This is a genomic window from Kitasatospora sp. NPDC058190 (assembly GCF_042883685.1).
Lineage (GTDB): Bacteria > Actinomycetota > Actinomycetes > Streptomycetales > Streptomycetaceae > Kitasatospora.
In genome coordinates, this window is sequence record NZ_JBHVVI010000058.1 from 1 (window position 1) to 56846 (window position 56846).

Genomic DNA, 56846 nt, shown 5'->3' on the forward strand with positions numbered 1-56846 from the left:
GGCGGGCACAGTCCGCCGCCGGGCCGCCGGGTTCGCCCCTGCCGCTCCGGCCTCCACCGACATCGGCTCAGGTCAACCCGCAGGCGGCTCCGGGCAACTCAGGTCGGGTCAGGTCGGTCCGGGTCGGTCCGGATCAACTCCGGCCGTCCCACGCCGTTTCAGATCGGTCGCGGTTCACCGCGCGGTGAGCTGCTCCGCCAGGGCGCGCAGCGCCAGCTCGTACGAGCCGATCCCGAACCCGGCGATGGTGCCGGAGGCCACCGCGGCGATCACCGAGTTGTGCCGGAAGGTCTCCCGGGCGTAGGGGTTGGAGATGTGCACCTCGATCAGCGGCGCGGTGCGCTGCGCGGCGGCGTCCCGCATCGCGTACGAGTAGTGGGTGAACGCGCCCGGGTTGATCACCACGGGCACCTTCCCGTCGGCCGCCTCGTGCAGCCACTCCACCATCTGCTGCTCGGAGTTGGTCTCGTGCACCTCGACCTCGAAGCCGAACTCCTTGCCCAGCGCGGTGCAGCGCTCGACCAGTCCGGCGTACGAGGTGGCGCCGTAGACGTCCGGCTCGCGACTGCCCAGCCGGCCGAGGTTGGGGCCGTTGAGCACCATCACCCGGGTCACGCCGAGACCTCCGCGTACGCGGCGACCAGCAGGGACGGGTCCGGGCCCTCCAGCACGGAGGTCTTGCCGAGGCCGTCCAGGACGATGAAGCGGATCAGGTCGCCGCGCGACTTCTTGTCGATCTTCATCGCGTCCAGCAGCTTCGGCCAGGCGTCCGCCCGGTAGCTCAGCGGCAGGCCGACCGAGGCCAGCACGGTGCGGTGCCGGTCGGCCGTCTCGTCGTCCAACCGCCCGGCCAGCCGGCCGAGTTCGGCCGCGAAGACCATGCCGATGGAGATCGCCGCGCCGTGCCGCCACTTGTAGCGCTCGTTGCGCTCGATGGCGTGGCCCAGGGTGTGGCCGTAGTTGAGGATCTCCCGCCGGCCGGACTCCTTGAGGTCCCCGGAGACCACGTCGGCCTTGACCTGGATGGCGCGGCGGATGAGCTCGACGGTGTGCGGGCCGGCCGGGGTCTTCGCTCCCTCCGGGTCGGCCTCGATCAGGTCGAGGATGGCCGGGTCGGCGATGAAGCCGCACTTGATGACCTCGGCGAGGCCGGAGACGTAGTCGTGCTTGGGCACGGTCTCCAGGGTGCCGAGGTCGGCCAGCACGCCCACCGGCGGGTGGAAGGCGCCGACCATGTTCTTGCCCTCGGCGATGTTGATGCCGGTCTTGCCGCCGACGGCCGCGTCGACCATGCCGAGCAGCGTGGTGGGCATGGAGATCCAGCGCACCCCGCGCAGCCAGGTCGCGGCGACGAAGCCGGCCAGGTCGGTGGTGGCGCCGCCGCCGAGGCCGACGATGACGTCACTGCGGGTGAACCCGGTCTGCCCGAGCACCGACCAGCAGTACGCGGCGACCTCGGCGCTCTTCGCGTCCTCGGCGTTGGGCACCTGGAGCGCGATCGCCTCGTACCCCTCGCCGACCAGGTCGTCCCGGATGGCGTCGGCGGTGGCGGCCAGCGCCTCCGGGTGGATGATCGCGACCCGCTTGGCACGGCCGCCGATCAGCGGCGCCAGCTCACCGAGCAGCTGGTGCCCGATCAGCACGTCGTACGGGTCGTGGCCGGCGCTGCCGCCGACGTGGATCCTGACGGTGGTGTCAGTCATGGGGGGTCTTCAGCTCCAGTGCTTCCAGTACGGCGTCCGCGACCTGCGCGGGGGTTCGGCCGGCGGTGTCGACCACGGCGGTGGCCACCTCCAGGTAGAGGGGGCGGCGGGCCTCCATCAGCTCGCGCCAGCGGGCCCGTGGGTTGACGGCCAGCAGTGGGCGCGGGGCGTCCAGGCCGACCCGCTTGACCGCGTCGCCCAGCGGGACCTCCAGGAAGACCACCGGCAGCTCGCGCAGCAGCTCCCGGGTGGCCTCGGCCATCACCGCGCCGCCGCCGAGCGCCAGCACCCCGCCGTGCCCGGTGGCGGCGGCCCGCACGGCGGCCACCTCCAGCTCGCGGAAGTGCGGCTCGCCCTCGTCGATGAAGATCTCCGGGATCGGCTTGCCGGCCAGCGCCTCGATGTCGGCGTCGGTGTCCCGGAAGCCGACACCCAGGCGCTCGGCCAGGGCCCGCCCGACGGTGGACTTGCCACTGCCGGGCGGGCCGACCAGCACCACGACGGGGCTGGTCATGCCCCCACCTCGCTGCGCTCGGCAGGCGACGACCACAACGGGCGCCTCCTGATGACGAGCTCGCTTCGCTCACTCATTTGATGATCAGGTGGTCGAGGTAGTTCTCCACGTTGCGACGGGTCTCCGACACGTTGTCACCGCCGAACTTCTCGTTCACCGCGTCGGCCAGCACCAGCGCGACCATCGCCTCGGCGACGATCCCGGCCGCCGGCACCGCGCAGACGTCCGAGCGCTGGTGGTGCGCCTTGGCCGGCTCGCCGGTGCGCACGTCCAGGGTCTGCAGCGCCCGCGGCACGGTGGCGATCGGCTTCATCGCGGCGCGCACCCGCAGCACCTCGCCGGTGGACAGACCGCCCTCGGTGCCGCCGGAGCGGCCGGAGGTGCGCTTGACGCCCTCGGGGGTCGGGACGATCTCGTCGTGCGCCTTCGAACCCGGCACCCGGGCCAGCTCGAAGCCGTCGCCGACCTCGACGCCCTTGATCGCCTGGATGCCCATCAGCGCGGCGGCCAGCTGCGCGTCCAGGCGGCGGTCCCAGTGCACGTGCGAGCCGAGGCCCACCGGCACGCCGTACGCGAGCACCTCGACCACGCCGCCGAGGGTGTCGCCGTCCTTGTGCGCCCGGTCGATCTCGGCGACCATCGCCTTCGAGGCGTCCGCGTCCAGGCAGCGCACCGGGTCGGCGTCCAGCCGGGCCTCGTCCGAGGGCAGCGGCAGCACACCGGCCGGCGCCTTGGCGGCGGCCAGCTCGACCACGTGGCTGACGATCTCGATCCCGCAGGTCTCCTTCAGGTACGAGCGGGCGACCGCGCCCAGCGCGACCCGGGCGGCCGTCTCGCGGGCGCTGGCGCGCTCCAGGATCGGCCGGGCCTCGTCGATCGAGTACTTCTGCATGCCGGCCAGGTCGGCGTGGCCGGGCCGGGGGCGGGTCAGCGCCTCGTTGCGGGCCAGACCGGCCAGCACCTCGGGGTCGACCGGGTCGGCCGACATGACCTGCTCCCACTTCGGCCACTCGGTGTTGCCGACCATGACCGCCACCGGGCTGCCCATGGTCAGACCGTGCCGGACGCCGCCGAGGAAGGTCACCTCGTCCTGCTCGAACTTCATCCGCGCCCCGCGGCCGTAACCGAGCCGGCGGCGCGCCAGCGCGTCGGCCACCATGGCGGTGGTGACCGGTACACCGGCGGGCAGGCCTTCCAGCGTCGCGACGAGTGCGGGGCCGTGCGACTCCCCCGCCGTCAGCCAGCGCAACGTACCCAACGGAGCTCCTTCATCAGCGGACCGGCCCACGGCACCGCCGCGGCCCGCCCCGGGCGTGCCTTGTGCCTGAATCCTTTCATGCCCCAGCGGCACCCGGGGTCAGAGTCCGCGTGACGGACAGCAACCGGTCACCATCCGGCCGTGGGGTGGCCGCAAGCTGCGACTCAGCGCCCCGCCAACGCCTTCTCGCCCGCCTCGCGCATCGCCGCCAGCGGCCCGGGCCTGCGCCCGGTGAAGGCCTCGCTCTGCAGCACCGCCTGGTGCACCAGCAGGTCCAGCCCGCCCAGGACGGTCGCCCCGCGCTCGGCGCAGGCGGCGGCCAGCGCCGTCGGCCACGGGTGGTAGAGCACGTCGAACAGCGCCCCCGGCGCGGCGGGCAGGGCGGCCGCGAAGCCGTCCGTCGCGCCGACCGGCGTGGTGGAGACGGTCAGCGGCCGCTCCAACGCCTCGGCCCCGCACTCCCAGTCGGCGGTCCGGACGACGACGCCGAGCCGCTCGCCCAGCTCGGCCATCTCCCGGGCCCGCTCGGCGCTGCGCACGTAGACCGTCACCTCGCCGGTGCAGACCTGGGCGAGCGCCGCCAGCGCCGAGGAGGCGGTGGCCCCGGCGCCCAGCACGGCGGCGGCGGGCACCTCGGTGATGCCGCGCTCGCGCAGCGCGTTGACCAGCCCGGGCACGTCGGTGTTGTCCCCGGTGCGCCGGCCGTCGGCGGTGAACACCACGGTGTTGACCGCGTCCACCGAGCGGGCGGTCGCGCTGACCTCGTCCAGCAGCGGGATGACCGCCCGCTTGAGCGGCATGGTCAGCGACAGCCCGGCCCACTCGGCCTCGTCCAGTCCGGCGACGAAGCCGGGCAGGCCGGCCTCGTCGATCTCGAAGCGGTCGTAGCGCCAGTCGTCCAGCCCGAGCGCCGCGAAGGCGGCCCGGTGCAGGTCCGGCGAGAGCGAGTGGGCGATCGGCGAGCCGAGGACGGCCGCCCGGTGCTTGCTGGTCAACGCTGCCCCTCCGTGGGCGGGTTACCGGTGCGGACTACTTGGTGGTGCAGTGGCCGCGGGCCTCGTCGAAGCCCTGGCCGGCGTTCGTGCAGTACTCCTTGACGTTGGCGTAGTGCTCCTTGGCCGTCTCGGCGAACCGGGTCTCGGTCGGCGACATCGCGATGAAGTACAGCCACTTGCCGTCCGCCGGGTGCAGCACCGCGTTGATCGCGTCGTCGCCGGGGTTGGAGATCGGCGTCGGCGGCAGGCCCGGGTTGAGGTAGGTGTTGTACTTGTTGGACGCGTTGTCCATGTCGCCCCGGGTGAGATCCTTGCGCCCGAGCGAGTACTGGAGCGTGGTGTCCATACCGAGACGGTGCTGGGTGTCGTTGCTCGCCAACCGGTTCTGGATGGTCTTGGCCATTTTGGCGAAGTCCGCGGTGTTGTTGCCCTCGCGCTGCAGGATGCTCGCCTCGGTGATCACCTCGTAGGCGTTCTTGAGGCCCACCGAGGCGGCCTGGCCGTCCAGGTTCGCGTACTTGTCGGTGGCGTTCTTCACCATCTGCTTGAGCAGGTCCTCGGGCTTCATGCCGTCGGCGATGTTGTAGCGGGTCGGCCAGAGGAAGCCCTCGATGTTGCCGTTCGCGTACGCGGGCAGGCCGAGGTCGTTGACCTGGGCCTTGGCGACGTTCGCCGTGGTGCCCTTCTGCAGCTTCAGCTTGGCGTCGATCCTGTCGTAGATCTCGGAGGAGTTCTTGCCCTCCGGGATCACGATGGCCGCGCCGCCCGCCTGGTCGAGCAGCTCCTTGAGCGCGGCGGCCGCCGACATCTCCTTCTTCATCCCGTAGAAGCCGGGCTGAATGGTGCCGCACTTGGGCTCGTTGTTGCAGGCCTTGGTGAACGCGTCGACGCTCTTGACCACGCCGGCGTTCTTCAGCGCGAGACCGATCTGGCCGCCGACCGCGCCCTGCTTGACCTCGACCTGGACGGAGCCGCTGCCGTCACCGGTGAAGTCCGGCGGCGGGCCGAAGTGGTCCTGGTAGAAGCCGTAGCCCCACCAGCCGGCGCCGCCCATGGCACCGAGCAGCACCAGCGCGACCAGCAGGCAGGCACCGCCGTTGCGGCGGCCCGCCTTCTTGCCCTTCTCCTTGCGCTTCTTCTGCGCCTCGCGCGAGTCGTCCTGCGTGCCGAGGAAGCCCTCCTCCTCGGCCTCGGCGTGCTCCTCGAGGTACCCGTCCTCCTCGTGGTGGCCGTCCTCGTGGCCATCCCACTCCTCGACCTCGGGCTCGTGCGCCGCGCCGACCGGGTCGGCACCGGACTCCAGCGCAGCGGCCTCGGCCTCCCAGTCGATCCCGTCCGGACCGGGGCCGGAGGCGGGCGCGGCCGGCTGGGCCTGCCGCGGCGCCTGCTGCTGGACGGGCGGCTGCTGGACCTGCTGCTGTGGCATACCCTGCTGCTGCATCGGCATCTGCTGCTGGGCCGTCATCTGCTGGGGATGGCCCTGCTGCATCTGCTGCATCTGCTGCTGGGGCATGCCCTGCTGCATCGGCATCTGCTGCTGGGGCATGCCCTGCTGCATCGGCATCTGCTGCTGGGGGTAGCCCTGCTGGGGCATCTGCTGCTGGTAGCCCTCGGCCGCCATCATCTGCTGCTGCTGCGGATACCCCTGCATCGGCATCTGCTGCTCGTACCCCTGAGGGTATGCCTGCTGCTGCATCTGCTGCTGGTACGCCTGCTGCTGCACGTCACCGTAAGGCTGCTGGACCTGCTGGCCCTGCTGCGGGTACTGCTGCCACTGGCCGTCCTGCTGGCCGGGGACCGGCTGCTGGCCGCCGTACCCGGGATCACCGGGGTGCCACGGCTCGCCCTGGGGGCCGTAGCCCCGACCCAGATCGGTCATTGATCCCCTTAACCGACGGTGACGACCGGAGGATCGGACCGGCCGTCCGGGACGACGCCGTCCCGGCTGATTCTCGAACCGGCGTGCTAGCGCAGCGCCTGGGAGGAGACGTTACCGTACCGCAGCCATGCCCCCGCCCGAACGGGACGTACCGTCAGTGAGCGACCTCACCCTCGACATCACCCTCGACACACGGGCCCGTCACGGCGTCGCGGCACCCGCGGCCGAGGGCGTGGCGGCGGCCGGACCGGAGGGCGTCGCGGCGGCCGTGGCCGACGGCGTGGCGCTCGGCTTCGCCGCGGCCCGGGCGGCGTTGAACTCCGCCACGTTGCGCTGCTGCACCTCGAAGCTGTCGGTGAAGCGGGTGTCCCCCGGCTTCACGGTGACGAAGTACACCCAGTCCCCCGGCGTCGGGTCCAGGGCCGCCATGATCGCCTGTCGCCCCGGGTTGGAGATCGGCGAGGGCGGCAGCCCGGGGTGCAGGTAGGTGTTGTACGGGGAGTCCAGCTTGGTGTCGGTGACGGTGGTGTTCAGGGTCGAGCGGCCGAGCGCGTAGTTGATCGTGGAGTCCAGCTGCAGCGGCATGCCCTTGGCCAGCCGGTTGTAGATGACCCGGGCCACCTTGCCCATGTCCTCGGTGTTGTCGGCCTCGCCCTGGACCATGCTGGCCACGGTGACCAGCCCGTACAGGCTCTGGCCGAGGGTCTGCGCCACGACGTTGACGTCGTCCCGGCTGAACTCCTTGCCGGCCCGCTCGACCATCTGCTTCAGCAGGTCCAGCGCGGTGGTCCCGTCGGTGACGCTGTACGTCGCGGGGAACAGGTAGCCCTCGGGGCTGCCCTTGGCGAAGTCCGGCAGGCCCAGTTCGGCGGCCTGCTCCTGGGCGGTCTTCCGGCTGGTGCCCTCGGGCAGCTTCAGCTTCTTGTCGATCGCCGCGAAGATCTGGTAGCCGCGCCAACCCTCGGGAATGGTGAGGCCGTTGGCGTTGGCCGGGTCGATCAGGACGGCCAGTGCCGCGACCGCCGACATCTTCTGCCTCAGGGTGTACGTCCCGGGCTGGATCCGCCCGGCGGCGGCCGCGCTGCCCTTCGCCGCCCTGGTGAAGGCGAGCGAGCTGGCCACCACCCCGTTGCGGACCAGCGCGGAGGCGATCTGGGCCAGGCCCGCGCCCTCCGGCACCGAGACCTGGACGCTGCCGGCGCCCTGCCCCGCGTAGTCGGCGGCGGCCAGGGGTTTGCGCTGCCCCTGGAGCCAGGTGTAGCCGGTCAGCCCGATCCCGCCGAACACCGCGATCAGCGCGAACGCGGTGAGCCCGCAGGCCAGTCCGTTGCGCCGTCGGTGCGGATCCGGCGCATCGAAGCGCGGCCGGGGCGCGCCCGGGGGGCGGCCCTCCGGCTCCAGTACCGGAGCACCCAGGTGTCCGGGCGTGAGCCCCGGGTGGAAGTCCTGGTCGGTCATGGCTCGCGCCCCCTCGGCGGTCCCGAATCGCTTCGAAACGGTCCGAACCGCTCCGAGTCGCTCACATCGATCTGCACTGATCTGCATCGATCTGGACCGACCCGAAACGGATACGGAGTCGAACGAAAAGGGGTCCGTGCGGACGCGTCCGCACGGACCCCTCAACGGGACGTTAGAGCAGGCCGATCAGCCGACCGCCTCGACGCTCTCACCGGGCGGGCGTCCGCTCACCCGTTCGGACTCAAGGGCGGTCTGCAGGATCACCACCGCGGCGGCCTGGTCGACCACCGAGCGGCCCTTCTTCGCCTTGACCCCCGAGGCACGCAGCCCGTGGGTCGCGGTGACGGTCGACATCCGCTCGTCCACCAGCCGTACCGGCACCGGGTAGAGCCGGTTGGCCAGCCGGGCGGCGTACGCGCGGACCTTCTCCGCCGCCGGGCCCTCCTTGCCGCTGAGCGAGCGCGGCAGCCCGACGACCACCTCGATCGCGTCGTACTCCTCGACGATCGCGGCGATCCGGGCCTGCGACTTCACCCCGGCCGGGACGGTCTCCACAGGCGTGGCGAGCACCCCGTCGGGGTCGCAGGACGCGACCCCGATCCGGGCGTCGCCGACGTCGACGGCGATCCGCCGCCCGCGCCGGAAGGGCCTCGGCTCCTGCTCGGTCATCAGGAGGCGCGCTCCGCGACCAGGCCGCGCACCGCGGCGATGGCCTCGCCGACCGCGGCCGGGTTGGAGCCGCCGCCCTGGGCGACGTCGTCCTTGCCGCCACCGCCGCCGCCGAGGGTCTTGGCGGCGGTCCGGACCAGCTCACCGGCCTTGATGCCGCGGCCGCGGGCGTCCTCGTTGGTGGCGATCACGGTCAGCGGACGGTCGTTCGCCACGGTGAACGCGGCGACCACCGCCGGGCGCGAGCCCAGCCGGCCGCGCACGTCCAGGACCAGCTTGCGCAGCTCGTCCGCACCGACGCCGTCGGCGACCTGGGCGGCGACCACGGCGATGCCGTGCACGTCCTCGGCCGAGTCGACCAGGCCGGCCGCGGCGGCCAGCACCTTCTCGGCGCGGAAGCGCTCGATCTCCTTCTCGGCGTCCTTGAGCTTGGCGAGCATGCCCGAGATCTTCTCCGGCAGCTCCTCCGGGCGGCCCTTGACCAGCTCGGTGAGCTGGGAGACCACGGTGTGCTCACGGGCCAGGAACTTGTACGCGTCGACGCCGACCAGCGCCTCCACGCGGCGCACGCCGGAGCCGATCGAGGACTCGCCGAGCAGCTTCACCAGGCCCAGCTGGGCGGTGTTGCCGACGTGCGTGCCACCGCACAGCTCCTTGGAGAAGTCGCCGATCGTGACGACCCGGACCTCGTCGCCGTACTTCTCGCCGAACATCGCGATGGCGCCGGCCTTGCGGGCCTGGTCCATCGTCATGACCTCGGCGGTGACGTCGAGCTCACGGCCCAGCACGTCGTTGATCTTCTGCTCGACGTCCACCAGCACGCTGCCCGGAACGGCGGCGGGCGAGCCGAAGTCGAACCGGAAGCGGCCCGGGGCGTTCTCGGAGCCGGCCTGGGCGGCCGTCGGGCCGAGCGCGTCGCGCAGCGCCTGGTGGGTCAGGTGGGTGGCCGAGTGGGCGCGGGCGATCGCCCGGCGGCGCTCGGTGTCGATGGTGGCGTACGCCGAGGCGCCGAGGACGACCTCGCCGAACAGCACGCCGCCCGAGTGCACGGTGACGCCCGGGACGGGCTGCTGCACGTCCCGGATCTCCACCACCGCGCCGGACTCCAGCCGGATCCGGCCGTGGTCGGCGAGCTGGCCGCCGCCCTCGGCGTAGAAGGGGGTGCGGTCGAGGATGATCTCGACCTCGTCGCCCTCGGAGGCGGCCGGCGAGGGAACGCCGTCGACCAGCAGGCCGACCACGGTGGCCTCGCCCTCGGTCAGGGTGTAGCCGGTGAAGACGCTGGCGCCGGACTTGTCGGCGACGTCGCGGTACGCGGCGACGTCGGCGTGGCCCATCTTCTTGGCCTTGGCGTCGGCCTTGGCGCGGTCCCGCTGCTCCTGCATCAGACGGCGGAAGCCGGCCTCGTCCACCTGGAGGCCCTGCTCCTCGGCCATCTCCAGGGTGAGGTCGATCGGGAAGCCGTAGGTGTCGTGCAGCTTGAACGCCTGCTCGCCGGAGAGCACCGCGCCGCCGGACTGCTTGGTCTCGGTGACCGCGACGTCCAGCAGGTTGGTGCCCGCCTTCAGGGTCTGCAGGAAGGCCGACTCCTCGCCGATGACGACCGTCTCGATGCGCTTGCGGTCGGTCTCCAGCTCGGGGTACTGCGGGGCCATCGCCTTGATCGCGACGTCGATGAGCTCCTTGGCCACCGGCTCGGTGGCGCCCAGCAGGCGCATGTTGCGGATGGCGCGGCGCAGGATGCGGCGCAGCACGTAGCCGCGGCCCTCGTTGCCGGGGGTGACGCCGTCGCCGACCAGCATCAGCGCGGTGCGGATGTGGTCGGTGACGACGCGCAGCGACACGTCCGACTTGTGGTCGGCGCCGTAGGTGTGGCCGGTCAGCTCGGCGGCGCGGTCGAGGATCATCCGGCTGGTGTCGATCTCGAAGAGGTTGTCGACGCCCTGCAGGATGGCGGCGAGGCGCTCCAGGCCGAGACCGGTGTCGATGTTCTTGCTCGGCAGGTCGCCGAGGATCTCGAACCCGTCCTTGCCGTCGCCGTGGCCGCGCTCGTACTGCATGAAGACCAGGTTCCAGATCTCCAGGTAGCGCTCGCCGTTGACGGCCGGGCCGCCCTCCTCGCCGTACGCGGGGCCGCGGTCGTAGTTGATCTCCGAGCACGGGCCGCACGGGCCGGGGACGCCCATCGACCAGAAGTTGTCCTTCATGCCGAGGCGCTGGATCCGCTCGGCGGGCACGCCGATGACGTCACGCCAGATCTGCTCGGCCTCGTCGTCGTCCTTGTAGACGGTGATCCAGAGCTTCTCCTTCTCCAGGCCGTAGCCGCCGTCCGCGACGGGAGTGGTGAGCAGCTCCCACGCGAACTTGATGGCCCCTTCCTTGAAGTAGTCGCCGAAGGAGAAGTTGCCGCACATCTGGAAGAAGGAGCCGTGCCGGGTGGTCTTCCCGACCTCCTCGATGTCCAGGGTGCGCACGCACTTCTGGACGCTGGTGGCGCGCGAGAACTGCGGCTTGACCTCGCCCAGGAAGTAGGGCTTGAACGGCACCATGCCGGCGTTGACGAGCAGCAGGGTGGGGTCGTCGGCGACCAGGGACGCCGACGGAACGACGGTGTGGCCGCGCTCCTCGAAGAAGCGCAGCCAGCGGCGGCGGATCTCAGCCGACTCCATTAGTGGTCCTTCCGGTTCGTTCCGCCCCGCGGCAGGGCTCGGCGGGGCGTCTCTTCAATGGTCTGTGGGGTGGTGCGGCCCGTACCGTCGGGCAGGGCGCGAGCGGGTGGCAGGGCGGCGGCCGGGTGACCGGGCGCCGCCGAGATAGCTCGGTACTGCGGCTCACCGCGCAGTACCCGGCGGGTGCTGCGGGGCTCGACGACGGCGGTGCCGTGCAGTCCGAGGTCGTCCTTCAGCTGCTCCTCGCGCTCGGCCATGCCGGCCCGCACGTCCTGGGCGAACTGCTTGGCGAGGTCGCCCAGGTGCAGCGCACCGCGCGCGGCGGTGCCGGAGAGGCTGTCGGGGGTGAGCCGGTGGACGGCCGCGTTGGCCTTCTTCATGGCCCAGACGGTGGCGCCGGCGCCGACCGCCATCCAGAAGATGCGTGCCATGTCGTCAGCCCCTCACCGCGCGCCGGACCCTGGAGAGCAGGCCGTTCCTGGGCGCGGTCGCGGCGCGCACCTCGGCCCTGATCAGCCGGGCGAGTTCCTCGCGGTCACCGGCCTGGGTCGGCACGGTCGACAGACCGCCCTGTTGCTTGGCGACGGCCTTGCGGACGCCGTAGCTGAAGGCCGCGACCTTCACCAGCGGTCCACCCAGCGTGGCGGCAACGGTGGAGGACAGCGCGTTGGCGTTGGCGGCGGCGTCCTGCACGTTGGCGGTGATCTCGTCCACCCGCTCCAGCTGCTCGTTGGCGCTGCGCACCGCGGCGCCCGCCTCGGTCAGCAGCGGCACGGCCTGTTCGGTGACGGCGGAGACCAGGACAGTGGCCTCCTTGAGCACCCGCGAGAGACGGACCAGCACCACGGCGAGCAGGGTGACCAGGACCGCCCAGAACACGGCGACGAGCAATCCGGCCAGCTCTCCCACGGACACTTCTGCGCGCTCCCTCGCCTTGCTGCTCTCCAAGCCAAACCCTATCGCGCCCACACCCGGTTTCCGGACCGGGCCGTCGCCGGCGGCCTCGCCCGGGTGTGCGAACCGCGCGCGTAACCTACCGGCCGGTCACCTCGTTCTGCCAGGCGGGCCGTCGCCCGTACGGCCCGACGCACGTCCGGACCGTGACGGTCCGGGCTCGGAACAACGGGGAGCAGCGCTTGGCCGGCGACTGGACAGCACAGCCCGCGGCGTGGCCGCGCGAGCCGGAGCCCGGCCGGCTGCCGGCCGAGGTGACCGGCTTCGTCGGGCGGCAACGGGAACTGGCCGAGCTGGCGGCCCTGCTCGCCGGCGCCCGGCTGGTGACCGTGACCGGGCCCGGCGGGGTGGGCAAGAGCCGGCTCGCGCTGCGCGCCGCGGCCCGGGCGGCCGGCGCCTTCCCGGACGGCACCTGGCTGGTGGAGGTGGCCCCGGTGCAGGACCCGCTGCTGCTCGGCCACGCCGTGCTGGAGGCGCTGCGACTGACCGACGGCACCGCCCGCCCGCCGCTGGACGTGTTGGGCGAGCGGCTGGCCGGGCGCCGCCTGCTGCTGGTGCTGGACGGCTGCGAGCACCTGGTGGAGGCCTGCGCCGAGCTGACCGACGCCCTGCTGCGCGTGCTGCCCGGGCTGCGGGTGCTGGCCACCAGCCGCTCCGCTCTGCGGGCCTCGGGCGAGCACGTGCTGACCTTGGCCCCGCTGCCGGTCGACCCGCTGCCGGACAGACCGACGGGCACACTGCCGGACGCGGTGCGGCTGTTCGCCGACCGGGCCCGGGCGGTGCTGCCCTCCTTCGAGGTGACCGCGGCCAACGCGGAGGCGGTCGGCCTGCTCTGCCGCCGACTGGACGGCATCCCGCTGGCGGTGGAGCTGGCGGCCGGGCGGCTGCGGGCGCTGTCGGTGGAGCAGATCACCGCCCGGTTGAACGACCGGTTCCGGCTGCTCACCGGGGGCAGCCGAACGGCGCTGCCCAGACACCAGACCATGCGCACCACGATCGGCTGGAGCCATGAGCTCTGCACAGCGCAGGAACGTTTACTCTGGGCCCGCCTGTCGATCTTCGCCGGCAGCTTCGACCTGGAGGCCGCCGAGTACGTCTGCGCCGGCGACGGCATCGAGCCCGAGGACGTGCTCGACCTGCTCGACGAACTCATCGCCAAGTCCGTCGTCCTGCGCGAGGACAGCACCTTCGGCGTCCGCTTCCGCCTGCTGGACACCCTGCGCGAGTACGGCGGCCACTGGCTGCGCGCCGCCGGCGAGGAGCCGCGGCTGCTGCGCCGCCATCGGGACTGGTACCTGGGCGTCGCCACCTGGGGCGAGGTCGAGTGGTTCGGCCCCCGGCAGGTCGAGACCGCCGAACGCACCGGACTCGCCCACACCAACCTGCGGGCCGCGCTGGAGTTCTGCCTCGCCGAGCCCGGCGAGGAGCAGATCGCCCTGCTGCTGGCCGGCACCCTGTGGTTCTACTGGGTCGGCTGCGGCCACCTCGGCGAGGGCCGGCACTGGCTGGACCGGGCGCTCACCCTGGACCGCGAACCCACCGAGGCCCGCGCGAAGGCCCTCTGGGTGACCGGTTACATGGCCACCCTGCAGGGCGACCTCGGCGCCGCCCGTCCGGCGCTGGAGGAGTGCCGCCGCCAGGCCCTGGACACCGGCGACGACCGGGCCCTCGCCTACGCCGTCCACCGCCAGGGCTGCGCCGCCCTGATCGGCGACGACCCGGAGCGCGCCGCCGAGCTGTTCGAGGAGGCGCTCTGGCACTACCGGACCATCGGCGAGCTCAACAGCAACGTCGTGATGGGCATGATCGAGCTGGGCCTCGCCTACCTGTTCCAGGGCGACCAGGACAGCGGCGAGCTCTGGTTCGGCCAGGCCCGCGAGGTGTGCGAGGAGCACGGCGAGCAGTGGGCGTACGCCTACGTGCTGTACGCGTCGGCGTACTCGCACTACCTGGACGGCGCGGTCCAGTCGGCCCGCGCCCTGGCCCGGGAGTGCGTGCGGCTGAACCACCTCTTCCACGACCTGCTCGGCATCGTGCTGGGGATCGACCTGCTGGCGCTGCTGGAGACCGAGCCGGCCGGCCCGGGCGAGCCCACCGACCTGTGCGAGGCCCGGGTGCTGCAGGGCGCCGCGCACCGGATCTGGCGGACGGTCGGCAACCCCTTCCTGGGCTCGCGCTCCTTCTTCGGCACCCACCAGGAGTGCGCCGAGCGGGCCCGGGCCGGGCTGACCGAGCGGGAGTACGAGGAGTGCTACCAGGCCGGCACCCGGCTGGACCTGGACGCCGCCGTCTCCCGGGCGCTCGGCGGCGGGGGCTCGGCGGACGGCCCGGAACCGGGCCCCCGCCCCTGCTCGGCGCCGCCCGCACCGGCGCCCTCGCCGGTGCGGAATAGTTGAAACTTGCCGATTGCTTGAGGAGGCAAGGAACTACCCGGAAGGAGCACCATGGCCCTCCACGACGAGTACCGCCTCGCGAACTTCTACTTCGAGTCCAAGGCGTACGCCGATGCCGCCCGCACGCTCGAAGGCGTGCTGACCGAGGAGCCGGCCAATCTCTCCGTCCGGCTGCTGCTGGCTCGCAGCTACTACCACTCCGCCCAGCTCGGCCGCGCCGAGGCCGAACTGCGCCGGATCCTCGACCTCGACCCGGCCGAGGACTACGCCCGGCTGATGCTCGGCCGCACCCTGGAGCGCCAGGGCCGCGCCGAGGAAGCCCGCCCGCACCTGCGGCTGGCCGCCGCGATGACCGGCGAGAGCATCTGACCGCACCAAGCAGCGAGCCCCCGCCGCCTCGAAAGGCGACGGGGGCTCGCTGTGGTTTCGCGAACTGCGGAACCGAGCGCGGGTCAGCGCGAGTAGTACTCGACGACCAGCTGCTCGTCACAGATCACCGGGACCTCCTTGCGCTGCGGCGCACGGTCCAGGCGGAAGGCCAGGGCCTTCAGGTTGACCTCGAGGTACTTCGGGGTCTGGCCCTCACCCGCGTAGCCACCCTCACGGGCGACCTGGAAGGGGACCTTCTCCTTGCTGCGCTCGCGGACGGTGACCACGTAGCCCGGCTTCATCTGGAACGACGGCTTGTTGACCTTGCCACCGTTGACCTCGATGTGGCCGTGGACGACCATCTGGCGGGCCTGGTAGATGGTGCGGGCGATGCCCGAACGCAGGACCAGGGAGTCCAGACGGGTCTCCAGGTCGGCGACGAGCGCCTCACCGGTCTTGCCCTCGGCCTTCTTGGCGCGGTCGAACGCGCGCGCCATCTGCTTCTCGCTCAGGTCGTACTGGGCGCGCAGACGCTGCTTCTCGAGCAGACGGACCTTGTAGTCCGAGTTCTGCTTGCGGCCACGGCCGTGCTGGCCGGGCGGGTACGGGCGGGCCTCGAAGTACTTGACGGACTTCGGGGTCAGCGGCACGCCGAGCGCACGCGCGATCTTGACCTTGGGACGCTTCTGGTTCGCCATGAACCAAACCTTCCTTGCTTACGAATACGGCTTTCACCAGGTGTTGACGGAGGTCGCATGTCGCGACCCGGAGAAAACCCCGACGCGTGCGCGAAGGGATCAGCCGCTCTCCGGAGCCGGGCACGAAGTGCAAGCACGCGTACGGCCCACCGAACCGGGGCTGGTGGGCTGCACGCGACACCGAAACGGTGCGCGACGCTCCTGGTGCGGGCCCCTCGGAAGGGGCCTACGGCCGGCGTCCCGCTGGTGCGGCCGGTCGGTGGGGTCTCCCCCGCCGCCGTCCCGGGACGTGGCACTTCCATGGAGTATACCGGCGGCCGGACCGGCCGATCACTCGCCCTGCTTCTCCCCGCGAAGCCGCCCCCGCGTCCACTCGACGACGTCCGCGTACCGGACCTCGCCGCCGCGCCGGTTCGGCCGGTAGTACTCCCTGCCGTGCACCGCGTCCGGCGCGTACTGCTGGGCCGCGATGCCCTCCGGCAGGTCGTGCGGGTACTGGTAGCCCTTGCCGTGGCCGAGCTTGCCCGCACCGCCGTAGTGGGCGTCCCGCAGGTGCGGCGGCACCGCGCCCGCCAGGCCCTGCCGGACGTCCGCCAGCGCCGCGTCGATCGCCAGGTAGGCCGAGTTGGACTTCGGCGCCAGCGCCAGCGCGATCGCCGCCTGGGACAGGATGATCCGGGCCTCCGGGAAGCCGATCAGCGCCACCGCCTGGGCCGCCGCCACCGCCGTCTGCAGCGCCGTCGGGTCCGCCAGGCCGACGTCCTCGCTGGCCGAGATCATCAGCCGCCGGGCGATGAACCGCGGGTCCTCCCCCGCCTCGATCATCCGGGCCAGGTAGTGCAGGGTGGCGTCCACGTCGCTGCCGCGGATCGACTTGATCAGCGCGCTGGCCACGTCGTAGTGCTGGTCGCCGTCCTTGTCGTAGCGCACCGCCGCCTGGTTGACGGCGGTCTCGGTGGTGGCCAGCGTGATGCTCGCCTCGCCCTTCTCCAGCGCCGCCCCGGCCGCCGCCTCCAGCGTGGTGAGCGCCCGCCGGGCGTCCCCGCCGGCCAGCCGCACCAGGTGGTCCTCGGCCTCCGCGGTCAGCTCCAGGGCGCCCTCCAGGCCGCGCTCGTCGGCCACCGCGCGGCGCAGCAGCGCCCGGATGTCCTCGTCGGTCAGCGACTCCAGGGTGAGCAGCAGCGAGCGGGACAGCAGCGGGGAGATCACCGAGAAGTACGGGTTCTCGGTGGTCGCCGCGATCAGGGTGACCCAGCGGTTCTCCACGGCCGGCAGCAGCGAGTCCTGCTGGGCCTTCGAGAAGCGGTGGATCTCGTCCAGGAAGAGCACCGTCTCCCGGCCGGACATGCCGACCGCCCGCCGGGCGCCGTCGATCACCGCCCGGACCTCCTTGACCCCGGCGGTGATCGCGGACAGCTCGACGAAGCGGCCCTCCACGGCCTGGCTGATCACATGGGCGAGGGTGGTCTTGCCGGTGCCGGGCGGCCCCCAGAGGATCACCGAGCTGGTGGCCGCCGGCCCGCGCGAGTTCGCGACCAGCCGCCGCAGTGGGGACCCGGGCTTCAGCAGCTGCCGCTGCCCGGCCACCTCGTCCAGGGTGCGCGGGCGCATGCGTACGGCCAGGGGCGCCCGCCCGGGCTCCTTGCTCTGGCGTTCCTCGGCGGCGGCGGTGAAGAGGTCCGGTTCGTCCACACCGGAAGCCTAGTTGAGGCGACCGACAGCCCTCTCCCTGCAGGGTTCGCCGGTCCGGCGGCGCGGCCTCGGACTCCTCCAGCCGCCCGGGCGCCCCGCGGGGCCGTCCTCGACGGCGGCGCCCGGCGAGCCGCGTCTACTCCAGTCCGGCAGCGTGATCCGGAACGTACTTCTGCAGATCGCGCGGGGGGCGCTGGTAGCCGCGCGGGGCCGGGCGGGGCGGCAGCTCGATCCTGGGTGGGGTGATCTCGTGGTACGGCACGGTGGAGAGCAGATGGGCGATCATGTTGATCCGGGCCCGGCGCTTGTCGTCGCTCTCCACCACGTGCCAGGGCGAGTCCGGGGTGTCGGTGTGCAGGAACATCTCGTCCTTGGCGCGCGAGTAGTCCTCCCAGTGCTCGATGGACTCGACGTCCATCGGGGAGAGCTTCCAGCGCTTCATCGGGTCCTCCAGCCGGTCCCGGAACCGCCGCTCCTGCTCTGTGTCACTCACCGAGAACCAGTACTTGCGCAGCAGGACGCCCGCCTCGATCAGCATCTGCTCGAAGGTCGGGCACTGGTGCAGGAACTGCCAGTACTCCTCGTCGGTGCAGAAGCCCATCACCCGCTCGACCCCGGCCCGGTTGTACCAGCTGCGGTCGAACAGCACGATCTCCCCGGCCGCCGGCAGCTGTTCGACGTACCGCTGGAAGTACCACTGGGTCTTCTGCCGCTCGGTCGGGGTGGGAAGCGCCACGACCCTGGCGATGCGCGGGTTCAGGTACTCCGTCACCCGCTTGATCGCACCGCCCTTGCCGGCCGCGTCCCGCCCCTCGAAGACCACCACCACGCGGGCCCCCTCGACCCGCACCCACTCCTGGAGCTTCACCAACTCCTGCTGCAGCCGCAGCAGCTCCCGCTCGTACGGCTTCCTCGCCAGTCGCTCCGGGTTCGCGGCCCGCTGCTCGGTGGTCACCCTCGGGTCCTCCGTCCGACTGCTGCTGATGACCCTTCACCGTAGACGCAGAACGGTGACCACGCAGGTCGGCGGAGCGAAAAGGGCGGTCAGACCCCGACGAAGGGCTCCGGGTAGCGACAGAGCCCGCGCGGACCGCCGTCGTACGCCGCCAGCGGCAGCACCTGGAAGTACGCGTCCGGCACCTCGAACGGGCCGGTGACCTCGTGCCGCCCGGCCGGGGTGAAGCCGAACCTGCCGTAGTAGTCCGGATCACCGAGGACGACCACCAGCTTCTCCCCCACCTCCTCGGCCGCCGACAGCGCGGCCCGGACGACGAGTTCGCCGATGCCCTTGCGCTGCCACTCCGGCGCGACCGCGACCGGCGCGAGCGCCAGCGCGTCACCGCCGCCGGCGCCGCCACCGCCGTCGCCGACCCGCAGCCGGGTCAGCAGGGCGTGTCCGATCACCAGCCCGCCCTCGTCCACGGCGACCACCGACAGCCCGGGCAGCCAGGCCGGATCGCGGCGCAGCGCGTCCACCAGGTCCGCTTCGTCCGGGCCGGGGAACGCGGCCATGTGGACCCGTCTGGTCGCCGGGGCGTCCTGCGGGCTTTCGACCCTCGTGGTGACCTGAGTGACCTGCATGAGTCAACCCTCCCTGTGTCACACGTCGTTGTGGACCGGCCCCGGACGGTGGGTGGACCGTCCGGGGCCGTTGAAGGTTAGCCGATGACGCCGTGTCAGCCCTTGGGCTGCGCCTCCGACTTGGCGTCCTCGCGGACCTTCGGCTGGGCGTCGACGCCGGCCTCGCGGCGCTGCGCCGGGGTGATCGGGGTCGGGGCGCCGGTCAGCGGGTCACCACCGGTGGACGTCTTCGGGAAGGCGATGACGTCGCGGATGGTGTCGTACCCGCCCAGCAGGGTGACGATCCGGTCGAGGCCGAAGGCGACACCACCGTGCGGCGGCGGGCCGTAGTTGAAGGCGTCCAGCAGGAAGCCGAACTGCGAGGCCGCCTCCTCCTCGGAGAGGCCGATCGCGTCGAACGCCCGCTTCTGGACCTCGCGCTGGTGGATACGGATCGAACCGCCGCCCAGCTCCGAGCCGTTGAGGACCAGGTCGTAGGCGTTGGACAGGGCCGAGCCCGGGTCGGTGTCGAAGGTGGCCAGCGACTCCGCGGTCGGGGCGGTGAACGGGTGGTGCACCGCGTGCCAGCCCTGGAACGCGCCCTTGTCGTCCTCGATCGGCTCGAACATCGGGAAGTCGACGACCCAGAGGAAGGCCCACTTGGACTCGTCGATCAGCTCGCAGCGGCGGCCGATCTCCAGACGGGCGGCGCCCAGCAGCTCCTGCGAGGCGCGCTCCTTGCCGGCCGCGAAGAAGACCGCGTCACCGTTCTTGGCGCCGGCCGCGGCGGCGAGGCCGGCCAGGTGCTCCTCGGAGAGGTTCTTGGCGACCGGGCCGCGCAGCTCGCCGGTCTCGGCGTCGATCAGCACGTAGGCGAGGCCCTTGGCGCCGCGCGCCTTGGCCCAGTCCTGCCAGGCGTCCAGCTGCTTGCGCGGCTGCGAGGCGCCGCCCGGCATGACCACGGCGCCGACGTACGGGGCCTGGAAGACGCGGAACTCGGTGCCCTTGAAGTACTCGGTGAGGTCGGTGAGTTCCTGGCCGAAGCGGACGTCCGGCTTGTCGGAGCCGTAGCGGCCCATCGCGTCCGCGTAGGTCATCCGCGGCAGCGGGTTGGGGATCTCGTAGCCGTGCACCTCGCGCCAGACGGCGCCGATGATCTTCTCGCCGAGGGCCAGGATGTCCTCCTGGTCGACGAACGAGGCCTCGATGTCCAGCTGGGTGAACTCCGGCTGGCGGTCGGCGCGGAAGTCCTCGTCGCGGAAGCAGCGGGCGATCTGGTAGTAGCGCTCCATGCCGGCGACCATCAGCAGCTGCTTGAACAGCTGGGGCGACTGCGGCAGCGCGTACCAGTGGCCGGGCTGCAGGCGGACCGGGACGAGGAAGTCGCGGGCGCCCTCGGGGGTGGAGCGGGTGAGGTACGGCGTCTCGATGTCGAGGAAGTCGTTCTCCTCCATCACCCGGCGGATGATGTTGTTGACCTTGGAGCGCAGCCGCAGGCCCTTGGCCGGGCCCTCGCGGCGCAGGTCCAGGTAGCGGTAGCGCAGCCGGACCTCCTCGTTGACCGTGCCCGGCTCGTACTCGGCGACCGGGAACGGCAGCGGGGCGGCCTCGGAGAGCACCTCGATCCCGCTGACGACGACCTCGACGGCGCCGGTCGGGATCTCCGGGTTCTCGTTGCCCTCGGGGCGGACCCGGACGTCACCGACGACCTTGACGCAGTACTCGGCGCGGAGGCCGTGCACCGAGTCCAGGTCGCGGACCACGATCTGCACGGTGCCGGAGGCGTCGCGCAGGTCGATGAAGGCAACGCCGCCGTGGTCGCGGCGGCGGGCGACCCAGCCGGCCAGGGTGACGGTGGTGCCTGCGTGCTCCGGGCGGAGCGTGCCCGCGTCGTGCGTGCGGATCACAGCTGCTTCTCCTTCAGGGTGGTGACGAGTGCGTCGAGAGCGACGGGGGTCTGCTCGCCGGTGCTCATGTCCTTGAGCTGGACGACGCCCTCGGCGAGGTCCCGGTCACCGGCGATCAGGGCGAAGCGGGCGCCGGACCGGTCGGCGGACTTCATGGCGTTCTTGATGGTCTTGACGCCGAAGGCGAGGTCGGTGGCGACGCCGGCCCGGCGCAGCTCGACCACCTTGGCGAACAGGACGTTCTTGGCCTCCTCGCCGAGCGCGACGGCATAGACCGAGGTGGCGGCCGGCAGGTCGAGGACGACGCCCTCGGCCTCCAGCGCCAGGTAGGTGCGGTCCACGCCGAGGGCCCAGCCGACGGACGGCAGCGCCGGGCCGCCGATCATCTCGGACAGGCCGTCGTAACGGCCGCCGCCGCCGATCGCGGACTGGGCGCCGAGGCCGTTGTGCACGAACTCGAAGGTGGTGCGGGTGTAGTAGTCCAGGCCGCGGACCAGCTTCGGGTCGTCGACGAAGGCCACGCCGCTGGCGGTGAGCAGCTCGCGGACCTTCACGTCGTACGCCTTGCAGTCCTCGCACAGGAAGTCGCGCAGCATCGGGGCGCCGACCAGCTGCTCCTGCACCGACTCGCGCTTGTCGTCCAGGACGCGCAGCGGGTTGATCTCGGCGCGGCGGCGGGTGTCCTCGTCGAGGTCCAGGCCGGACAGGAACTCGATCAGGGCGGTGCGGTAGACCGGGCGGCACTGCTTGTCGCCGAGGCTGTTGAGCAGCAGCGAGTAGTTGCTCAGGCCCAGCGAGCGGAAGGCGTCGTCGGCCAGGATGATCAGCTCGGCGTCCAGCGCCGGGTCCTCGGCGCCGATCGCCTCGGCGCCGACCTGGGAGAACTGGCGGTAGCGGCCGGCCTGCGGGCGCTCGTAGCGGTAGTACGAGCCGGAGTACCAGAGCTTGACCGGCAGGTTGCCCGCCTTGTGCAGGTTGGCCTGGAGCGCGGCGCGCAGCACCGAGGCGGTGCCCTCGGGGCGCAGCGCGAGGTCCTCCTTGCCGCGCTTGGTGAGGGAGAACATCTCCTTGGTGACGATGTCGGTGGACTCGCCGACACCGCGCGAGAACAGCTTCACGTCCTCGAAGACCGGGGTCTCGATGTAGCCGTAACCGGCCCGGCGGGCGGGCGCGGCGATGCGCTCGCGGATCGCCAGGAAGGTCGCGGAGCTGGGGGGCAGCAGGTCGTAGGTGCCCTTGGGGGCGGTGAAGGTGCTCAACTTCTCTTCCGTCACATTCCTCGTCGCGGGAAAGCCGGGGCGCCGGCCGCCCCCGCTGCCTGTCGGAGGTAGGGGTTGGTGGCGCGCTCGCGGCCGATGGTGGTCTGACCGCCGTGGCCGGAGAGGACCACGGTGGAATCGTCGAGGGGCAGGCACACCCGGGCCAGCGAGCTCATGATCGCCTCGCTGTCCCCGCCCGGGAGGTCGGTACGCCCGATGGAGCCGGCGAACAGCAGGTCGCCCGAGAACAGCACCGGGGGGAGGTCCTCGGCACCGGGCGTCCGGAAGGTCACCGACCCCCCGGTATGGCCCGGGGCGTGGTCGACGGTCAGCTTCAGGCCGGCCAGCTCCAGCACGCTGCCGTCGGTGAGCTCGCGCACGTCGTCGGGCTCGCCGACGGTGAGCTCGCCCATCAGCTGGGTGCCCAGGGAGCGGCCGAGCGCCTTCTCCGGGTCGGCCATCATGTACCGGTCCTCGGGGTGGATCCAGGCCGGGACGCCGCGGGCGCCACAGACCGGGACCACCGAGGCGACGTGATCGATGTGGCCGTGGGTGAGCAGCACGGCGACGGGCTTCAGCCGGTGCTCGCGGACGAGCTCCTCGACGCCGCGGGCGGCCTGGTGGCCGGGGTCGACGATGACGCACTCCTCGCCCGCCGCCGGCGCGACCAGGTAGCAGTTGGTGCCCCAGGCTCCAGCGGGGAATCCGGCGATGAACACGCGCGTCCTTCGGGTGTGCGGCGACAAGCTGCGATGGCTACCAGTAGTGATGTGTAAGGGCAGCCTACCGGCGGGCCGGGTCCGGTTGCGAACCAGATGGCGGTGGCGGGCCCGGCCGTCGGGGCGGTTCACCGCGTTCTTACGGGCCCGGTCCCTACACTTGGCCGCCGATGGATGCGATGATCCGCTTCGGAATCCATCCACTCTTTCCGCACATCCTCAGGAGACACGGCCGGTGGTCAGCAGCGAACAGCGGCGGCGGCAGCTCGCCCGCGAGAAATTCGAGCGCCAGGAGAAGCGCCGCGCCGAGGCGGCGGCCGCCCGCAAGCGCCGCAACACGATCATGGGCACCTCGCTCGCCGTCGTGGTGCTGGCCGGCGGCGGCACGCTGTTCGCCACCGGCGCGTTCGACTCGGACAAGGACAAGACGGCTTCGGCCGCCTCCTCCCCCCAGGCCGCGCCGTCCCAGGCCGCCCCGACCCAGCCGGCCACCCCGACCCGCAAGCCGGTCGACGGTTGCGCCGCCCCGGCGCCGGGCGCGCCCAACGGCAAGCAGTTCAAGACCGAGCCGGCCATGACGATCGACCCGAGCGGCTCGTACACCATGGCGCTGGACACCAACTGCGGCAAGGTGACGATCGCGCTGGACGCGGCCAAGGCCCCGCACACCGTGAACTCCTTCGCCTTCCTGGCCGGTGAGCAGTTCTTCGACCACACCAAGTGCCACCGCCTGACCACCGACGGCATCTTCGTGCTCCAGTGCGGGGACCCGACCGCCAGCGCGACCGTCCCGGGCGGCATGGGCGGCCCCGGCTACAAGTTCAAGGACGAGAACCTGACCGGCGCCGCCTACCCGGCGGGCACCGTGGCGATGGCCAACTCCGGCCCGGACACCAACGGCAGCCAGTTCTTCCTGGTCTACAAGGACACCCAGCTGCCCCCGAACTACATCCCCTTCGGCAAGATCACCGGCGGCCTGGACGTGGTCCAGAAGATCGCCGCCGCGGGCACCCTGGAGGGCTCCTCGGACGGCCACCCGATGGCCGACGTCACCTTCAACTCGGCTACCGTGTCGAAGGGTTGACAGACCCCGAGGTCTTCGGCGGCGGGCGCCCGGGGCGCCCCCGCCGGGCCCCGGAGCGAAATCGCCCGGCCCGGATGCGGACAGCACCGGGCCTGGTCGCCTATGTTGGCGTTGTATAGGGTGCCCGGACCCGCCTAGCCGTCACCCGCGGCAGCAAGGCACGGCGGACGGGGACGGCGGACTCATCGGTCCGCCGCACATCAACTGTGGACGACGGACGCGCGCCGCCCCGGCGCGGGCGCGACGTCATGTGGAGGACGCGCTATGAGCAGCGACCCGTGGGGCCGTGTGGACGAGCAGGGCACGGTGTACGTCAGGACGGCCGACGGCGAACGCGTCGTGGGTTCCTGGCAGGCCGGCTCGCCCGAGGAGGCCCTCGCCTACTTCGAGCGCAAGTACCAGGGCATCGAGGTGGAGATCGGCCTGCTGGAGAAGCGGGTGCGCACCACCGACCTGGCCGCCAAGGACGCCATGACCGCGCTGGAGCACCTCCGCGCGCAGGTGACCGAGGGGCACGCGGTGGGTGACCTGGACGCGCTGGCCAAGCGGCTGGACACGCTCGCCGGTGAGATCGAGAGCCGGCGGGAGGAGCGCAAGGCCGCCCGCGCCAAGGCCCAGGACGAGACCCGCTCCGCCAAGGAGGCCCTGGTCGCCGAGGCCGAGCAGCTCGCCGAGTCCACCCAGTGGCGGGAGGCCGGGGACCGGCTGCGCGCCCTGGTGGAGACCTGGAAGGGCCTGCCGCGGCTGGACCGCAAGAGCGACGACGAGCTGTGGCACCGCTTCTCGCACGCCCGCTCGGTCTTCTCCAAGCACCGCAAGGCGCACTTCGCCACCCTGGACGCCGAGCGCGACCACGCCCGGCACACCAAGGAGGCGCTGGTCACCGAGGCCGAGGCGCTGTCCTCGTCCACCGACTGGGGCAGCACCGCGGCCGCCTACCGCGACCTGATGGCGCGCTGGAAGGCCGCCGGCCGGGCGCAGCGGGACGTCGAGGACGAGCTGTGGGCGCGGTTCCGCGGCGCGCAGGACGTCTTCTTCCAGGCCCGTTCCGCGGTGTTCAGCGAGCGGGACGCCGAGCAGGTGGGCAACCAGAAGCTCAAGGAGGCGCTGGCCACCGAGGCCGAGGCGATCCTGCCGATCACCGACCTGAAGGCCGCCAAGGCCGCGCTGCGCGACGTCAACGAGCGCTGGGAGGCGATCGGGCACGTGCCGCGCGACGTCCGTCCGAAGCTGGACGGCCGGCTGAACGCGGTCGAGCGGGCGATCCGCGAGGCCGAGGACGCCGAGTGGAAGCGCTCCAACCCGGAGGCCAAGGCCCGCGCGGCCGGCATGGTGGGCCTGTTCCAGGCGAAGGCCGACAAGCTGCAGGCCGACCTGGACAAGGCCCGCGCGGCCGGCAACGCCTCCAAGGCCGCCAAGCTGGAGTCCGAGCTGGCGGGCGTGCAGACCCTGCTGGAGCAGGCGCACAAGAGCCAGGAGGAGTTCAGCGGCTGATCCGGCCGACTGAACGGCGAAGGCCCCCGGGGAGCTCTCCCCGGGGGCCTTCCTCATGCCGTGGTCACTTGCGGGCGGAGGTGACGCGGTAGACGTCGTACACGCCCTCGACGCCGCGCACCGCCTTGAGCACGTGGCCCAGGTGCTTCGGGTCGCCCATCTCGAAGGTGAAGCGGCTCATCGCCACCCGGTCCCGGGAGGTCTGGACCGCCGCCGACAGGATGTTGACGTGCTGGTCGGAGAGCACCCGGGTGACGTCCGAGAGCAGCCGGGAGCGGTCCAGCGCCTCGACCTGGATGGCCACCAGGAAGACCGAGGACTGGGTGGCCGCCCACTCGACGTCGATCATCCGCTCGGGCTGCTGGCTCAGCGACTCGACGTTGACGCAGTCGGCGCGGTGCACCGAGACGCCGTTGCCGCGGGTGACGAAACCGACGATCGGGTCGCCCGGCACCGGGGTGCAGCAGCGGGACAGCTTGACCCAGACGTCCTCGACGCCCTTGACGATCACGCCCGGGTCGCCCTTGGCCCGGCGGCGGACGGCCCGGCGGGTGTCGTGGGTCGGGGTCGCGGTCTCGGCCAGGTCCTCGGTCGCGCCCTCCTCGCCGCCGAGCGCCTGGACCAGCTTCTGGACGATGTTCTGCGCGGCGACGTGCCCCTCGCCGATGGCGGCGTAGAGCGAGGAGATGTCGGGGTAGCGCATCTCGTGGGCCAGGGTGACCAGCGAGTCGCCGGTCAGGATCCGCTGGATCGGCAGGCCCTGCTTGCGCATCGCCCGGACGATCGCCTCCTTGCCGTGCTCGATGGCCTCCTCGCGGCGTTCCTTGGAGAACCAGGCGCGGATCTTGTTGCGGGCGCGCGGCGACTTGACGAAGCCCAGCCAGTCCCGGGACGGGCCGGCGTTCTCCGCCTTGGAGGTGAACACCTCGACGGTGTCGCCGTTCTCCAGCGTCGACTCCAGCGGCACCAGCCGTCCGTTGACCCGGGCCCCTATGGTCCGGTAGCCGACCTCGGTGTGCACCGCGAAGGCGAAGTCGACCGGGGTCGCCCCGGCGGGCAGGGCTATCACGTCACCCTTGGGGGTGAAGACGAAGACCTCGTTGCTGGCCAGGTCGAAGCGGAGCGACTCCAGGAACTCGCCCGGGTCGGCGGTCTCCTTCTGCCAGTCCAGCAGCTGCCGCAGCCAGGCCATCTCGTTGACGGCGCCGGCCTTGTCGTCCTTGCGGACCTGGGTCGGGGTGTCGGTGCGGACCTTGGAGGCCCCGGCGACCGCGCGCTGCTTGTACTTCCAGTGGGCGGCGATGCCGTACTCGGCCCGCCGGTGCATGTCGAAGGTGCGGATCTGGAGTTCGACGGGCTTGCCGCCGGGACCGATCACCGTGGTGTGCAGCGACTGGTACATGTTGAACTTGGGCATCGCGATGTAGTCCTTGAACCGCCCCGGCACCGGGTTCCACCGCGCGTGGATGGTGCCCAGCGCCGCGTAGCAGTCGCGGACGGTGTCGACCAGGACCCGGATGCCCACCAGGTCGTAGATCTCGGCGAAGTCCCGGCCCCGGACGATCATCTTCTGGTAGACCGAGTAGTAGTGCTTCGGCCGGCCGGTGACGGAGGCGGTGATCCGGGCGCCGCGCAGGTCCGCCTGGACCTGGTCGATGACGGTCGCCAGGTACTCGTCCCGCTTGGGCGCGCGCTCGGCGACCAGCCGGACGATCTCGTCGTACATCTTGGGGTAGAGGATCGCGAAGGCGAGGTCCTCCAGCTCCCACTTGATGGTGTTCATGCCCAGCCGGTGCGCCAGCGGGGCGTAGATCTCCAGCGTCTCGCGGGCCTTCTTCTCCTGCTTCTCCCGCTTGAGGTAGCGCATCGTGCGCATGTTGTGCAGGCGGTCGGCCAGCTTGATCACCAGGACCCGCGGGTCCTTGGCCATCGCCACGACCATCTTGCGGACGGTCTCGGCCTGGGCGGCCTCGCCGAACTTGACCCGGTCGAGCTTGGTGACGCCGTCGACCAGCAGGGCCACCGAGTCGCCGAAGTCCTTGCGCAGGGTCTCCAGGCCGTAGTCGGTGTCCTCGACGGTGTCGTGCAGCAGCCCGGCCATCAGCGTCGGGGCGTCCATGCCGAGCTCGGCGAGGATGGTCGCGACGGCCAGCGGGTGGGTGATGTACGGGTCGCCGCTCTTGCGCTTCTGCCCGCGGTGCCACTTCTCGGCGACGGCGTAGGCGCGCTCGATGTCGCGCAGCAGCGCCGGGTCGGCCTTGGGGTCGTTCGCCCGGATCGAGCGGAACAGCGGCTCCAGCACGGGGTTGAGCACGCTGGAGCGCTGGCCGCCGAGGCGGGCCAGGCGGGCGCGCATGCCGCCGCCGGTACCGGAGCCGCGGCCGAGCGGGGCGAGCTGGCGCGAGGAGGTGGGCGCCGGGCGTGCCGGGGTGGCCCCCGAGGGCGTGGGACGGTCTTCGGGGGCGGCCGCTGCGGCCGTGGGCACAACCTCGTCGGGCAAGGACACTCCTCGGGGCACCGGGGCCGACCCCCCGCCGAGGCCCGTGCGGTCCGGGCACAACCGGGAGGGGATGAATCTTCATGGTACCGAGCCGGGCGGCCCGGTGTTCATCCGGCCGGGCCCGTCAACGCAAGGACGGCGGTCGGATGATCCGACCGCCGTCCCTTCAGCCCGTCTCCGAGCCCGTCCCTCAGACCGTGACCAGCGTCTCCAGCGGGGCGCCGTTCAGGTGCCCGGCCAGCCGCTCACGGCCGTCCAGGAAGCCCAGCTCCATCAGCACCACGACACCCACCAGCTCGGCGCCGGCCTCCTTCACCAGGTCCAGCGAGGCGCCTATGGTGCCGCCGGTGGCCAGCACGTCGTCCACCACCAGCACCTTCTCACCCGGCTCGAAGGCGTCGCACTGCACCTCCAGCGTCGCCGAGCCGTACTCCAGCTCGTACGAGCGCCGGAACACCTCGCCGGGCAGCTTGCCCTGCTTGCGGATCGGCACGAAGCCCAGCCCGGCCGCGAAGGCCGCCGGGGCCGCCAGCACGAAGCCGCGCGCCTCCAGACCCACCACCTTGGTCGCCCCGAGCTCCTTCGCCCGGTCGGCCAGCGCCCGGGTCAGGGCGCCGAAGGCCTCGGCGTCGGCGAGCAGCGGTGCGATGTCCTTGAACAGCACACCCGGCTTCGGGTAGTCCGGGACGTCCCGTATCCGGCTGTTCAGCAGCTCGGCCAGGGTGATGTCGGCGGTGGTCACGGTGGTGTCCTTAGGGTCTGGGGAATCAGCGCTTGGTGGACGGACGGCCCTTGGGCCGCGCGGCACCGGCCGCCCGACCGCGCTGACCGACCATACCCGCGGGCTGGTCCCCGTCCGCACCCTCGTCCGTCGGCGCCGCGTCCGAGTCCGCGGCCTTGGCCGCCGCGGCCCGGTGCTGCAGGACCCGCTTGCGCAGGGCCTTCATCTCCGGCTGCTCCTCCTTGAGCTGCGCCAGCAGCGGGGTGGCGACGCAGATCGAGGAGTAGGCACCGGCCGCGAGGCCGATGAACAGCGCGAGCGAGATGTCGTTCAGGGTCCCGGCGCCCAGCAGGCCGCCGCCGATGAACAGCAGCGCGGCGACCGGCAGGAGCGCCACCACGGTGGTGTTGAGCGAACGCACCAGGGTCTGGTTGAGGCCGGCGTTGGCCGCCTCGCTGTAGGTGCGCTTGTTCTGCTTGGTGAGGTCCTTGGTGTTCTCCTTCACGGTGTCGAAGACGACGACCGTGTCGTAGAGCGAGTAACCGAGGATCGTCAGGAACCCGATCACCGTACCGGGGGTGACCTCGAAGCCCACTAGGGCGTACACACCGATGGTGATCAGCAGGTCGTGGATCAGGGCGACCAGGGCGGCCACCGCCATCCGCCACTCGAAGGCGATCGCCAGGTAGAGCGTCACCAGGACCATGAAGATGATCAGGCCGGTGAGCGCCTTGTTGGAGATCTGCTTGCCCCAGCTGGGGCCGATGACCTGGGCCTCGACGGTGTCCAGCGGCACGCCGATCTTCTCGGCGAGCTGCGAGCGGACCTCGTCGGAGCTCTTCGGCTCGTCGGTGCTGACCTGGATGCGGATCTTGTTGCCGTCGGTCGACTGCACCAGCGGGTGCGAGGAGACGACCTGGTCGGCCTTGTCCTGCGCCTGCGAGACGGTCAGACCCGGCTTGGTCACGGTGTAGACCGAGCCGCCCTTGAACTCGATGCCCAGGTGCAGGCCCATGGCCAGGCCGATCGCCGCGACCAGCACGATCACACCGGAGATCGAGTACCAGAGCTTACGGCGCCCGACGAAGTCGAAGCTGACCTCGCCCTGGTAGAGCCGGTGGCCCAGATTGGAGAAGCGTGACACGGTGTCAGGCCTCCTTCACGGCGGCAGAGGAGGAGCTACGGCGACGGCTGCTGCGCAGCGGCGGGCGGGCGCCCAGCCGCTTCGGGTCCAGGCCGGACCACGGGTGACCCTCGGCGAAGAACTTGCGCCGGGCCAGCAGCGTGATCAGCGGCTTGGTGAAGAGGAAGATCACCACGACGTCGAGCGCGGTGGTCAGACCCAGGGTGAAGGCGAAGCCCTGGACCTTGCCGACCGAGACCACGTAGAGCACGGCGGCACAGAGGAAGGACACGAAGTCCGAGACCAGGATGGTGCGTCGGGCACGCGGCCAGGCCCGCTGGACCGCCGGGCGCAGCGGGGCGCCCTCGCGGACCTCGTCGCGGATGCGCTCGAAGTACACGATGAAGGAGTCGGCGGTGATGCCGATCGCGACGATCGCACCGCAGACCGCCGGCAGGTTCAGCGCGAATCCGATCCCGCCGCCGAGCAGGCTCATGAGCGAGTAGGTCAGGGCCGCCGAGACGACCAGACCGGAGATCGAGACCAGGCCCAGGCCGCGGTAGTAGATCAGCGAGTACGCGACGACCAGCAGCATGCCGATCGCACCGGCGACCAGACCGGCCTTGAGCTGGTCACTGCCCAGCGCCGGGGAGACGGTGGTGATGTCGCTCTTGGTGAACTCCAGCGGCAGGGCGCCGTAGCTCAGCACGTTGGAGAGGTCCTGCGCCTCGGCCTGGGAGAACTGTCCGGTGATGACCGCGCTACCGCCCGGGATCGGACCGTTGACCTGCGGGTGCGAGACCACCTGGTTGTCCAGCACGATGGCGAACTGGTTGGCCGGCGGGGTCTGGGTGGCCAGCTGGCCGGTGACCTTGGAGAAGGCGTCGGTGCCGGCGCCGTTGAACTGCAGCTGGACCTGCCAGCCGCCGCCGGTCTGGGTGTCGAGGCCCGCCTGGGCCTTGGAGATGTCCGCGCCCTTCACGGCCGCGGGGCCGAGGGCCAGCTTCTCGTAGTAGCCGTGCTCGGCCTTCTGGGAGCAGGCCACCATGGCCTTGTCCTCGGCGCCGGTCTGGGCGGCGCGGACCTCGGGCTTGGAGCAGTCGAGCTTCGCGAAGGCGTCGGCCAGCTCCGGCGGGACGGTGCCCTGGGTCATCGCGGCGCTCAGGTCGGCGGCGCTCGGCGCGGTGGGCTGGGCGCTCGGGGCGCCGCTGGCGGCCGGGGCCGCCGAGCCGGTGGCGGCGGCGGAGGGAGCGGCGCTCGCGCCGGTGGCGGCGGCCGACGGGCTGGCGCCCTCGGCGGCCAGGGCCTCACCGACGGCGCGGCCCTGCTTGGTGGCGCTCGCCGAGGCGGTCGGCGCGTGGCTGGCGGAGGAGCTCGCGCCCGCCGAGGCCGAGGCGGTGGCCGACGGGGTGGCGCTGCCCGAGGGGGCGGCGCTCGGGCTGCCGGTCGCGCCGGCGGACGGGGTGCCGGTGGGCGCGGGCGGGGTGACGCCGCTGGGCGCCACGGCCAGGACCGGACGGAAGAACAGCTTCGCGGTGGTACCGACCTGGTCCGCCGCGTTCTGCCGGTCGCCGCCCTTGGGGATGTTCACGATGATCGTGTCCGAGCCCTGGGTCTGGACCTCCGCCTCGGAGACACCCATTCCGTTGACCCGGCGCTCGATGATCCCGACGGCGATGTCCATGTTGGACTTGTTGACCGCCTTGGGGTCGGTCGACTTCGCCGTCAGCGTGATGCTGGTGCCACCGGCGAGGTCGATTCCGAGCCGGGGCTTGGTGTTGCCCGTCCCGAACATGAGGGCGACCAGTCCGACGGTGACGACCAGGATGAGGGCCAGCGCCCGCCCTGGGTAGCCGTCGCGCGGGCGCGACTTGGGTGTTGCCACCTTGCTCGTTTCTCCCTGTCCATGCCACCTCCCCGGCCGGACCCCCGTCCGGCTCGTGGCGGGACGGGGGCATGGCGGTTCTGCGGCCCTGAGGTCCTGTGGGCTCGCGGCACTGCGCCGCGCGGCCGGGCGGGTTGCCCGGCCGTACTACTTGCTCGCGGGAGCCCCGCCCTCGGCATCGCCCTTCTCGGCGCTGTCCTTGGTGAGCGACAGCGCCTTGTCCTCGACCGGCGCGGCGTCCGCGTCCTCGGCCTCGGGCTCGGGCAGCTCGTCATCGCCGGGGCGACCGTTGATGATCGCGTCGTACTCCTGGGGGTCCAGGACGGCCGCGATGGCGCTCTTGGTGAAGTGGGTGACCACGCCGGGAGCGATCTCCAGCTCGACGGTCTCGTCGTTGACCGCCTTCACCTGGGCGTACAGGCCGCCGATGGTGCGCACCCCCGCCCCGGGCTCCAGCGAGGTCTGCATCTGCTGCATCTGCGACTGGCGCTTCTTCTGCGACCGGAACATGAGCACGATCGCGATGATCGGGAGGAGAAGGATGATGAGGTTCACTGCAGCCAGGGTCCTTTACGGGCCGCCGGCCGGCGGCCTGTGTGGTATGGGTCGGCCCGTCAGGTGAGAGGGGCGGTCCGGCGGAGTCTAGGCGACCCCGAACTGATCGGACAACGCCAAGCATCGCATCCTGCCGCCGAAAGTGGCGACCCTCGGCCTGCACAGTTTCCACGGACTTCTCCCCTGGCTCCTCCCCGCCCTGCGGCGTCTGGCCGGGCGCCGGGAACCGGTGGACACCTCTCACCCGTTCAGCCCATGCCGGTCAACTTCCGTCCGCCGGGAACAGCTCCGGCTGGGCGGTCGCCGCACCGCGGGTGGTCCGGACCGGCGCGGTCTGTACCGGTGGGGTCAGGCCGAGGTGCTGCCAGGCGGCGGCGGTGGCGATCCGCCCGCGCGGGGTGCGGGCGAGCAGGCCCTCGCGGACCAGGAAGGGCTCGGCCACCTCCTCGACCGTCTCGGCCTCCTCCCCCACGGCGACCGCGAGTGTCGACAAACCGACCGGCCCGCCGCCGAACAGCCGCAGCAGTGCGTCCAGCACCGCGCGGTCCAGCCGGTCCAGGCCGCGGGCGTCCACCTCGTAGACGTCCAGCGCCTGGGCGGCGATCTCGGCGCTGACCTGGCCGTCGTGCCGCACCTGGGCGTAGTCGCGGACCCGGCGCAGCAGCCGGTTGGCGATGCGCGGGGTGCCGCGCGAGCGCCCGGCGATCTCGGCCGCGCCGGCCGGGTCTATCTCGACGTCCAGCAGGGCTGCCGAGCGGTGCACCACCCGCTGCAGCTCGTTCGGGGCGTAGAACTCCATGTGCCCGGTGAAGCCGAAGCGGTCGCGCAGCGGGGGCGGCAGTAGCCCGGCCCGGGTGGTGGCGCCGACCAGGGTGAAGGGCGGCAGCTCCAGCGGGATGGCGGTGGCGCCCGGGCCCTTGCCGACGATCACGTCGACCCGGAAGTCCTCCATCGCCATGTAGAGCATCTCCTCGGCCGGCCGGGACATCCGGTGGATCTCGTCGAGGAAGAGCACCTCGCCCTCGGTGAGCGAGGAGAGGATCGCCGCGAGGTCCCCCGCGTGCTGGATGGCCGGGCCGGAGGTGATCCGGATCGGGGCGCCCAGCTCAGCGGCGATGATCATGGACAGGGTGGTCTTGCCGAGCCCCGGAGGCCCGCTCAGCAGCACGTGGTCGGGCGCGCTGCCGCGCTTGCGGGCGGCCTGGAGCACCAGGGACAGCTGCTCACGCACCCGCTCCTGGCCGATGAACTCCTCCAGCAGCTTGGGGCGCAGCGCCGCCTCCACCGCCTGGTCCTCGCCGTCGGCGGCGGCCGTGACCAGCCGGTCCGCAGGTTCCGAGTCGTACATCCTCGCGGGCTCCAAAGTCTCCGTTGTCGACAAACAGACAGATCGTCAGGGGGGATTCAGCGGGCGCGGTTGAGGCCGCGCAGCGCCAGCCGGAGCAGGGCGCCCACGTCCGGCGTCTGCTGCGCCTCCGCCTCCGGGGTGACGGCCGCCACTGCCTCGTCCGCCTCACGCGGGGCGTAGCCCAGGCCGGTCAGCGCGGAGTGCAGCTGCTCGCTCCACGACGCCGGGCCGGCGGCGATCGGCTTCTGGGCGGGCACCGCGCCGTGCGGCGCGCCCAGCTTGTCCTTGTACTCCAGCAGCAGCTTGGCCGCCTTCGCCTTGCCGATGCCCGGCACGGCGACCAGCGCCTTCTCGTCCCCGCCCGCGACCGCGGCGCGCAGCGCGTCCGGACTGTGCACGCCGAGGATCGCCTGGGCCAGCTTGGGGCCGACGCCCGGCGCGGCCTGCAGGATCTCGAACACCGAGCGCTCGTCGTCGTCCGCGAAGCCGAACAGGGTGAGCGAGTCCTCCCGGACCACCAGCGAGGTCGCCAGCCGGGCCGGCTCGCCCAGCCGCAGGCCGGCCAGGGTGTTCGGGGTGCACTGCACGGCCATGCCGACCCCGCCGACCTCGACCACCGCGACGCCGGAGGAGATGGCCGCCACGGGGCCCTGGACGAAGGCGATCACCGAAGCCTGCCTTTCACAGAAGTAGAGGGGGCTTTCAGAGGCATGGAGCGCGAGGTGGAGCGGGCGGCGTTGACCGCGGCCTCCAGGCGGTTGGTCGCCCCGCCGCGCCAGATGTGGCAGATGGCCAGCGCCAGCGCGTCGGCCGCGTCGGCGGGCTTGGGCGGGGCGTCCAGCCGCAGCAGCCGCTGCACCATGGCCGTGACCTGCGCCTTGTCCGCCCGGCCCGAGCCGGTGACGGCGGCCTTGACCTCACTGGGGGTGTGCAGGGTGACGGGGATGCCGCGCCGGGTGGCGCAGAGCATCGCGACCGCGCTGGCCTGGGCCGTCCCCATCACGGTCCGGACGTTGTGCTGGGCGAAGACCCGCTCGACGGCCACCAGATCGGGCCGGTGCTCGTCCAGCCAGCCCTCGATCCCCTGCTCGACCAGCAGCAGCCGCTGCCCGATCCCGGCCTCGGCGGGCGTGCGCACCACGCCCACCCCGACCATCCGCAGCGGCCGGCCCGGCGCGCCCTCGACCACACCGACCCCGCACCTGGTCAGCCCCGGGTCCACACCCAGCACCCGCACGTCACGCCCCGCCTCTCCGCTGTTCGCCACTCGCCTCCCCGGTTCGCGGCTCGCGGCGAGTGACCTTCGCGAAGGCTACCGTCCGGGTCCGACAACCCCGCCGACGACACCGGCCCGGCGGTCCTGGGACCACCGGGCCGGGCAGTGAGAACGATCACTCGTCATCGATCGAGCGATGCCGTGTTACTCGGCGTCGAGCTGCGCGCCGACCTCGTCGGAGATGTCGAAGTTGGCGAAGACGTTCTGCACGTCGTCGCTGTCCTCGAGCGCGTCGATCAGCTTGAGGATCTTGCGGGCGCCGTCGACGTCCAGCTCGACCTGCATGCTCGGGAGGAAGTTGGCCTCGGCCGAGTCGTAGTCGACGCCGGCGTCGACCAGCGCGGTGCGCACGTCGACCATCTTGGAGGCCTCGGAGACGATCTCGAAGGAGTCGCCGAGGTCGTTGATCTCCTCCGGGTCCTGGTCGAGGACGATCTCGAACAGCTTGTCCTCGTCCACGCCGTCGGCCTTGGGGACGATCACGACACCCTTGCGGGTGAACAGGTACGAGACCGAACCCGGGTCGGCCATCGAACCGCCGTTGCGGGTCATCGCCACGCGCACATCGGAGGCGGCGCGGTTGCGGTTGTCGGTGAGGCACTCGATCAGGACGGCGACACCGTTCGGGCCGTAGCCCTCGTACATGATGGTCTGGTAGTCGGCACCGCCGGCCTCCAGACCGCCACCGCGCTTGACGGCGCGGTTGATGTTGTCGATCGGGACCGAGCTCTTCTTCGCCTTCTGGATGGCGTCGTAGAGGGTCGGGTTGCCCGCCGGGTCGGGACCGCCGGTGCGCGCCGCCACCTCGATGTTCTTGATCATCTTGGCGAAGAGCTTGCCGCGCTTGGCGTCGATCACGGCCTTCTTGTGCTTGGTGGTAGCCCACTTAGAGTGGCCGGACATCGCCAGCTCCTTTACGTCGCCAAATGGAAATGAAACAGATGAGATCTTACCGGTGTCGTCACCGGTGAGGCGCACACGGCTACGGGTGCCCTACCGAGCGGCGAGGTGCTCCTCGACCATCCGCACGAAGTAGGCGTGCACGCGGTGGTCGCCGGTGAGCTCCGGGTGGAAGGAGGTGGCCAGCAGGTTGCCCTGGCGCACGGCCACGATCCGGGCCTCCGGACCGTCCGCGGCGGGCAGCTCGGCCAGCACCTCGACACCCGCGCCGACCGCCTCGACCCAGGGGGCGCGGATGAAGACTCCGTGCACCGGCGCGTCGTCCAGGCCCTTGAAGGCGATCCCGGACTCGAAGGACTCATTCTGGCGGCCGAAGGCGTTGCGGCGCACCGTCATGTCGATGCCGCCGACGGTTTCCTGGTCCTCCCGGCCGTCGAGGATCTTGTCGGCCAGCATGATCATGCCCGCGCAGGTGCCGTACACCGGCATCCCGGCGGCGACCCGCTCGCGCACCGGGTCCATCACGCCGAACAGCAGCGCCAGCTTGGACATGGTGGTGGACTCCCCGCCGGGGATCACCAGCGCGTCGACCTCGGCCAGCTCCTCGGCACGGCGCACCGGACGGGCGAGCGCGTCGGCCTCGGCCAGCGCCACCAGGTGCTCGCGGACGTCGCCCTGCAGGGCGAGGACGCCGATGACTGGAGTGCTCACGGTCTTCAACCTCAATCGATCGTTACTACGGAAATACGCGGCACGGCCCGCCGCGCGCCGGGGCGCCGCGGCGGGCCTGAGCCGATCTACGGGCGGGAGGGGCGATTACCAGCCGCGGTTGGCGTAGCGCTCGGTCTCCGGCAGGGTGTCGCAGTTGATGCCGACCATGGCCTCGCCCAGGTTGCGGGAGGCGTCCGCGATGATCTTCGGGTCGTCATAGAAGGTGGTGGCCTTCACGATGGCGGCGGCGCGCTTGGCCGGGTCGCCCGACTTGAAGATGCCGGAGCCGACGAAGACGCCCTCGGCGCCCAGCTGGCGCATCAGCGCGGCGTCGGCCGGGGTGGCCACGCCACCGGCGGAGAACAGCACCACCGGCAGCTTGCCGAGCTCGGCGACCTCCTTGACCAGCTCGTACGGGGCGCGCAGCTCCTTGGCGGCGGCGTACAGCTCGTTGTGGTCCAGGGCGCGCAGCTGGCCGATCTCGTTCTTGATCTGGCGCAGGTGGCGGACGGCCTCGACGACGTTGCCGGTGCCGGCCTCGCCCTTCGAGCGGATCATGGCCGCGCCCTCGGCGATGCGGCGCAGGGCCTCGCCCAGGTTGGTGGCGCCGCAGACGAAGGGGGTGGTGAAGGCCCACTTGTCGGAGTGGTTGACCTCGTCGGCCGGGGTCAGCACCTCGGACTCGTCGATGTAGTCGACACCGAGCGACTGCAGGACCTGGGCCTCGACGAAGTGGCCGATGCGGGACTTGGCCATCACCGGGATGGAGACCGCGTTGATGATCTCCTCGATCATGTTCGGGTCGGACATGCGGGCCACGCCGCCGTCCTTGCGGATGTCGGCCGGAACCCGCTCCAGAGCCATGACGGCCACCGCGCCGGCGTCCTCGGCGATCTTCGCCTGCTCGGCGTTGACCACGTCCATGATCACACCGCCCTTGAGCTGCTCGGCCATGCCGCGCTTGACCCGGGCGGTACCGATCTGCGGCTGGTCTGCGGTGGTGGGGGTGGTGGACACGTGAGACCTCACTCGAAGATGAACCAGTGCTATCGCCCTATGGTAGGCGGAACGGGTGGCCCCTCCATGTGCCACCCAGTCCAGCCCGGACGACGGGATGCGACAAACGGGCCGTATCCGGGGACAGCCTAAGCAGGTGCCCCCTCGGGCGTGAGCGCGGGCGGCGGGGCGTCGTCCATCTCGAAGGCCAGCGGGAACGGCGCCTTCCCCGCCAGCCGGAAGTAGCGCACCAGCCGGTGCTCACGCACCGCCCGCGCCGCCCGCACCGCATCGTTGTGGAACCGGCGGGCCATCGGCACCCGGCGCACCGCGGCCGTCAGATCACGAACGGCGTCCTCGCCGCCCGGCTCGGCCATCAGCGCCGCCACCTGCTCCGGCTCCTCGAACACCGCCCGCAGCGCCAGGCTCAGCTGGCTCTCCGCCACCTCGCGCTGCTCGTCGTCGGCCTGCCGCGCCGCGTGCGCCGCGTCCAACAGCAACAGCGAGGCCGCCGGGTCCAGCAGCGAGGACGTCGCCAGCTCCATCGCCACCGAGGCCCGACGGACCAGCTGCGCGTCCAGCGCCGCCCGCGCGGCGTCGATCCGGGCATGCAGCCGGTCCAAGCGCCCGGCCGTCCAACTCAGGTACATGCCGAACAGCACCACGGCCACGCCGGCCCAGATCCAGGTAGTCACGGGCCGCTACGTTACCGGGTGTCACCGGCTCACCCCTGGGCGGTCGCGCTGCGGTAGCTCTCCCGGTCGATGTCCACGATGTTCACGGCGGTGAACAGCCGCACCCCGGGCTTCGGCTTCACGTGCTCGGCCAGCAGCGCCAGGACGCCCTCGCTCAGCGCCGCCTTCGCCTCCGGCGTGCGACCCGGGAAGATCTGGAACTCGACGAAGACCTGCCCGTCGTGCGGGATCCTGGACGTCCCCACGACGAGCAGCTCGCTCTGGCGGAACACCGTCTTGCACGACCCCGGCTTCGCGTCGATGGTCTCCTCCGCGAGCCGGTTGATCGCCACACCGAGCGACACCCGGTCGAAGCCGGCCAGGCCGGCGGAGTAGTCGACGGAGATCTGCGGCATCGTTGCCCCCATGAATCGCGGTGGTGCGGTCGCCCGACCCTAACGCCACGAACATCCGGCCGCCCCGCGGGCCCACCACCACCGACCGGCCCGCCGATCAGTCCCCGGCGCTCGTACCTCGCTGGTCGCTTCTCCCTCTCGTCACCGGCGCGCCCTTCGGCTCGGGGCGGAGCGCACGTCCTCCTCGACCACCGCCGCCTCCCCGGCCGTCACGGTCTCGTACACCGCCAGGATGTCCGCGCCCACCGTCGACCAGTCGAACCGCCGCACGTGCCGCGAGGCCGCCTTGCGCAGCTCCTCCAGCCGCGCCGGGTCGCCCAGCAGCCGCAGCGCCGTACGGGCCAGCGCGTCCGCGTCCTCCACCGGGAACAGCTCCCCGGCGTCCCCGCCGTCCAGCACCTGCTTGAACGCGTCCAGGTCGCTGGCCAGCACCGGCGCGCCCGCCGACATCGCCTCGACCAGGATGATCCCGAAGCTCTCCCCGCCGGTGTTCGGCGCCACGTACAGGTCCACGCTGCGCAGCAGCCGGGCCTTCTCCCGGTCGGACACCATCCCGAGGAACTCCACCTGCTCGCGGACCTCGGGCGCCAGGCCGGCGACGGCCTCCTCCTCGTCCCCCTTGCCCGCGACCAGCAGCCGCACCCCGGGCCGCTCGGCCAGGATCCTCGGCAGCGCCGCCAGCAGCGTCGGCAGGCCCTTGCGCGGCTCGTTGATCCGGCCGATGAAGCCGATCGTGCCCGGCTCCCCCGCGGCCGCGTTGCCCGTCCAGCGCCCGTCCGGCTCGGCGTCCGCGAAGAAGCCGACGTCCACGCCGTTCGGGATCACCACCGCGTCCCCGCCCAGGTGCTCCACCAGGGTGCGCCGGGCGTACTCCGACACCGCGATCCGGGCCCGCATCTTCTCCAGGCCCGGTTGCAGGATCGGCGAGGCCGCGATCATCGCCCGGGAGCGCGGGTTCGAGGTGTGGAAGGTGCCCACCATCGGCCCGGTGGCCGACCAGGCGGCCAGCATCGACAGGCTCGGCGAGGCCGGCTCGTGCACGTGCAGGATGTCGAAGCGGCCCTCGCGCAGCCACCGCCGCACCCGCGCCGCCGACAGGATGCCGAAGCTCAGCCGCGCCACCGACCCGTTGTAGGGCACCGCCACCGCCCGCCCGGCCGAGACCACGTACGGCGGCAGCGCCTCGTCGTCCTCGGCCGGCGCCAGCACCGACACCTGGTGGCCCAGCCGGATCAGGTGCTCGGCCAGGTCCCGGATGTGGAACTGCACCCCACCGGGGACGTCCCAGTCGTACGGGCAGACGATGCCGATCTTCACGGGTTCCTCAAGCTCCTTCGGACAGGTCGTACGGGGCGGGCTCAGGACCCGGACGATGCCGATCTTCACGGGTTCCTCAAGCTCCTTCGGACAGGTCGTACGGGGCGGGCTCAGGACCCGGAGGCCTCGGCCGCGGGCTCCGGCGCCGCCTCCGCGCGCACCGCGGGCGACCCCTTCACCGTCTCACGGACCGGCAGGTCGGCCAGCCAGAGCTTCTGCAGCATGTGCCAGTCCTGCGGGTACTCCCGGATGCCCCGCTCCCACACGTCCGCCATCGCCTGGGTCATCGCCAGGGTCCGCGCCCTGCGGTCGCCCTCCTCGGGCGCCACGACCTCGGCGTGGATCCGCCCCCGCAGCACCGGACCGTCGTACCAGAGCGTCACCGGCAGCAGCGCCGCCCCGGTCCGCTGGCACAGCGCCGCCGGCCCGGCCGGCATCCGGGTCGCCTCCCCGAAGAAGGACACCTCGATGCCCGCCTCCGAGAGATCCCGGTCCCCCACCAGGCAGACCAGCCGGCCCTCGCGCAGCCGCCGCGCCAGCGTGCCGATCACGTTCATGCCGCTGCCGGTCAGCGCCAGGACCTCCATGCCCTGGCCCTCCCGGAACGCGACGAACCGGTCGAACAGCCGCTCCGGCTTCAGCCGCTCGGCGACGGTGGTGAACGGGTAGCCCTGCTGCGCCACCCAGGTGCCCGCCAGGTCCCAGTTGCCCATGTGCGGCAGGGCTATCACCGCGCCCCGCCCGGCCTCCAGCGCCCCCCGCAGGTTCTCGAAGCCCTCCACCTGGACGTCCCGGGCGACCCTGGCCCGGCTCCACACCGGCAGCCGGAAGGACTCCATCCAGTACCGCAGGTACGAGCGCATCCCGGCCCGCGACAGTGACCGCAGCGCGGCCTCGTCCAGCCCCGGACGGACCCGGCGCAGGTTGGCCTCCAGCTGGAGCACCCGCTTGCCGCGCCGCCACCACGCGTAGTCCGCCAGCCGGTCGAACAGGCCCCGCGCCACCGGCTCCGGCAGGTGCTTCAGCACCCCCCACCCCAGCGCGTACGCCCAGTACACCAGTCGGTCCGTCACCGCAGGACGCCCCCCATCAGCTCCCGGCCGCCGCTCGGTCGGCCTCGAACGCCTCCCGGCGCACGGTCAGCATCCGCTGGAACACCGTCACCAGGCTGCCCGCCGCCACCAGCCACAGCGCCACCGGCAGCAGCCACTCCACGTACGGCACCCCGAACTTGTGCAGACCCGCGACCCCGGCCGCCACCAGGCTGGCCACCAGCCGCTCGGCCCGCTCCACCAGCCCCGACACGTCGCACGGCAGGCCCTGGCTCTCCGCCCGCGCCTTGGTGTACGACACCACCAGGCCGCTGGCCAGGCAGAAGATCGCCACCGCGCACAGCAGGTTGTTGTCACCCTTGCCCGCGTACCACATCGCCAGACCGCCGAAGATCGCCGCGTCCGCGACCCGGTCCAGCGTGGAGTCCAGGAACGCCCCCCACTTGGTGCTCCGACCCAGCTGACGGGCCATGTTCCCGTCCACCAGGTCCGAGAAGATGAACAGCGTGATCGTGATGGTGCCCCAGAAGAACTCCCCTCGCGGGAAGAACACCAGCGCACCGGCCACCGAACCGGCGGTACCGATCAGCGTCACGGCGTCCGGGCTCACGCCCAGACGGATCAGGAACGCGGCGAACGGGGTCAGAACACGTGTGAAGAAGGCACGCGCGTATTTGTTGAGCATGGCCTTCCCAGCCGCTCCGATCTCCCAGGTACCCGCCTGGCGCAGCGCGCGCAGCAGACGGCCGGACGAATGAGTCCGCCCGGCGCACCCATCGTAGCCACGCCGGGGACACGCTCAGGCGCACGCACCGCCGGACGGCACACCGGCCACGGCCCATACACGGACGGTCACCGATGGCCCGCACGACACGCGCCACCGCGTCACCCGACCCTAGACTGCCAAAGACAGCCTCGGCGCTACGGGAGGAGACCCCGATGCCCGACCGCAGCACGGCACGAGCCGGTCAGGCGCCCGCCGTCACCGGCCCCCGGGACCTGCGCAACGTCGTCCTCATCGGCTCCAGCGGTGTGGGCAAGACCACCCTCGCCGAATCCCTCGCCCTCGCCGCCGGCGCCACCGGGCGGGCCGGACGCGTCACCGACGGCACCACCGTCTCCGATTACGAGGAGATCGAGCACCAGCAGCAGCGCTCCGTCCAGCTCTCGCTGCTCCCGCTCGAATGGAAGGGCGTCAAGATCAACCTGATCGACCCGCCCGGCCACCCCGACTTCGCCGCCGACCTGCGGGCCGCCCTGCACGCCGCCGACGCCGCCGTCTTCGTCGTCTCCGCCACCGACCCGGTCACCGCCCCCACCCGCGCGCTCTGGCGCGAGTGCGCCGCCGAAGGCATCCCGCGCGCCATCGCCGTCGCCAAACTCGACCTCGCCCGCACCGGCTTCGACGACATCCTCACCACCTGCCACGACGCCTTCGGGCTCGGCCCGGACACCCTGCGCCCACTCTTCCTGCCCGTCCTCCACAACGGACACCCCGACGGCAGCGTGGACCTGCTCACCGGCGACACCTACGGCGACGCCGCCCCGCTCCCCGACACCGGCCCCGCCCACGACAGCCTCGTCGAGGCCATCTCCGGCCAGGACGACGCCCTCATGGAGCGCTACCTCTCCGGCGACACCCTCGACACCGACTCCCTCGAAGCCGGCCTGCGCCGCGAAGTCCTCGCCTGCAGCCTCCACCCCGCCGTCCCCACCAGCGAGAACGGCCTGGGCGCCGCCGAACTCCTCGACCTGATCGCCCACACCTTCCCCGACCCCACCGAACGCACCCGCCCCGCCCCCGACTGCGACCCCGACGCCCAGCTCGCCGCCCAGGTCGTCCGCGTCACCGGCGACGCCTATGTCGGCCGGATCAGCCTGGTGCGCGTGTACGCAGGCACCCTGCGCCCCGACACCAGGATCCACCTGGTCGGCCCCGCCCACACCGCCGACCAGAACGGCGACGAGCGCGTCACCGGCCTCACCAGCCCGTTCGGCAAACTCCAGCGGCCCGTCCCGCACGCCATCGCGGGCGACCTCGTCTGCGCCGCCAAACTCACCACCGCCCGGGCCGGCGACACCGTCCACGAGCCCGGCCACCCCGTCGAACTCGACGGCTGGACCCTCCCCGAACCCCTGCTGCCCATCGCCGTCGAGGCGCACAGCAAGGCCGACGACGACAAGCTCTCCCAGGCCCTCACCCGGCTCACCGCCGAGGACCCGGCCCTACGCCTGGAACAGAACCCCGACACCCACCAGCTGGTCCTCTGGTGCACCGGCGAGGCCCACGCCGAGGTCGTCCTCGACCGGCTGCGCACCCGCCACGGCGTCCACGTCGACACCGTCGAGCCCAAGGTCGCCCTGCGCGAGACCTTCGGCACCGCCGCCGCCGGCCACGGCCGCCTGGTCAAGCAGTCCGGCGGCCACGGCCAGTACGCCATCTGCGACCTGGAGGTCGAACCCCTGCCGGCCGGCTCCGGCTTCGAGTTCCAGGAACACGTCGTCGGCGGCGCCGTCCCCAAGCACTTCATCCCCTCCGTCGAGAAGGGCATCCGCGCCCAACTCGCCAAGGGCGTCGCCACCGGCCATCCGCTCGTCGACGTCCGGGTCACCCTCACCGACGGCAAGGCGCACTCCGTCGACTCCTCCGACGCCTCCTTCCAGAACGCCGCCGCCCTCGCCCTGCGCGACGCCGCCGAGCACGCCGTCATCCGGCTGCTCGAACCCGTCGCCGCCGTCAGCGTCCTGCTGCCCGACGAGTACCTCGGCGCCGTCCTCGGCGACCTCTCCGCCCGCCGCGGCCGGGTCCTCGGCACGGAGACGGGCGGGCCGAACCTCACCCTGCTGCGCGCCGAGGTCCCCGAACTCGAACTCGCCCGCTACCCGGTCGACCTGCGCTCACTCACCCACGGCACCGCCGAGTTCTCCCGCGCCTACCTGCGCCACGAACCCATGCCCACCGCCCTGGCCGAGCGCTACACCGACTGAGCGGCCCCGGTACGCCGCGGCAGCGCGCACGCCGCCGTACCCCCCGGCATCCGGTGCCGGTTGCGCGACACCCAGCGGTACGCCAGGGCCGCCACCGGCCGCACCGGCGCGAGGGCCAACACCGCCCCCAGGTACGCCCACGCGCCCCCGGAGCGCATCAACAGCCGCGCCACCGCCTGCGCGCCCCCGTACACCCGGCCCGCCGGCGTCACCCACAGCACCTCGCGCTCGGCCCGCTCGGCCGACACCTCGCCCAGGCCACCCGCGAGCGCGTCCAGCTCCGACAGCTCCGCGAACTGGAACGGCACCGCCTCCCAGCCCCCTGAGGCCAGCGTCTGCCGCAGGTACGTCTCCCCCCACCGGACGCAGGACGAGCAGAACGCGCAGTCCCCGTCGAAAACCAGCACCGGATCCTTCACAACAGCCCCCTTCGTCATGCCTTCGCCCTCCATCCTCCTCCACCCCGACACGGCCGGTTCAGGTGGGTATCGACCGGGCCGAAGCTGGGCATCATGCCTCTCAGGCCGGTGCGGCTCGATCGTGACGGTTCGTGACGGTACTTCAGACGATCATCCGCGCGGGGGTGCCACGGCACGGTAACCTGCCGCTGACAAGGGGAGGAGGGGACGCCACCGTGACCACACTCGACATGACCCCGGGTGCGCAGATACCCCGGACCGACGCCGGCCCGCAGACCGCCGTCACCCAGGCGCTCTCCTCAGCCGCCTACCGGGACGGCGAGATCGGCAAGTTCGTCGAGGACGTCACCGACGCCAAGGAGAAGAAGGGCCGATTCGCCCTCTTCCGCCCCAACCTCGGCGAGGCCTTCAGCAGGGCCCTGATCTCCCGCGCCCTCGGCGGCGACCGCAAGCCCCTCGTCCCCTCCTTCGGCGTCGACACCCGGCAGGTCGTCGAACACTGCCTGGCCGCGGAGGAGCTGCGCAACGCCCGCGACCGGCAGCTCAGCACCGTCACCGTCGTCACCGGCCTGCTCTTCCTGCCCGGCACCCTGATCTGGCTCGGCGCCTTCCAACTGCGCGCCTGGCTCAAGCGGGACAACACCCGCGGCGCCGACGTCTACGGCGGCCTCGCCCTGATCGCGGCCGCCGCCCTCGCGGTCCTGCTCGCGGTGCGTCCCCCGGCCGCCGGCGTCCTGGGCGTCTACCTGCGGATCACCATGCTCGCCCCGGTGATCGGCTGGTACCTGGCCCGCCGGATCGTCGAGCGCTTCGCCAAGGACCTGCGCGCCCGCTGGCAGGACCTGGTCGAGGGCAGCGCGGTCGCCGCCACCGTGGCCAAGGCCGTCCCCCGCGACGACCTGGACAAGAAGGCCAACGACCTGCGCGACAAGCTCGGCCGCCTGGACGCCGAGCAGGAGACCAACGTCCACCACTACGCCGGGCCGAAGGGCATCCTCGGCGCCGGCCGCCGCTGGGGCGAGTGGCGCCTGGCCGACACCCTGCACCCCGCCGAGGGCCACGCCGACTTCCGCGCCTTCCACCCCTGGGACCTGGTCCGCCGGATCTCCGCCCACCTCAAGGGCCTCGGCGTCAGCCACGTCGCCAACAGCGGCATCCCCAACGTCAACATCAAGCAGTGGGTGGTCTTCGACATCAGCGAGGGCGCCGACGAGATCAGCCGCCCCGGCAACGCCGACATGGACGGCGACCGGATGCGCGACTTCGCCGTGCAGAGCATCGCCGACAAGCAGACCTTCCCCGGCGGCCCCCGGCACTACCTGGCCACCCAGTTCATCACCCACGACGGCAAGCTGGTCATCACCTTCACCGTCACGGTGACCCTGCTGGCCAACGTGCTGAACATCTCGGTGGCCGGCTACGCGCTCGGCCCGGTCAAGGGCGTCTTCTTCGACAAGCCGAAGGACAAGGAGAAGACGATCGCCAAGACGGTGAAGTTCTGGGAGGAGCGCACCGTCAAGCTCCCCCTGATCGACAACGACGAGGTGGTCCGCCAGGCCGTCCGCGCCCCCTTCCACCGGATGCCGGGCCTGCTCGGCTGGCTCGGCGGCGGCCTCGGCCTGCCCGAGCCCTTCGGACTGCGGCACTCCTGGGTCGCCACCGCCTGGAACAACCGCTCCATGGTCGACAACGCGCTCAACGCGTCCGTCCCGGTGCTCAACGCGGTGCACACCGCGACGCTGGAGTTCCTCCAGGAGCACGACCTGGACGCGGACCGCTTCTTCAAGAACCGCACCTCGATCATCAAGTCCGAGGCACAGGGCAGCCGCCCGTACAAGGTCGACGAGTTCAACGCCGGCTGATCCGGGCGTACGAAAGGGGGCCTGCCACCGAACTCCTCGGTGGCAGGCCCCCTTTCGTACGTGCGCCCGGCTCAGCCCTGCGGCCAGGCCTCGGCCAGCATCTTGCGGGTGTCCGCCAGCAGCTGCGGCAGCACCTTGGTGTGGCCGACCACCGGCATGAAGTTGGTGTCGCCGCCCCAGCGCGGCACCACGTGCTGGTGCAGGTGCGCCGCGATCCCGGCCCCGGCCGCCGCGCCCTGGTTCATCCCGATGTTGAACCCGTGCGCCCCGGAGGCCGCCCGCAGCGCGGTCATCGCCTTCTTGGTGAAGTCGGCCAGCTCGGCCGTCTCCGCCTCGTCCAGGTCGGTGTAGTCGGCCACGTGCCGGTACGGGACCACCATCAGGTGCCCACCGTTGTACGGGTACAGGTTCAGCACCGCGAACACGGAGCTCCCCCGGGCGATGACGAGCCCGTCCTCGTCGCTCAGCGACGGGATCGAGCAGAACGGGCAACCGTCGTCCGGAGCCGGGCCGGTGGGCTTGTTCTCACCCTGGATGTACGCCATCCGATGGGGGGTCCACAGGCGGCGGAAGCCGTCCGGCTCACCGACGCCCCGCTGCAGTTCCGGCTCAGTCGTCATGCTGATCAGCATATTCGCCCAACGGTGGTTGCAAAGCCGCGCGGGGCAGACTCTTCAAGAGCCTGCCCCGCGCGTGACGGTCCGACTACGGCGTCACACCTGGATGCGGTTCTTCACCGCGTCCACGATCTCCTGGACCGCGTCCGCCAGCGGAACGCCGTTCTTCTGCTCGCCGTTGCGGTAGCGGAAGGACACCGCGCCCGCCTCGACGTCGTCGTTGCCGGCGATCAGCATGAACGGGACCTTGGTCTTCTGGGCGTTGCGGATCTTCTTCTGCATGCGGTCGTCCGAGGTGTCCACCTCGACCCGGATCCCGTGCTTCTTGAGCTCGGCCGCGACCTCCAGCAGGTACGGCACGTGCTCGTCGGTGATCGGGATGCCGGTCACGGTGACCGGGGCCAGCCACGGCGGCATGGCACCGGCGTAGTGCTCCAGCAGCACCGCGAAGAAGCGCTCGATCGAACCGAACAGCGCGCGGTGGATCATGACCGGCCGCTGACGCGAACCGTCCGCCGCGGTGTACTCCAGGTCGAAGCGCTCGGGCAGGTTGAAGTCGAGCTGGATGGTCGACATCTGCCAGGTACGGCCGATGGCGTCCTTCGCCTGCACCGAGATCTTCGGACCGTAGAAGGCCGCGCCACCCGGGTCCGGCACCAGCGGCAGGCCCTGCTTCTCGGCCACGGCGGCGAGGACGCGGGTGGCCTCCTCCCAGGTCTCGTCGCTGCCGACGTACTTCACCGGGTCCTTGGTCGACAGCTCCAGGTAGAAGTCGGTCAGACCGTAGTCACGAAGGAGGTTGAGGACGAACGTCAGCGTCGAGTCGAGCTCGTCCGCCATCTGCTCACGGGTGCAGTAGATGTGGGCGTCGTCCTGGGTGAAGCCGCGGGCACGGGTCAGGCCGTGCACCACACCCGACTTCTCGTACCGGTACACCGTCCCGAACTCGAAGAGGCGCAGCGGCAGTTCACGGTACGAGCGGCCGCGCGCGTCGAAGATCAGGTTGTGCATCGGGCAGTTCATCGGCTTGAGGTAGTAGTCCACGCCCTCGTCGAGCTGCATGGGCGGGTACATGCCGTCCGCGTACCAGTCGAGGTGGCCGCTCTTCTCGAAGAGCTTCCCCTTGGTGGCGTGCGGGGTGTAGACGAACTCGTAGCCCTCTTCCTCGTGCCGCTTGCGCGAGTAGTCCTCCATGGCGCGGCGGATGATGCCGCCCTTGGGGTGGAAGACGGCGAGGCCGGAGCCGATCTCCTCGGGGATGGAAAAGAGGTCGAGCTCGTTGCCGAGCTTGCGGTGGTCGCGCTTCTCGGCCTCGACCAGGAAGTCCAGGTGGGCCTTCAGCTCGTCCTTGGTCGGCCAGGCGGTGCCGTAGATGCGCTGCAGCATCGGGTTCTTCTCGCTGCCGCGCCAGTAGGCGGCCGCGTTGCGCATCAGCTTGAACGCCGGGATGTGGCGGGTGCTGGGCAGGTGCGGGCCGCGGCAGAGGTCGCCCCAGCACTGCTCGCCGCTCTTGGCGTCCAGGTTGTCGTAGATGGTCAGCTCGCCGGCGCCGACCTCGACGTCGGCGCCCTCGCCGGCGGTGGCGGCGGAGCCCTTGAGGCCGATCAGCTCCAGCTTGTACGGCTCGGCGCCCAGCTCCTCGCGGGCGGCCTCGTCGGTGACCACGCGGCGGGAGAACTTCTGTCCGCGCTTGATGATCTCCTGCATCTTCTTCTCGATGGCCTTGAGGTCATCGGGGTGGAAGGGCTTCTCGACGTCGAAGTCGTAGTAGAAGCCGTCCTTGACCGGCGGGCCGATGCCGAGCTTGGCCTCGGGGTAGAGCTGCTGCACGGCCTGGGCCATCACGTGCGCGGTGGAGTGGCGCAGGATGTCGAGGCCGTCCTTGCTGCCGATCGCGACCGGCTCGACCTCGTCGCCGTCCTGGAGGACGTAGGCGAGGTCCTTGAGCTGGCCGCCGACGCGGGCGGCGATGATCGAGCGGTCGTCGGCGAAGAGCTCCGCGGCCGTAGTGCCCGTCGTCACCACGCGCTCTTCCCGATCGGGTTCGCGGCTGATGATTACCCGGACGTCCGTCACCGGTCTCTCCTGACGTGCTGGATTCAGAGGACGCAACACTGCGCTGCGCGTGACGATGGTACCGAGAGCGTCACCCGCACCGTGAACTCAGGACCTGTCTCATGGGCCCTTGCCGGGCGCGCGCCCAAGGGGCAGGCCCTACGCCCCCTCCCCTCCGTCCTGGAGCCCCTTCAGCAGTTGCTCGCGGTCGCCCTCGTCCCAGCCGCACAGCTCCAGGCCGTGCGGCCGGGTCAGCCGGCGGAAGCCGTCGCGGCGCTCCAGGCGGCCGGAGACCCGGACCGGGACGCCGGAGAGGTGGGCTTCGGCGGCGAGCCGGTAGTCGGGGTCGGGCAGGCGCAGCTTGAGTTCGCGGACCTCGGCGCCGCCCAGCACCCGCAGTCGGACCGAGCCGGGCCCGGACGGGTCGGCGCGCTTGAGCCGGACGACCACGCCGACCACGGTGACGTCGACGGCGGGCTCGATGCGCTCCAGCAGCTCGGCGGCCTCGGCCAGGGCGGGCAGGTCGCCGGGTGAGAAGTCGAGGTCGATCCGGCGGTCCCCGAAGCCGCCCGGGATCCCGGCGGCGGGCGACCAGGCGACGGTGAGCCGGGCGGCGGTCGCGCCGCGCACCAGGTCCTCGACGGACTGGACGAGTTCGCGGCTGACCCCGGACCTGACGGCGTTCTCGAAGGCCTCGGGCCCGCCGCTGACCCGGCGGTAGTCGACGGCCTCGCGCAGCGCCTCCAGGGCCCGGACCAGAGTGGTGACGGCGGCCCGGCCCTCGGGGGCGGGGGTGTAGGCGGTGAGGGCGGCGCCCTGGTCGACGACGCCCTGCTCGACGACCAGGACGCGGTCCAGGAAGTCCCCGGCGAGGCCGTCCAGCCGGGCGCCGAAGTAGGCGGCCGTGGTCCGGCCGGCCTTGGCCCCGGCGGCGAGCATGGTGCGCGCTGCCCGCTGGAGCCGCTCGGCGTCGTCCCAGGGGGTGGCGTCGGCGGGGCCGGGCCGTTCGCGGCGCCAGCGCAGTTCGTCGCCGGGGACGGCGAGGGCGAGCAGGATCGAGCGGGCGGAGGGGGTGCGGGAGCGGGAGAGGGCGGTGACGGCGTCGGTGAGGAGGTCGACGGCGTCGTCGAAGCCGTCCCCGGCGGGGACGAGCAGGCTGGTGCCGGGTTCGTCGTCCGGCGGGGTCCAGCGTCCGTACCGGGCGGCGGGGCCACCGCGTCGGACCCAGCCGTGCCGGGCGAGCAGGGTGGTCAGCACCGCCGGGTCGACGGTGGCCGGGTCGGGCAGGGCCTGGGACGGGTCGTCCGGTCCGTGCGGCAGGGTCATGGGTCCAGTTCCTCGCTGCCGGGGCCGGGCGGTCACGGGCTGTCGCCCGCGCCGACCCGGGCCATGATGTCGCAGAGCGCGCGGTCGTCGAAGACCTTGTCGGTGGGCACCCGGACGTTGGTGCGCCGTTGTCCGGTGACCGGGTGGCCGGCCAGGTTGACCCAGTAGCAGCAGTGCCGCAGCTCCAGGGCGTCCGGGCGGGCCCGGAGCCAGTGGTCGACCCGGCGCGGCAGCAGCATCACGACCAGGATGCGCGGGACGGCGACCCGGGCGCGGGCGAGCTTGCGCAGGTGGTCGTTGTCCAGGGTGAAGCTGAAGAACGGCCCGGCCGGGTCGGGCGCGATCTGCTGGGTGGCCTTGAGCTGGATCTTGATGGTGACCTCGTCGTCCACCTCGTGCGCCCGGGACCCGTGGCTGACCTGCCAGTCGATGCCGTTGTCCGGGAACGGTTGGGAGAGCGAGCAGCCGGCCGCGGCGGCGACCGCGTGCAGATAGCCGACCTGCAGCGTCTCCATGCAGGCGGTGACCGCGAGGTTCCCCCGCAGTGCGGCCGCCGCCCCGTCTGGCTGCGGCTGTGTCAGTGCCATCGCCCCGTGGCCTCCCCCGGCTCCGGGTCCGTCCGGATTCGGACGGACCGGTCAATAGAACGGGCCAGTCCTGGGCAGGATCCCCGGTCGGGCCTGGGCCAAACGGGTTGAGCGGGCGTCAGAACCGGGTATCACCAGGGCGCGGAACGCACGTCTGAGGGGCAGTCATGCAGAAGCACTGGTACACCGGCCCACTCGCCTCCTTCGACACCGAGACCACCGGCGTGGACGTCGAGCACGACCGGATCGTCTCGGCCGCGCTGGTCGTCCAGCTCTCCCCGGGCGCACCGGCGCAGACCATCACCTGGCTCGCCGATCCGGGAGTGCCGATCCCGGACGGCGCCCGCGCGGTGCACGGCATCACCGACGAGCGGGTCCGGGCGTACGGCCGTCCGGCCCGCACGGTGGTGGCGGAGGTCACCCGCGCGCTGGCGGCGCAGGCGCGGGCCGGGCATCCGGTGGTGGTGATGAACGCGCCCTACGATCTGACGCTGCTGGACCGGGAGTTGCGCCGCCACCACGGGCTGACGCTGACCGACGGGCTGGACGGCGCCGGGCTGGTGGTGCTGGATCCGCGGGTGCTCGACAAGCACGTGGACCGCTACCGCAAGGGTCGCCGGACCTTGACCGACCTGTGCGCGCACTACGGCGTCGATCTCGCCGGGGCGCACGACGCGGCGGCGGACGCGACGGCGGCGCTCTCGCTGACCCGGCGCATAGGCGCCCGCTACCCGGCGGCGCTGGGCGGGCTGACGGCGGCGGAGCTGCACCTGCGGCAGGCGGTCTGGCACGCGGCTCAGGCGCGCGGGCTGCAGAGCTGGTTCGACCGCTCGGGGACGCCGGAGCGGGTGGACCTGTCCTGGCCGCTGCGGCCGGCTCGGTGCGGCTGCGGCCGCCGGTTGGAGCCCGAACACCGCTGCGAGGCGGCGGCATAGCGGGTGGCGGTCCCGAACGCGCCGCAGGCCCTGACCGGTTTCCTGGTCAGGGCCTGCGTGCTGTCCGGTGGGCGATACTGGGATCGAACCAGTGACCCCTTCGGTGTGAACGAAGTGCTCTCCCGCTGAGCTAATCGCCCGGGCAACGAGAAGAACCATAGCACCATTCGGGGGTGGTCGTACAACTCGCCCCTTCCCGGCCGGGCTGGCACATCCGCAGAACTCGCGCTCCGAGCGGAAGATGACTGAGCCTCAGCCGGATTACCCACGGCGCTTCAGGCGGATTCCGGAAATACATGTGAGGCCCGGCCGATAATCGGCCGGGCCTCACATATCACAATGCATTCCGGTGGGCGATACTGGGATCGAACCAGTGACCCCTTCGGTGTGAACGAAGTGCTCTCCCGCTGAGCTAATCGCCCGGGTGCAGGGAAAACATTACCGCATCCCGGAGGGTGCTCCGACCACCCTCTCGGCGGAGCCCCCGCCCCAGGACGCCCGGCCGCCGTACGCCCGACCGGGTGCCGGGCCCGCCCCGGCCCCGGCCCGCCGCTTCTCTCCCGGACCTCCCGACCACCCGCCCGACTCGTCGGGCATGACCGCATCACCCGCTCCCCTGTTCCCGACCCGCCTCGGCGCTTCGTACAGGCCGAGTACATGCCGACCCGGAAACCGGCCGAGAAGAACCGCCGGTAATGCCCCGGGCGGGTACTCCGTGACGATTCCGCAATGCGCCGTAAGGGGTACGACTCGCGCCCGAATCGGGACAGAGGGGTTTACATCGGTCTTGGGGGTGGGATGGTCCGTTCGCCGACGTGCGATTCCCCGAGCGCACACTGAGCGAAAGGCCATGGCGCTTATGAACACCACGGTCAGCTGCGAGCTGCACCTGCGCCTCATCGTGTCCAGCGAGTCCTCACTGCCCGTCCCCGCGGGCCTGCGCTACGACACCGCCGACCCCTACGCCGTGCACGCCACGTTCCACACGGGCGCCGACGAGACCGTGGAGTGGGTGTTCGCCCGAGATCTCCTCGCGGAGGGGCTGCACCGACCCACTGGTACCGGCGACGTCCGGGTGTGGCCGTCGCGTAGCCACGGGCAAGGGGTGGTCTGCATCGCACTGAGCTCTCCGGAAGGAGAAGCCCTGCTGGAGGCCCCGGCCCGGGCGCTTGAGTCGTTCCTCAAGCGGACGGACGCCGCGGTGCCCCCCGGCACCGAACACCGTCACTTCGACCTCGACCGGGAGCTGTCCCACATCCTCGCCGAAAGCTGACCCCGACCGGAGGCGGTCCAGCCCCACTGTCCGTGGGGCGACACCCCCTGCCGTCATCGCAGCCGTCCTACTCGGGGGCACGGCCGCGGACTCAGCCGCGCACGACGCGGCCTCGGGGCCGGTGAAAGCCCCGCTCCCAGCGGAGCGGGGCCACAGCACCGCAGGCGCCCGGCAGCGGAGCCGGCCACTCGTACGGGTGGTCGGCCTCGCTGTCGGGTGCCGTCGTCTTCCCGGGGCCGTCCGGGCTCGTACACCGCGGTCCGGACACCGGGGCCATGCCCGGACAGCGCCCGCTTTGGGACACTCTGACGGAATCCGTACAGGCCTTCGAACAAACGCACCGCCCTTCTGCCGCAAGGGCCGGTATGGTCTGGGGTAACCGTGGACGCGGGGTACCGGAGTCCCCCTGCGCGAGGAGCCCCAACGTGCTGATCACCCATGACACCGAGTGCGCGCTGAGCATCCTCGTGGATCTGCTCAACACCGCTCCCGAGGTGTGCGGCGACGAGCGGCTGCCGGACATCGCCGCGCTGGACGCCTTCGTGGTCCGCCAGGAGATCAGCGAGATCGACTCGCTGACCGAGGACGACCTGCGGCGGGTGCACGAGCTGCGGACCCGGCTGCGCGAGGTGTTCGGGACGGAGTCCACCGCCGAGGCCGCCGAGCTGGTCAACGCGATCGTCGCGGCCGCCGGGACGACGCCCCGGCTGGTCAACCACGACCACCACGACTGGCACATCCACTACTTCGCCCCGCACGCCGCGCTCGGCGACCACCTCGCGGCCGAGCTGGGCATGGCGCTGACGTTCATCCTCATGGCGGGCGAGCGGGAGCGGCTGCGCCGGTGCGAGGCGCCGGACTGCGCCCGGGTCTTCGTGGACCTCTCCCGGAACCGCTCGCGGCGCTACTGCGACAGCCGCACCTGCGGCAACCGGCTGCACGTCGCCGCCTACCGGGCGCGGCAGCGCTCGGCGGAGACCGTCGCCTCCGCCTGACGCTCCGGGCCTGCTCAGATTCCGCGCTTGCGGAGGATCTCCTCGATGTCGGCGAAGTCGCCGAGGCCGTCGTCCCGCTTGCCCGCCGCCGGCTTCTTCGACGCCTTGGACGCCGGGGCCACCGCCGGACGCTCGGGGGCCGGGCCGGCCGCAGCCGGACGCTCCGGCGCACCCTCCACGGCGCTACGGCGGCCCACCCAGCGGGTGGTGACCAGCAGGACGGCGGAGACGCCGAGCAGCACGACGCCGGTCCACACCCGGGGGTCGAAGACCAGCTTGGCCGCCCAGTCGGCGAACTCCCGGCCGATCGTGCCGGCCAGCGGGAACAGGCCGGTCAGGTAGAGCCCGGCGGGCAGCAGGGCCACCGCGAACCAGCGGGTCGCCGAGCGGAAGCGCCGCCGCCACGCCCGTAGGCCCGCGACCGCCACTGCGCCGGCCGTGAGGAGGAAGCTGATCGCCGCGGTCAGCACGGGCACGCCTGTTCGCTTGCGGTCGTCCTGGTCATCGGTGCCTCCCTGTCGGTCCGGCCTCGGGCGCACCACCGGCGGGGGCGGGCACCCACTAGTGGAACACTGGGGGAATGATCGATGGTTCCCTTCCCCGCCTCGAGTTCTGGTGCGACCTCCAGTGCCCGGACTGCCGCACCGCGCTGGACGACGTACGGGCGCTGCGCGCGCAGTACGGCGAGGCGCTGCCCGTGGAGGTGCGGCACTTCCCGCTGGAGAAGCACAAGCACGCCTACGCCGCCGCGGAGGCGGCCGAGGAGGCGTTCGCCCAGGGGCTGGGGTGGCCGTTCGTGGAGGCGGTGCTGGCCCGGGTCGAGGAGCTGGACGCGGGCGGGCAGCAGGTGCTGCTGGAGGTGGCCCGGGAGGTCGGGGCGGACGTCGAGGAGGTCGACACCGCACTCATCGACGGTCGGCACATGCTGACCGTGGACTCCGACCAGGCCGAGGGCAAGGCGATCGGGGTCAAGGGCACGCCGACGTACGTGATCGGCGGCAAGCGGCTGGACGGCGGGCAGAGCCAGGAGGGGCTGCGGGAGGAGATCATCGCCGTCATCGAGGCGGCGAAGGCGCCCTGACGTCCCGTCAACTCCTCACAGCGGCTTGCCGTAGCACCGGTTGACGACCCGGTAGCCGAGCGAGTCGTAGAGCCGGACGGCGACCTCGTTGCCGGAGAAGACGTTGAGGCCGAGCTCGCGCACCCCGGCGGCCAGGCACTCACGCTCGGCGAGCAGCATCAGGGTGCGACCGTGTCCCCGGCCCCGGTGGGCCGGGGACACCTCCACGACCATCACCCAGGCGAGCGGTGCGCCGTCCGGCAGCTCCCGCAGGTTCAGCTCCACCCAGAGCGAGCCGAGCGGCTCCGGCGAACCGTCGGCGCCGTACAGGCGGCGCAGGGCCGCGCCGGGGCTGTCGGCACCCTGCGGGAACACGTTCCGGTGGTCCAGCCGCGACTTGGCCCGGGCCTGCTCCTCAGTGAGCCCGGAGTCCATGAGCGAGGCGACGTAGCCCTCCGCCGCCCCGTCGAGCCAGGCCGGGAACTCCGCGGCGCCAATCGGGCGTACGGTGACGCCGGCGGGCAGGGCGGGGGCGGCGGCCAGGCTCTTGCCCAGGTTCCGCATCCGCTCGGTGTAGCCGAGGGTGAGGGCGAGCCCGCGGGCGATCGGGGCCCACTCGGGGACGTTGACGTCCACCCGGGTGCAGCCCCAGCTGCGCAGCACCTCCTCCGCGGCCAGCGCGCCGAACGTGCCGCGGCCCCGACCGCGACCCTCGAAGATCTCCAACTCCGATATCTCGCCCCAGAGTTGGCTACCGTGCCGGGTCGAGGTGGTGCGCAGTGCACCGACCGGGCGGCCGTTCGCCAGGATCCGCCAGCGTCTGGTGCGGCCGCCGACGACGGTGGGTGTCTCCGGGCCCTCGGGGCGCAGCGTGGTGGTCATGTGGTCCTCCCTTCCCCTCGCCGGGAAGGTTATCCGCGCTGCGCGTCGCCGCAGCCCGTGCGGAGATCACGGGTCGAGGTCGTCACCGCTGCGCTCGGCGAAGACGGCCATCGCCTTGGCGGCGACCGGGCCGGTGCCGGGCAGTTCTCGGTCGTCGACGCGGGTGACGGCCTGGACGTCGCGGGTGGTGGAGGTCAGGAAGATCTCCTCGGCGTCCTGGAGGGCGCTGAGCGGGAGGTCCGCCTCCTCGGCGCCGCACCAGTCGATGACCAGCTGCCGGGTGATACCGGCCAGGCAGCCGGAGGCGAGGGTGGGGGTGAGCAGGCGGCCGCCGAGGACCACGAAGACGTTGGAGCCGGTGCCCTCGCAGAGCCGGCCGGCGGTGTTGGCGAACAGGGCCTCGGAGGCGCCGGCGCGGTGGGCGGCAGCCAGGGCGACCACGTTCTCGGCGTACGAGGTGGTCTTGAGGCCGGCGACGGCGCTGTGCTCGTTGCGGCGCCAGGGAACGACGGCGACGGCGGTCTCGTCGGGGCGGCGGTTGATGGCGCCGAGGGCGACCACGAGGGTGGGGCTGGCGGTGCCGCGCTCGGAGCCGAGCGGGGAGTTGCCGCCGGTGTAGGTGACCCGCAGGCGGCCGAGCGGGGCGGGGTTGGCTTCGAGGACCTGGGCGCAGGCCTCGCGGACCACGTCGTGGTCGGGGTCGGGCAGGCCGAGGCCGCGGGCGGAGCGGGTGAGCCGGTCGAGGTGGCGGGTGAGCGCGAAGGCCTGGCCGTCGACGGCCTTCATGGTCTCGAACACGCCGTCGCCGGTGGTGAGTCCGTGGTCGAGGACGGACAGGGCGGCGTCGGCGGAGTCGACGAGCGTCCCGTTGACCCAGCTCGTGGTGCGGTCGTGCATCGAGAACTGCTCCTAGGCGGCGGGTGGGGACTACGCCCCGGTCGGGTCGATTGCGCTGCCCGACGCTATCGCGACCAGCCGGGCGGCCTTCAGTTCGGTTTCGTCCCACTCGCGCTCGGGGTCGGAGCCCCAGGTGATGCCGGCGCCGGTGCCGAAGCGCAGGACGGGCGCCTGCGGGTCCTGCCGGTCGAGCCAGAAGGTG

General features: G+C 72.0%; 53 protein-coding genes and 2 tRNA genes (1 of these 55 running past the window's edge). 10 read left to right on the forward strand and 45 right to left on the reverse strand.

From position 1 onward, the window contains the following. Positions 1–174: 174 nt before the first annotated feature. The 11 genes from aroQ to ACFVWU_RS24965 form a co-directional block, all read right to left on the reverse strand. A complete protein-coding gene (aroQ, locus tag ACFVWU_RS24915; protein WP_387625031.1) occupies positions 175–603 on the reverse strand; it encodes a type II 3-dehydroquinate dehydratase in 429 nt (142 codons plus the stop codon). A gap of 8 nt (positions 604–611) precedes the next feature. Further along, on the reverse strand, positions 612–1703 hold the full coding sequence (aroB, locus tag ACFVWU_RS24920; protein ID WP_387624923.1) for a 3-dehydroquinate synthase: 1092 nt from the start codon (positions 1701–1703) through the stop codon (positions 612–614). After that, positions 1696–2217: a shikimate kinase gene (locus ACFVWU_RS24925; protein ID WP_387624926.1), complete on the reverse strand. Its 522-nt coding sequence runs from the start codon at positions 2215–2217 to the stop codon at positions 1696–1698. Before ACFVWU_RS24925 ends, aroB begins: the two co-directional genes overlap by 8 nt. Before the next feature lie 73 nt (positions 2218–2290). Further along, positions 2291–3475 (reverse strand): chorismate synthase, encoded by a 1185-nt coding sequence (aroC, locus tag ACFVWU_RS24930; protein WP_387624928.1) that lies wholly within the window; start codon positions 3473–3475, stop codon positions 2291–2293. 164 nt (positions 3476–3639) lie between these two features. Beyond that, the gene (locus tag ACFVWU_RS24935; protein ID WP_387624931.1) at positions 3640–4470 is read right to left on the reverse strand and encodes a shikimate dehydrogenase; all 831 of its coding nucleotides are present in this window, start codon (positions 4468–4470) and stop codon (positions 3640–3642) included. A gap of 34 nt (positions 4471–4504) precedes the next feature. Next, a complete protein-coding gene (gene mltG, locus ACFVWU_RS24940; RefSeq protein WP_387624934.1) occupies positions 4505–6349 on the reverse strand; it encodes an endolytic transglycosylase MltG in 1845 nt (614 codons plus the stop codon). A gap of 201 nt (positions 6350–6550) precedes the next feature. Further along, a complete protein-coding gene (gene mltG / locus ACFVWU_RS24945; protein WP_387624936.1) occupies positions 6551–7807 on the reverse strand; it encodes an endolytic transglycosylase MltG in 1257 nt (418 codons plus the stop codon). 186 nt (positions 7808–7993) lie between these two features. Next, on the reverse strand, positions 7994–8476 hold the full coding sequence (gene ruvX / locus ACFVWU_RS24950; protein WP_380614083.1) for a Holliday junction resolvase RuvX: 483 nt from the start codon (positions 8474–8476) through the stop codon (positions 7994–7996). Continuing rightward, complete coding sequence (gene alaS / locus ACFVWU_RS24955) at positions 8476–11145, reverse strand: alanine--tRNA ligase (RefSeq protein WP_387624940.1); 2670 nt, start codon at positions 11143–11145, stop codon at positions 8476–8478. The genes ruvX and alaS overlap by 1 nt, the downstream gene beginning before the upstream one ends. Next, positions 11145–11576: a DUF6167 family protein gene (locus ACFVWU_RS24960; protein WP_387624943.1), complete on the reverse strand. Its 432-nt coding sequence runs from the start codon at positions 11574–11576 to the stop codon at positions 11145–11147. The genes alaS and ACFVWU_RS24960 overlap by 1 nt, the downstream gene beginning before the upstream one ends. Before the next feature lie 4 nt (positions 11577–11580). Beyond that, complete coding sequence (locus ACFVWU_RS24965) at positions 11581–12060, reverse strand: DUF948 domain-containing protein (RefSeq protein WP_387624945.1); 480 nt, start codon at positions 12058–12060, stop codon at positions 11581–11583. 221 nt (positions 12061–12281) lie between these two features. Here ACFVWU_RS24965 and ACFVWU_RS24970 point away from each other — a divergent pair, with 221 nt between their 5' ends. Both ACFVWU_RS24970 and ACFVWU_RS24975 read left to right on the forward strand, forming a co-directional pair. Continuing rightward, the gene (locus ACFVWU_RS24970; RefSeq protein ID WP_387624948.1) at positions 12282–14495 is read left to right on the forward strand and encodes an ATP-binding protein; all 2214 of its coding nucleotides are present in this window, start codon (positions 12282–12284) and stop codon (positions 14493–14495) included. Between the two features lie 48 nt (positions 14496–14543). Continuing rightward, positions 14544–14861 carry a tetratricopeptide repeat protein gene (locus ACFVWU_RS24975; RefSeq protein WP_387624951.1) on the forward strand — a complete coding sequence of 106 codons (318 nt, stop codon included), beginning with the start codon at positions 14544–14546 and terminating at the stop codon, positions 14859–14861. Between the two features lie 83 nt (positions 14862–14944). On the opposite strand, the gene rpsD is transcribed toward ACFVWU_RS24975, so the two are convergent. The 7 genes from rpsD to ACFVWU_RS25010 all read right to left on the reverse strand — a co-directional run bounded on the left by rpsD (position 14945) and on the right by ACFVWU_RS25010 (position 22696). Continuing rightward, positions 14945–15559: a 30S ribosomal protein S4 gene (rpsD, locus tag ACFVWU_RS24980; RefSeq protein ID WP_030056230.1), complete on the reverse strand. Its 615-nt coding sequence runs from the start codon at positions 15557–15559 to the stop codon at positions 14945–14947. Positions 15560–15889: 330 nt separating this feature from the next. Further along, the gene (locus ACFVWU_RS24985; protein ID WP_387624954.1) at positions 15890–17251 is read right to left on the reverse strand and encodes a replication-associated recombination protein A; all 1362 of its coding nucleotides are present in this window, start codon (positions 17249–17251) and stop codon (positions 15890–15892) included. Positions 17252–17387: 136 nt separating this feature from the next. Then, the gene (ppk2, locus tag ACFVWU_RS24990; RefSeq protein WP_387624957.1) at positions 17388–18206 is read right to left on the reverse strand and encodes a polyphosphate kinase 2; all 819 of its coding nucleotides are present in this window, start codon (positions 18204–18206) and stop codon (positions 17388–17390) included. Between the two features lie 89 nt (positions 18207–18295). Beyond that, positions 18296–18832 (reverse strand): GNAT family N-acetyltransferase, encoded by a 537-nt coding sequence (locus ACFVWU_RS24995; RefSeq protein WP_387624960.1) that lies wholly within the window; start codon positions 18830–18832, stop codon positions 18296–18298. Between the two features lie 95 nt (positions 18833–18927). Continuing rightward, positions 18928–20718 carry an aspartate--tRNA ligase gene (gene aspS, locus ACFVWU_RS25000; protein ID WP_387624963.1) on the reverse strand — a complete coding sequence of 597 codons (1791 nt, stop codon included), beginning with the start codon at positions 20716–20718 and terminating at the stop codon, positions 18928–18930. Continuing rightward, the gene (gene hisS, locus ACFVWU_RS25005; RefSeq protein ID WP_387624966.1) at positions 20715–21977 is read right to left on the reverse strand and encodes a histidine--tRNA ligase; all 1263 of its coding nucleotides are present in this window, start codon (positions 21975–21977) and stop codon (positions 20715–20717) included. The genes aspS and hisS overlap by 4 nt, the downstream gene beginning before the upstream one ends. Positions 21978–21988: 11 nt before the next feature. Beyond that, positions 21989–22696 (reverse strand): MBL fold metallo-hydrolase, encoded by a 708-nt coding sequence (locus ACFVWU_RS25010; RefSeq protein ID WP_387624969.1) that lies wholly within the window; start codon positions 22694–22696, stop codon positions 21989–21991. A gap of 235 nt (positions 22697–22931) precedes the next feature. Here ACFVWU_RS25010 and ACFVWU_RS25015 point away from each other — a divergent pair, with 235 nt between their 5' ends. Both ACFVWU_RS25015 and ACFVWU_RS25020 read left to right on the forward strand, forming a co-directional pair. After that, a complete protein-coding gene (locus ACFVWU_RS25015) occupies positions 22932–23780 on the forward strand; it encodes a peptidylprolyl isomerase (RefSeq protein WP_387624971.1) in 849 nt (282 codons plus the stop codon). A gap of 264 nt (positions 23781–24044) precedes the next feature. Continuing rightward, entirely contained in the window at positions 24045–25274 is a 1230-nt protein-coding gene (locus ACFVWU_RS25020; RefSeq protein WP_387624973.1) for a DUF349 domain-containing protein, read from the forward strand. Positions 25275–25338: 64 nt separating this feature from the next. Here ACFVWU_RS25020 and ACFVWU_RS25025 read toward each other — a convergent pair whose 3' ends face one another. The 16 genes from ACFVWU_RS25025 to pgsA form a co-directional block, all read right to left on the reverse strand. Further along, positions 25339–27792 (reverse strand): RelA/SpoT family protein, encoded by a 2454-nt coding sequence (locus ACFVWU_RS25025; RefSeq protein ID WP_387624976.1) that lies wholly within the window; start codon positions 27790–27792, stop codon positions 25339–25341. A 172-nt stretch (positions 27793–27964) separates the two neighbouring features. Further along, on the reverse strand, positions 27965–28516 hold the full coding sequence (locus tag ACFVWU_RS25030; RefSeq protein ID WP_387624979.1) for an adenine phosphoribosyltransferase: 552 nt from the start codon (positions 28514–28516) through the stop codon (positions 27965–27967). A 25-nt stretch (positions 28517–28541) separates the two neighbouring features. Beyond that, positions 28542–29639 carry a protein translocase subunit SecF gene (gene secF / locus ACFVWU_RS25035; protein ID WP_387624982.1) on the reverse strand — a complete coding sequence of 366 codons (1098 nt, stop codon included), beginning with the start codon at positions 29637–29639 and terminating at the stop codon, positions 28542–28544. A gap of 4 nt (positions 29640–29643) precedes the next feature. Further along, positions 29644–31503, reverse strand: a complete 1860-nt coding sequence (secD, locus tag ACFVWU_RS25040) for a protein translocase subunit SecD (RefSeq protein WP_387624984.1) — start codon at positions 31501–31503, stop codon at positions 29644–29646. 147 nt (positions 31504–31650) lie between these two features. Then, positions 31651–32058, reverse strand: coding sequence for a preprotein translocase subunit YajC (yajC, locus tag ACFVWU_RS25045; RefSeq protein WP_387624987.1), 408 nt, complete (start codon positions 32056–32058; stop codon positions 31651–31653). A gap of 262 nt (positions 32059–32320) precedes the next feature. Beyond that, entirely contained in the window at positions 32321–33406 is a 1086-nt protein-coding gene (gene ruvB, locus ACFVWU_RS25050; protein ID WP_387624991.1) for a Holliday junction branch migration DNA helicase RuvB, read from the reverse strand. A gap of 56 nt (positions 33407–33462) precedes the next feature. Next, complete coding sequence (gene ruvA / locus ACFVWU_RS25055) at positions 33463–34074, reverse strand: Holliday junction branch migration protein RuvA (RefSeq protein ID WP_387624993.1); 612 nt, start codon at positions 34072–34074, stop codon at positions 33463–33465. Then, a complete protein-coding gene (gene ruvC, locus ACFVWU_RS25060; protein ID WP_387625033.1) occupies positions 34071–34643 on the reverse strand; it encodes a crossover junction endodeoxyribonuclease RuvC in 573 nt (190 codons plus the stop codon). Before ruvC ends, ruvA begins: the two co-directional genes overlap by 4 nt. Before the next feature lie 183 nt (positions 34644–34826). Continuing rightward, a complete protein-coding gene (locus ACFVWU_RS25065) occupies positions 34827–35585 on the reverse strand; it encodes a YebC/PmpR family DNA-binding transcriptional regulator (RefSeq protein WP_380612089.1) in 759 nt (252 codons plus the stop codon). A gap of 90 nt (positions 35586–35675) precedes the next feature. Then, complete coding sequence (gene pdxT / locus ACFVWU_RS25070) at positions 35676–36293, reverse strand: pyridoxal 5'-phosphate synthase glutaminase subunit PdxT (RefSeq protein WP_387624995.1); 618 nt, start codon at positions 36291–36293, stop codon at positions 35676–35678. Positions 36294–36398: 105 nt separating this feature from the next. Continuing rightward, complete coding sequence (gene pdxS, locus ACFVWU_RS25075; protein WP_380612087.1) at positions 36399–37310, reverse strand: pyridoxal 5'-phosphate synthase lyase subunit PdxS; 912 nt, start codon at positions 37308–37310, stop codon at positions 36399–36401. A gap of 128 nt (positions 37311–37438) precedes the next feature. Further along, positions 37439–37984 carry a hypothetical protein gene (locus ACFVWU_RS25080; RefSeq protein ID WP_380612086.1) on the reverse strand — a complete coding sequence of 182 codons (546 nt, stop codon included), beginning with the start codon at positions 37982–37984 and terminating at the stop codon, positions 37439–37441. Between the two features lie 29 nt (positions 37985–38013). After that, positions 38014–38379, reverse strand: a complete 366-nt coding sequence (locus tag ACFVWU_RS25085; RefSeq protein ID WP_387624998.1) for a 5-carboxymethyl-2-hydroxymuconate Delta-isomerase — start codon at positions 38377–38379, stop codon at positions 38014–38016. A 141-nt stretch (positions 38380–38520) separates the two neighbouring features. Continuing rightward, a complete protein-coding gene (locus ACFVWU_RS25090) occupies positions 38521–39696 on the reverse strand; it encodes a glycosyltransferase family 4 protein (protein ID WP_387625035.1) in 1176 nt (391 codons plus the stop codon). Positions 39697–39806: 110 nt separating this feature from the next. After that, the gene (locus ACFVWU_RS25095; RefSeq protein WP_387625000.1) at positions 39807–40769 is read right to left on the reverse strand and encodes a phosphatidylinositol mannoside acyltransferase; all 963 of its coding nucleotides are present in this window, start codon (positions 40767–40769) and stop codon (positions 39807–39809) included. A gap of 16 nt (positions 40770–40785) precedes the next feature. After that, positions 40786–41433, reverse strand: a complete 648-nt coding sequence (pgsA, locus tag ACFVWU_RS25100) for a phosphatidylinositol phosphate synthase (protein WP_224278759.1) — start codon at positions 41431–41433, stop codon at positions 40786–40788. Between the two features lie 254 nt (positions 41434–41687). Between pgsA and ACFVWU_RS25105 the strand changes: the two genes are divergently transcribed. After that, positions 41688–43736: an elongation factor G-like protein EF-G2 gene (locus tag ACFVWU_RS25105; RefSeq protein ID WP_387625003.1), complete on the forward strand. Its 2049-nt coding sequence runs from the start codon at positions 41688–41690 to the stop codon at positions 43734–43736. Here ACFVWU_RS25105 and ACFVWU_RS25110 read toward each other — a convergent pair. Beyond that, the gene (locus ACFVWU_RS25110) at positions 43724–44173 is read right to left on the reverse strand and encodes a thiol-disulfide oxidoreductase DCC family protein (RefSeq protein WP_387625005.1); all 450 of its coding nucleotides are present in this window, start codon (positions 44171–44173) and stop codon (positions 43724–43726) included. The two genes, ACFVWU_RS25105 and ACFVWU_RS25110, sit on opposite strands and share 13 nt — an antisense overlap. Positions 44174–44370: 197 nt before the next feature. Between ACFVWU_RS25110 and ACFVWU_RS25115 the strand changes: the two genes are divergently transcribed. Further along, complete coding sequence (locus ACFVWU_RS25115) at positions 44371–46017, forward strand: hypothetical protein (protein WP_387625007.1); 1647 nt, start codon at positions 44371–44373, stop codon at positions 46015–46017. 71 nt (positions 46018–46088) lie between these two features. Here the strand turns inward: ACFVWU_RS25115 and ACFVWU_RS25120 are convergent, their stop codons facing one another. From ACFVWU_RS25120 to ACFVWU_RS25135, 4 genes are all read right to left on the reverse strand, one after another. After that, positions 46089–46649, reverse strand: a complete 561-nt coding sequence (locus tag ACFVWU_RS25120; RefSeq protein WP_387625009.1) for an HIT family protein — start codon at positions 46647–46649, stop codon at positions 46089–46091. An 81-nt stretch (positions 46650–46730) separates the two neighbouring features. Continuing rightward, a complete protein-coding gene (gene thrS, locus ACFVWU_RS25125; RefSeq protein ID WP_387625011.1) occupies positions 46731–48710 on the reverse strand; it encodes a threonine--tRNA ligase in 1980 nt (659 codons plus the stop codon). Positions 48711–48848: 138 nt separating this feature from the next. Beyond that, positions 48849–50015, reverse strand: a complete 1167-nt coding sequence (locus ACFVWU_RS25130; protein WP_387625013.1) for a hypothetical protein — start codon at positions 50013–50015, stop codon at positions 48849–48851. A gap of 32 nt (positions 50016–50047) precedes the next feature. Beyond that, positions 50048–50602, reverse strand: coding sequence for a DUF4365 domain-containing protein (locus ACFVWU_RS25135; RefSeq protein WP_387625015.1), 555 nt, complete (start codon positions 50600–50602; stop codon positions 50048–50050). Positions 50603–50769: 167 nt separating this feature from the next. Between ACFVWU_RS25135 and ACFVWU_RS25140 the strand changes: the two genes are divergently transcribed. Beyond that, a complete protein-coding gene (locus tag ACFVWU_RS25140) occupies positions 50770–51537 on the forward strand; it encodes an exonuclease domain-containing protein (protein WP_387625017.1) in 768 nt (255 codons plus the stop codon). 68 nt (positions 51538–51605) lie between these two features. Here the strand turns inward: ACFVWU_RS25140 and ACFVWU_RS25145 are convergent. Both ACFVWU_RS25145 and ACFVWU_RS25150 read right to left on the reverse strand, forming a co-directional pair. Continuing rightward, positions 51606–51677: transfer RNA gene (locus tag ACFVWU_RS25145), tRNA-Val, on the reverse strand. A gap of 210 nt (positions 51678–51887) precedes the next feature. After that, positions 51888–51959, reverse strand: a tRNA-Val gene (locus tag ACFVWU_RS25150). A gap of 437 nt (positions 51960–52396) precedes the next feature. On the opposite strand from ACFVWU_RS25150, the gene ACFVWU_RS25155 reads away from it, so the two are divergent. After that, a complete protein-coding gene (locus tag ACFVWU_RS25155) occupies positions 52397–52810 on the forward strand; it encodes an SsgA family sporulation/cell division regulator (protein WP_030056266.1) in 414 nt (137 codons plus the stop codon). A 425-nt stretch (positions 52811–53235) separates the two neighbouring features. Continuing rightward, entirely contained in the window at positions 53236–53805 is a 570-nt protein-coding gene (locus tag ACFVWU_RS25160; protein WP_387625019.1) for a CGNR zinc finger domain-containing protein, read from the forward strand. Positions 53806–53819: 14 nt separating this feature from the next. On the opposite strand, the gene ACFVWU_RS25165 is transcribed toward ACFVWU_RS25160, so the two are convergent. Next, positions 53820–54281 (reverse strand): hypothetical protein, encoded by a 462-nt coding sequence (locus ACFVWU_RS25165; RefSeq protein WP_387625021.1) that lies wholly within the window; start codon positions 54279–54281, stop codon positions 53820–53822. A 104-nt stretch (positions 54282–54385) separates the two neighbouring features. Between ACFVWU_RS25165 and ACFVWU_RS25170 the strand changes: the two genes are divergently transcribed. Further along, positions 54386–54886 (forward strand): DsbA family protein, encoded by a 501-nt coding sequence (locus ACFVWU_RS25170; RefSeq protein ID WP_387625023.1) that lies wholly within the window; start codon positions 54386–54388, stop codon positions 54884–54886. Between the two features lie 15 nt (positions 54887–54901). Here the strand turns inward: ACFVWU_RS25170 and ACFVWU_RS25175 are convergent, their stop codons facing one another. From ACFVWU_RS25175 to ACFVWU_RS25185, 3 genes are all read right to left on the reverse strand, one after another. Continuing rightward, a complete protein-coding gene (locus ACFVWU_RS25175) occupies positions 54902–55747 on the reverse strand; it encodes a GNAT family N-acetyltransferase (RefSeq protein ID WP_387625025.1) in 846 nt (281 codons plus the stop codon). A gap of 66 nt (positions 55748–55813) precedes the next feature. Beyond that, on the reverse strand, positions 55814–56644 hold the full coding sequence (locus tag ACFVWU_RS25180; RefSeq protein WP_387625027.1) for an aminotransferase class IV: 831 nt from the start codon (positions 56642–56644) through the stop codon (positions 55814–55816). A gap of 30 nt (positions 56645–56674) precedes the next feature. Further along, positions 56675–56846 carry the 3' portion of a chorismate-binding protein gene (locus ACFVWU_RS25185; protein ID WP_387625029.1) on the reverse strand. Its footprint extends 890 nt past the window's final position, so only the last 172 of its 1062 coding nucleotides appear in the window; the start codon falls outside the window, past its right edge; it ends in the stop codon at positions 56675–56677.

Bases quoted from the DNA above. Each gene is read 5' to 3' on its own strand.
- ACFVWU_RS25130 (WP_387625013.1), bottom strand. From the start codon at position 50,015: ATGACCCTGCCGCACGGACCGGACGACCCGTCCCAGGCCCTGCCCGAC.
- ACFVWU_RS25085 (WP_387624998.1), bottom strand. From the start codon at position 38,379: ATGCCGCAGATCTCCGTCGACTACTCCGCCGGCCTGGCCGGCTTCGAC.
- ACFVWU_RS25175 (WP_387625025.1), bottom strand. From the start codon at position 55,747: ATGACCACCACGCTGCGCCCCGAGGGCCCGGAGACACCCACCGTCGTC.
- mltG (WP_387624936.1), bottom strand. From the start codon at position 7,807: ATGACCGACCAGGACTTCCACCCGGGGCTCACGCCCGGACACCTGGGT.
- pgsA (WP_224278759.1), bottom strand. From the start codon at position 41,433: ATGCTCAACAAATACGCGCGTGCCTTCTTCACACGTGTTCTGACCCCG.
- alaS (WP_387624940.1), bottom strand. From the start codon at position 11,145: ATGGAGTCGGCTGAGATCCGCCGCCGCTGGCTGCGCTTCTTCGAGGAG.
- ACFVWU_RS25135 (WP_387625015.1), bottom strand. From the start codon at position 50,602: ATGGCACTGACACAGCCGCAGCCAGACGGGGCGGCGGCCGCACTGCGG.
- ACFVWU_RS25020 (WP_387624973.1), top strand. From the start codon at position 24,045: ATGAGCAGCGACCCGTGGGGCCGTGTGGACGAGCAGGGCACGGTGTAC.
- ACFVWU_RS25180 (WP_387625027.1), bottom strand. From the start codon at position 56,644: ATGCACGACCGCACCACGAGCTGGGTCAACGGGACGCTCGTCGACTCC.
- mltG (WP_387624934.1), bottom strand. From the start codon at position 6,349: ATGACCGATCTGGGTCGGGGCTACGGCCCCCAGGGCGAGCCGTGGCAC.
- rpsD (WP_030056230.1), bottom strand. From the start codon at position 15,559: ATGGCGAACCAGAAGCGTCCCAAGGTCAAGATCGCGCGTGCGCTCGGC.
- ruvB (WP_387624991.1), bottom strand. From the start codon at position 33,406: ATGTACGACTCGGAACCTGCGGACCGGCTGGTCACGGCCGCCGCCGAC.
- ACFVWU_RS25110 (WP_387625005.1), bottom strand. From the start codon at position 44,173: ATGACGAAGGGGGCTGTTGTGAAGGATCCGGTGCTGGTTTTCGACGGG.
- aroB (WP_387624923.1), bottom strand. From the start codon at position 1,703: ATGACTGACACCACCGTCAGGATCCACGTCGGCGGCAGCGCCGGCCAC.
- ACFVWU_RS25155 (WP_030056266.1), top strand. From the start codon at position 52,397: ATGAACACCACGGTCAGCTGCGAGCTGCACCTGCGCCTCATCGTGTCC.
- aroQ (WP_387625031.1), bottom strand. From the start codon at position 603: ATGGTGCTCAACGGCCCCAACCTCGGCCGGCTGGGCAGTCGCGAGCCG.
- ACFVWU_RS25170 (WP_387625023.1), top strand. From the start codon at position 54,386: ATGATCGATGGTTCCCTTCCCCGCCTCGAGTTCTGGTGCGACCTCCAG.
- ACFVWU_RS25120 (WP_387625009.1), bottom strand. From the start codon at position 46,649: ATGCTGATCAGCATGACGACTGAGCCGGAACTGCAGCGGGGCGTCGGT.
- ACFVWU_RS25105 (WP_387625003.1), top strand. From the start codon at position 41,688: ATGCCCGACCGCAGCACGGCACGAGCCGGTCAGGCGCCCGCCGTCACC.
- ACFVWU_RS25065 (WP_380612089.1), bottom strand. From the start codon at position 35,585: ATGTCCGGCCACTCTAAGTGGGCTACCACCAAGCACAAGAAGGCCGTG.
- ACFVWU_RS24995 (WP_387624960.1), bottom strand. From the start codon at position 18,832: ATGCAGGTCACTCAGGTCACCACGAGGGTCGAAAGCCCGCAGGACGCC.
- ACFVWU_RS24925 (WP_387624926.1), bottom strand. From the start codon at position 2,217: ATGACCAGCCCCGTCGTGGTGCTGGTCGGCCCGCCCGGCAGTGGCAAG.
- ACFVWU_RS24975 (WP_387624951.1), top strand. From the start codon at position 14,544: ATGGCCCTCCACGACGAGTACCGCCTCGCGAACTTCTACTTCGAGTCC.
- ruvX (WP_380614083.1), bottom strand. From the start codon at position 8,476: ATGACCGAGCAGGAGCCGAGGCCCTTCCGGCGCGGGCGGCGGATCGCC.
- ACFVWU_RS24960 (WP_387624943.1), bottom strand. From the start codon at position 11,576: ATGGCACGCATCTTCTGGATGGCGGTCGGCGCCGGCGCCACCGTCTGG.
- ACFVWU_RS25140 (WP_387625017.1), top strand. From the start codon at position 50,770: ATGCAGAAGCACTGGTACACCGGCCCACTCGCCTCCTTCGACACCGAG.